This is a genomic window from Klebsiella sp. KP20-425-1, from assembly GCF_025813515.1.
Taxonomy (GTDB): Bacteria; Pseudomonadota; Gammaproteobacteria; order Enterobacterales; family Enterobacteriaceae; genus Klebsiella; species Klebsiella pneumoniae.
The window spans coordinates 339,358-397,028 of record NZ_CP109614.1; the positions used below are offsets into that span (position 1 = coordinate 339,358).

The 57,671-nt window shown below is 58.2% G+C and carries 49 protein-coding genes (2 of these 49 only partly in view); 31 read left to right on the top strand and 18 right to left on the bottom strand.

Annotation, left to right across the window (positions count from 1 at the left end; all coding sequences use genetic code 11):
- Nucleotides 1-466, bottom strand: the 5' portion of a protein-coding gene (locus OHJ17_RS01570) for a bactofilin family protein (protein WP_032433648.1). The gene continues 188 nt to the left of window position 1, outside the view; the window shows 466 of its 654 coding nt (coding positions 1-466); its start codon is at nt 464-466; its stop codon lies beyond the left edge, outside the window.
- Nucleotides 467-730: 264 nt separating this feature from the next.
- Here OHJ17_RS01570 and OHJ17_RS01575 point away from each other — a divergent pair, with 264 nt between their 5' ends.
- The 5 genes from OHJ17_RS01575 to gntU all read left to right on the top strand — a co-directional run bounded on the left by OHJ17_RS01575 (nt 731) and on the right by gntU (nt 5,745).
- Nucleotides 731-1,768, top strand: a complete 1,038-nt coding sequence (locus OHJ17_RS01575; protein ID WP_032433646.1) for an oxidoreductase — start codon at nt 731-733, stop codon at nt 1,766-1,768.
- Nucleotides 1,769-1,889: 121 nt separating this feature from the next.
- Nucleotides 1,890-2,585 (top strand): pirin family protein, encoded by a 696-nt coding sequence (locus OHJ17_RS01580; protein ID WP_002920779.1) that lies wholly within the window; start codon nt 1,890-1,892, stop codon nt 2,583-2,585.
- A 113-nt stretch (nt 2,586-2,698) separates the two neighbouring features.
- Entirely contained in the window at nt 2,699-3,694 is a 996-nt protein-coding gene (gntR, locus tag OHJ17_RS01585; RefSeq protein WP_002920777.1) for a gluconate operon transcriptional repressor GntR, read from the top strand.
- A gap of 180 nt (nt 3,695-3,874) precedes the next feature.
- Nucleotides 3,875-4,405 carry a gluconokinase gene (gene gntK, locus OHJ17_RS01590; protein ID WP_002920775.1) on the top strand — a complete coding sequence of 177 codons (531 nt, stop codon included), beginning with the start codon at nt 3,875-3,877 and terminating at the stop codon, nt 4,403-4,405.
- On the top strand, nt 4,405-5,745 hold the full coding sequence (gene gntU / locus OHJ17_RS01595; protein ID WP_002920773.1) for a gluconate transporter: 1,341 nt from the start codon (nt 4,405-4,407) through the stop codon (nt 5,743-5,745). The genes gntK and gntU overlap by 1 nt, the downstream gene beginning before the upstream one ends.
- Here gntU and OHJ17_RS01600 read toward each other — a convergent pair.
- Complete coding sequence (locus tag OHJ17_RS01600; protein WP_032433644.1) at nt 5,742-6,104, bottom strand: hypothetical protein; 363 nt, start codon at nt 6,102-6,104, stop codon at nt 5,742-5,744. The two genes, gntU and OHJ17_RS01600, sit on opposite strands and share 4 nt — an antisense overlap.
- A gap of 103 nt (nt 6,105-6,207) precedes the next feature.
- Here OHJ17_RS01600 and asd point away from each other — a divergent pair, with 103 nt between their 5' ends.
- The 8 genes from asd (at nt 6,208) to OHJ17_RS01640 (ending at nt 17,807) form a co-directional block, all read left to right on the top strand.
- Nucleotides 6,208-7,314 carry an aspartate-semialdehyde dehydrogenase gene (gene asd / locus OHJ17_RS01605; protein WP_002920570.1) on the top strand — a complete coding sequence of 369 codons (1,107 nt, stop codon included), beginning with the start codon at nt 6,208-6,210 and terminating at the stop codon, nt 7,312-7,314.
- Between the two features lie 238 nt (nt 7,315-7,552).
- On the top strand, nt 7,553-9,739 hold the full coding sequence (glgB, locus tag OHJ17_RS01610; RefSeq protein ID WP_004150069.1) for a 1,4-alpha-glucan branching enzyme: 2,187 nt from the start codon (nt 7,553-7,555) through the stop codon (nt 9,737-9,739).
- Nucleotides 9,736-11,712 (top strand): glycogen debranching protein GlgX, encoded by a 1,977-nt coding sequence (gene glgX, locus OHJ17_RS01615; RefSeq protein ID WP_032433642.1) that lies wholly within the window; start codon nt 9,736-9,738, stop codon nt 11,710-11,712. Before glgB ends, glgX begins: the two co-directional genes overlap by 4 nt.
- A gap of 79 nt (nt 11,713-11,791) precedes the next feature.
- A complete protein-coding gene (glgC, locus tag OHJ17_RS01620; protein ID WP_002920566.1) occupies nt 11,792-13,087 on the top strand; it encodes a glucose-1-phosphate adenylyltransferase in 1,296 nt (431 codons plus the stop codon).
- Nucleotides 13,087-14,520 (top strand): glycogen synthase GlgA, encoded by a 1,434-nt coding sequence (gene glgA / locus OHJ17_RS01625; RefSeq protein ID WP_032433640.1) that lies wholly within the window; start codon nt 13,087-13,089, stop codon nt 14,518-14,520. Before glgC ends, glgA begins: the two co-directional genes overlap by 1 nt.
- A gap of 17 nt (nt 14,521-14,537) precedes the next feature.
- Nucleotides 14,538-16,985 carry a glycogen phosphorylase gene (gene glgP / locus OHJ17_RS01630; RefSeq protein ID WP_032433638.1) on the top strand — a complete coding sequence of 816 codons (2,448 nt, stop codon included), beginning with the start codon at nt 14,538-14,540 and terminating at the stop codon, nt 16,983-16,985.
- 175 nt (nt 16,986-17,160) lie between these two features.
- Nucleotides 17,161-17,508: a type II toxin-antitoxin system RelE/ParE family toxin gene (locus OHJ17_RS01635; protein WP_032433636.1), complete on the top strand. Its 348-nt coding sequence runs from the start codon at nt 17,161-17,163 to the stop codon at nt 17,506-17,508.
- Nucleotides 17,508-17,807, top strand: a complete 300-nt coding sequence (locus OHJ17_RS01640) for a helix-turn-helix domain-containing protein (RefSeq protein WP_019725405.1) — start codon at nt 17,508-17,510, stop codon at nt 17,805-17,807. Before OHJ17_RS01635 ends, OHJ17_RS01640 begins: the two co-directional genes overlap by 1 nt.
- 62 nt (nt 17,808-17,869) lie before the next feature.
- Here OHJ17_RS01640 and glpD read toward each other — a convergent pair whose 3' ends face one another.
- A complete protein-coding gene (gene glpD, locus OHJ17_RS01645; RefSeq protein ID WP_029602548.1) occupies nt 17,870-19,378 on the bottom strand; it encodes a glycerol-3-phosphate dehydrogenase in 1,509 nt (502 codons plus the stop codon).
- A gap of 204 nt (nt 19,379-19,582) precedes the next feature.
- On the opposite strand from glpD, the gene glpE reads away from it, so the two are divergent.
- The 3 genes from glpE to OHJ17_RS01660 are packed head-to-tail and all read left to right on the top strand — an operon-like array spanning nt 19,583 to nt 21,601.
- Nucleotides 19,583-19,912, top strand: coding sequence for a thiosulfate sulfurtransferase GlpE (gene glpE / locus OHJ17_RS01650; RefSeq protein WP_002920552.1), 330 nt, complete (start codon nt 19,583-19,585; stop codon nt 19,910-19,912).
- Nucleotides 19,913-19,962: 50 nt separating this feature from the next.
- Complete coding sequence (gene glpG / locus OHJ17_RS01655; protein ID WP_004151408.1) at nt 19,963-20,793, top strand: rhomboid family intramembrane serine protease GlpG; 831 nt, start codon at nt 19,963-19,965, stop codon at nt 20,791-20,793.
- A 49-nt stretch (nt 20,794-20,842) separates the two neighbouring features.
- Complete coding sequence (locus OHJ17_RS01660) at nt 20,843-21,601, top strand: DeoR/GlpR family transcriptional regulator (RefSeq protein ID WP_002920548.1); 759 nt, start codon at nt 20,843-20,845, stop codon at nt 21,599-21,601.
- 15 nt (nt 21,602-21,616) lie between these two features.
- Here the strand turns inward: OHJ17_RS01660 and malT are convergent, their stop codons facing one another.
- Nucleotides 21,617-24,322, bottom strand: coding sequence for an HTH-type transcriptional regulator MalT (gene malT, locus OHJ17_RS01665; RefSeq protein ID WP_002920545.1), 2,706 nt, complete (start codon nt 24,320-24,322; stop codon nt 21,617-21,619).
- 624 nt (nt 24,323-24,946) lie between these two features.
- On the opposite strand from malT, the gene malP reads away from it, so the two are divergent.
- Both malP and malQ read left to right on the top strand, forming a co-directional pair.
- A complete protein-coding gene (gene malP / locus OHJ17_RS01670) occupies nt 24,947-27,337 on the top strand; it encodes a maltodextrin phosphorylase (RefSeq protein WP_004151407.1) in 2,391 nt (796 codons plus the stop codon).
- Between the two features lie 10 nt (nt 27,338-27,347).
- Complete coding sequence (malQ, locus tag OHJ17_RS01675) at nt 27,348-29,441, top strand: 4-alpha-glucanotransferase (protein ID WP_004185965.1); 2,094 nt, start codon at nt 27,348-27,350, stop codon at nt 29,439-29,441.
- A gap of 102 nt (nt 29,442-29,543) precedes the next feature.
- On the opposite strand, the gene gntT is transcribed toward malQ, so the two are convergent.
- The 3 genes from gntT to gntX form a co-directional block, all read right to left on the bottom strand.
- Nucleotides 29,544-30,860, bottom strand: a complete 1,317-nt coding sequence (gntT, locus tag OHJ17_RS01680; protein WP_002920542.1) for a gluconate transporter — start codon at nt 30,858-30,860, stop codon at nt 29,544-29,546.
- 336 nt (nt 30,861-31,196) lie between these two features.
- A complete protein-coding gene (gene nfuA, locus OHJ17_RS01685) occupies nt 31,197-31,772 on the bottom strand; it encodes a Fe-S biogenesis protein NfuA (protein WP_002920540.1) in 576 nt (191 codons plus the stop codon).
- A gap of 58 nt (nt 31,773-31,830) precedes the next feature.
- On the bottom strand, nt 31,831-32,505 hold the full coding sequence (gene gntX, locus OHJ17_RS01690; protein ID WP_004185961.1) for a DNA utilization protein GntX: 675 nt from the start codon (nt 32,503-32,505) through the stop codon (nt 31,831-31,833).
- Nucleotides 32,506-32,543: 38 nt separating this feature from the next.
- Between gntX and bioH the strand changes: the two genes are divergently transcribed.
- Both bioH and OHJ17_RS01700 read left to right on the top strand, forming a co-directional pair.
- Entirely contained in the window at nt 32,544-33,317 is a 774-nt protein-coding gene (gene bioH / locus OHJ17_RS01695) for a pimeloyl-ACP methyl ester esterase BioH (protein WP_004174021.1), read from the top strand.
- A gap of 120 nt (nt 33,318-33,437) precedes the next feature.
- Complete coding sequence (locus OHJ17_RS01700; protein WP_002920510.1) at nt 33,438-33,707, top strand: YdgH/BhsA/McbA-like domain containing protein; 270 nt, start codon at nt 33,438-33,440, stop codon at nt 33,705-33,707.
- Between the two features lie 88 nt (nt 33,708-33,795).
- Here the strand turns inward: OHJ17_RS01700 and feoC are convergent, their stop codons facing one another.
- From feoC to greB, 5 genes are all read right to left on the bottom strand, one after another.
- Nucleotides 33,796-34,035, bottom strand: a complete 240-nt coding sequence (gene feoC / locus OHJ17_RS01705; RefSeq protein WP_002920509.1) for a [Fe-S]-dependent transcriptional repressor FeoC — start codon at nt 34,033-34,035, stop codon at nt 33,796-33,798.
- Nucleotides 34,036-34,044: 9 nt separating this feature from the next.
- Nucleotides 34,045-36,363: a Fe(2+) transporter permease subunit FeoB gene (gene feoB, locus OHJ17_RS01710; protein WP_023301312.1), complete on the bottom strand. Its 2,319-nt coding sequence runs from the start codon at nt 36,361-36,363 to the stop codon at nt 34,045-34,047.
- A gap of 28 nt (nt 36,364-36,391) precedes the next feature.
- On the bottom strand, nt 36,392-36,619 hold the full coding sequence (gene feoA / locus OHJ17_RS01715) for a ferrous iron transporter A (RefSeq protein ID WP_002920506.1): 228 nt from the start codon (nt 36,617-36,619) through the stop codon (nt 36,392-36,394).
- A 411-nt stretch (nt 36,620-37,030) separates the two neighbouring features.
- The gene (locus tag OHJ17_RS01720) at nt 37,031-39,361 is read right to left on the bottom strand and encodes a Tex family protein (protein ID WP_004150056.1); all 2,331 of its coding nucleotides are present in this window, start codon (nt 39,359-39,361) and stop codon (nt 37,031-37,033) included.
- A 100-nt stretch (nt 39,362-39,461) separates the two neighbouring features.
- Nucleotides 39,462-39,935 carry a transcription elongation factor GreB gene (greB, locus tag OHJ17_RS01725; RefSeq protein ID WP_002920503.1) on the bottom strand — a complete coding sequence of 158 codons (474 nt, stop codon included), beginning with the start codon at nt 39,933-39,935 and terminating at the stop codon, nt 39,462-39,464.
- A gap of 227 nt (nt 39,936-40,162) precedes the next feature.
- On the opposite strand from greB, the gene ompR reads away from it, so the two are divergent.
- Together ompR and envZ are read left to right on the top strand one after the other, a co-directional pair.
- Nucleotides 40,163-40,882: an osmolarity response regulator transcription factor OmpR gene (gene ompR, locus OHJ17_RS01730; RefSeq protein ID WP_001157751.1), complete on the top strand. Its 720-nt coding sequence runs from the start codon at nt 40,163-40,165 to the stop codon at nt 40,880-40,882.
- On the top strand, nt 40,879-42,234 hold the full coding sequence (envZ, locus tag OHJ17_RS01735; RefSeq protein WP_004901073.1) for a two-component system sensor histidine kinase EnvZ: 1,356 nt from the start codon (nt 40,879-40,881) through the stop codon (nt 42,232-42,234). The genes ompR and envZ overlap by 4 nt, the downstream gene beginning before the upstream one ends.
- A gap of 77 nt (nt 42,235-42,311) precedes the next feature.
- On the opposite strand, the gene pckA is transcribed toward envZ, so the two are convergent.
- The 5 genes from pckA to OHJ17_RS01760 form a co-directional block, all read right to left on the bottom strand.
- The gene (pckA, locus tag OHJ17_RS01740) at nt 42,312-43,934 is read right to left on the bottom strand and encodes a phosphoenolpyruvate carboxykinase (ATP) (RefSeq protein WP_004210368.1); all 1,623 of its coding nucleotides are present in this window, start codon (nt 43,932-43,934) and stop codon (nt 42,312-42,314) included.
- A gap of 360 nt (nt 43,935-44,294) precedes the next feature.
- On the bottom strand, nt 44,295-45,179 hold the full coding sequence (gene hslO / locus OHJ17_RS01745; RefSeq protein WP_004188324.1) for an Hsp33 family molecular chaperone HslO: 885 nt from the start codon (nt 45,177-45,179) through the stop codon (nt 44,295-44,297).
- 18 nt (nt 45,180-45,197) lie between these two features.
- The gene (gene hslR, locus OHJ17_RS01750; RefSeq protein WP_004188326.1) at nt 45,198-45,599 is read right to left on the bottom strand and encodes a ribosome-associated heat shock protein Hsp15; all 402 of its coding nucleotides are present in this window, start codon (nt 45,597-45,599) and stop codon (nt 45,198-45,200) included.
- Nucleotides 45,596-46,279 (bottom strand): GMP/IMP nucleotidase, encoded by a 684-nt coding sequence (yrfG, locus tag OHJ17_RS01755; RefSeq protein ID WP_004181456.1) that lies wholly within the window; start codon nt 46,277-46,279, stop codon nt 45,596-45,598. The genes hslR and yrfG overlap by 4 nt, the downstream gene beginning before the upstream one ends.
- 60 nt (nt 46,280-46,339) lie before the next feature.
- Entirely contained in the window at nt 46,340-48,469 is a 2,130-nt protein-coding gene (locus OHJ17_RS01760; protein WP_032433631.1) for an intracellular growth attenuator family protein, read from the bottom strand.
- Between the two features lie 320 nt (nt 48,470-48,789).
- Here OHJ17_RS01760 and nudE point away from each other — a divergent pair, with 320 nt between their 5' ends.
- Nucleotides 48,790-49,350, top strand: coding sequence for an ADP compounds hydrolase NudE (nudE, locus tag OHJ17_RS01765; RefSeq protein WP_002920321.1), 561 nt, complete (start codon nt 48,790-48,792; stop codon nt 49,348-49,350).
- A gap of 53 nt (nt 49,351-49,403) precedes the next feature.
- Here the strand turns inward: nudE and mrcA are convergent, their stop codons facing one another.
- Entirely contained in the window at nt 49,404-51,962 is a 2,559-nt protein-coding gene (gene mrcA, locus OHJ17_RS01770) for a peptidoglycan glycosyltransferase/peptidoglycan DD-transpeptidase MrcA (protein WP_004185951.1), read from the bottom strand.
- A gap of 118 nt (nt 51,963-52,080) precedes the next feature.
- On the opposite strand from mrcA, the gene OHJ17_RS01775 reads away from it, so the two are divergent.
- From OHJ17_RS01775 to damX, 8 genes are all read left to right on the top strand, one after another.
- A complete protein-coding gene (locus OHJ17_RS01775; RefSeq protein ID WP_020323926.1) occupies nt 52,081-52,881 on the top strand; it encodes a type IV pilus biogenesis protein PilM in 801 nt (266 codons plus the stop codon).
- Nucleotides 52,865-53,398 carry a PilN domain-containing protein gene (locus OHJ17_RS01780; protein ID WP_004174028.1) on the top strand — a complete coding sequence of 178 codons (534 nt, stop codon included), beginning with the start codon at nt 52,865-52,867 and terminating at the stop codon, nt 53,396-53,398. The genes OHJ17_RS01775 and OHJ17_RS01780 overlap by 17 nt, the downstream gene beginning before the upstream one ends.
- Nucleotides 53,388-53,816, top strand: a complete 429-nt coding sequence (locus tag OHJ17_RS01785; RefSeq protein WP_004188339.1) for a HofO family protein — start codon at nt 53,388-53,390, stop codon at nt 53,814-53,816. Before OHJ17_RS01780 ends, OHJ17_RS01785 begins: the two co-directional genes overlap by 11 nt.
- Nucleotides 53,806-54,189: a HofP DNA utilization family protein gene (locus OHJ17_RS01790; RefSeq protein WP_002920279.1), complete on the top strand. Its 384-nt coding sequence runs from the start codon at nt 53,806-53,808 to the stop codon at nt 54,187-54,189. Before OHJ17_RS01785 ends, OHJ17_RS01790 begins: the two co-directional genes overlap by 11 nt.
- A complete protein-coding gene (hofQ, locus tag OHJ17_RS01795) occupies nt 54,122-55,366 on the top strand; it encodes a DNA uptake porin HofQ (protein ID WP_004174030.1) in 1,245 nt (414 codons plus the stop codon). Before OHJ17_RS01790 ends, hofQ begins: the two co-directional genes overlap by 68 nt.
- 270 nt (nt 55,367-55,636) lie before the next feature.
- Nucleotides 55,637-56,158, top strand: coding sequence for a shikimate kinase AroK (gene aroK, locus OHJ17_RS01800; protein ID WP_002920267.1), 522 nt, complete (start codon nt 55,637-55,639; stop codon nt 56,156-56,158).
- Between the two features lie 55 nt (nt 56,159-56,213).
- Nucleotides 56,214-57,308 (top strand): 3-dehydroquinate synthase, encoded by a 1,095-nt coding sequence (gene aroB, locus OHJ17_RS01805; RefSeq protein WP_004188341.1) that lies wholly within the window; start codon nt 56,214-56,216, stop codon nt 57,306-57,308.
- Between the two features lie 84 nt (nt 57,309-57,392).
- Nucleotides 57,393-57,671: the beginning of a cell division protein DamX gene (damX, locus tag OHJ17_RS01810; protein ID WP_002920262.1), read on the top strand. It continues 1,008 nt past the right edge of the window; only the first 279 of its 1,287 coding nucleotides appear in the window; its start codon is at nt 57,393-57,395; its stop codon lies beyond the right edge, outside the window.

Genomic DNA, 57,671 nt, shown 5'->3' on the forward strand with positions numbered 1-57,671 from the left:
TGATGCTGTCGCCATGACACTGGCCCTGCACCTTGCCGTCAATTATTAGCTCCCGGCAGCTGACGTTGCCCTCCACCTGGCCTTCACGCATTACCTTAATCAAATGCTCTTTGGCCTCAATGTTGCCGGTGATCTGACCGTGGATATAGACATGGCCGCTGGCGACTATATTGCCGACGAAATGCACCCCGCTGGCGATGACCGTAGTCTCGTGTTTTTTGCTGGCGACCGCTTCGGGTTCTGGGTTAATTGCCGGAGGCGTGGCTGCTTCTGATATCTGAGGTTCCGTTTTATTTTTCTTAATAAACATCGCGTTAATCTTGTTCCGTTGGCTATGGTGGAGGAAAGCGATAAGCGCGCAGGCGGCCGCCAGGCGCGCCAGCGCGCTTGCATCGACAGACCAGGCGATCAGCGCGAGAAGCCAGAAAAAAAGGGCGCCGTTTATGGCGAGATACTGTTTGTCCATCAGCAGCGGCTGGCTACTCCGTTAGTCATCAGCAACCTCCTGGTTTGCTCTCCACTTATCCGCAGTTTTGCCATGGCGATCAAGGTTTTTTGCCGAAAACTGCTGATTTAATCACTTATTAATCAATAAGTTATTAATAATTACGTATGAGTGATACTCGAACTATTTTCCTAACGAATCTTCACTGCAAGCAAACAGAGAGGATGAAGTGAGGGACCGGCTTGCGCTATGGTTGAAGGTAGCTCATTAACTAAGGACAGCGTTATGACTCTGCACTGCGCATTTATTGGCTTTGGTAAAAGCACCACCCGCTATCACCTTCCTTACGTTTTGCACCGCAAAGACCGCTGGCAGGTAGCGCACATTTACCGCCGCCGGGCGAAGCCCGAGGAGCAGGCGCCGCAGTATTCCCATATTCATTTCACCAGCGACCTTGAAGAAGTATTAAACGATCCACTGGTCAAGCTGGTGGTGGTCTGCACTCACGCCGACAGCCATTTTGAATATGCGAAAAAGGCGCTGGAGGCGGGGAAAAACGTGCTGGTGGAAAAGCCGTTCACCCCGACGCTGGAGGAAGCAAAAACTCTGTTTGCCCTGGCGAACAGCAAAGGTCTGACGGTGACGCCCTATCAGAACCGCCGTTTCGACTCCTGCTTCCTGACCACCAAAAAGGTGATTGAGAGCGGGAAACTCGGCGAACTGGTGGAGATCGAAAGCCATTTCGATAATTATCGCCCGCTGGCGGAGACCAACCCCGGCGGTCCGCAAAACGGCGAGTTCTATGGCCTTGGCGTGCATACCCTGGATCAGATCATTTCGCTGTTCGGCCGCCCGGACCATGTCTCTTACGATCTGCGCTCGCTGCGCAATAAAGCCAACCCGGATGACACCTTTGAAGCCCAGCTGTTCTACGGCGATATGAAGGCCATCGTTAAGACCAGCCATCTGGTGCAGATCGATTACCCGAAATTTATCGTTCACGGGCACAAAGGTTCGTTTGTGAAGTACGGCATTGACCAGCAGGAGACCAGCCTGAAGGCCAATGTCATGCCGGGCGAGCCGGGATTTGGCGCGGACGACAGCGTTGGCGAGCTGGTGTATGTCAACGAGGCAGGGGAGATGGTGCGCGAAGCGGTGCCGCTGGAGAGCGGCGATTATGGTCAGGTGTACGACGCGCTGTACGACACCCTCGTCAACGGCCAGCCGAATTACGTCAAGGAAACTGACGTTCTCACCAATATGGAGATCCTGCAGCGCGGCTTTGAGCAGCCTTCACCGGCCACCATTACCCTTACCCGATAAGTCAAATTGGCTCCTCTGCGCTTGTTCATATTTTTTGAACAGAGGAGTCAATTTTCACCCTCTATGATCGCCGGCGAAATGGGTCCACACTGACTCCATCGACAACATACGGGGGTGCAACATGATCTATTTACGCAAAGCGAACGAACGTGGCCACGCTAACCATGGCTGGCTGGATTCCTGGCATACTTTCTCTTTCGCCAACTATTATGACCCGAACTTTATGGGCTTCTCCGCCCTGCGGGTGATTAACGACGACGTCATCGACGCCGGTCAGGGCTTCGGTACCCACCCGCACAAAGACATGGAGATCCTGACCTATGTGCTGGAAGGGGCGGTGGAGCACCAGGACAGCATGGGCAACAAAGAGCAGGTGCCGGCGGGCGAGTTCCAGATCATGAGCGCGGGTACCGGGGTGCGCCACTCTGAGTACAACCCGAGCAAAACCGATCGTCTGCGTCTGTATCAGATCTGGATTATTCCGGAAGAAACCGGCATTACCCCGCGCTACGAGCAGCGCCGCTTCGACGCCGCCCAGGGCAAACAGCTGGTGCTGTCGCCGGATGCGCGAGATGGCTCGCTGAAGGTGTACCAGGATATGGAACTCTATCGCTGGGCGCTGCTGAAAGATGAGCAGTCGGTTCACCAGATTGCCGCGGAACGCCGCGTGTGGATCCAGGTGGTCAAAGGCGAAGTGACCATCAACGGTACCAAAGCCACCACCAGCGACGGTTTGGCCATCTGGGACGAGCAGGCGATTTCGGTTCATGCCGACAGCGATAGCGAGATCCTGCTGTTCGATCTGCCGCCGGTTTGATAGTTATCTGAGCCAGGTTAAATAAATTGCGCAGCCTTCCCTCATGTTAGGGAAGGTTGCGCTTTGTCCGTGATAAACTGAGAAAATGTTTCCCGTTGATCACAGTCAGGACGATGAAAAAGAAAAGACCCGTACTTCAGGATGTAGCCGATCTTGTCGGCGTGACCAAAATGACGGTCAGTCGCTATTTACGCAACCCGGAGCAGGTCTCCGAAGCGCTGCGTGGCAAGATTGCCGTTGCCCTCGATGAACTGGGTTATATTCCCAATCGCGCCCCTGACATTCTTTCCAACGCCACCAGCCGCGCCATCGGCGTGCTGCTGCCGTCGTTAACCAATCAGGTCTTTTCGGAAGTACTGCGCGGTATCGAAAGCGTCACCGACGCCTTCGGCTATCAAACCATGCTGGCGCACTACGGCTATAAGCCGGAAATGGAAGAGAAACGCCTCGAATCGATGCTCTCCTGGAACATTGATGGCCTGATCCTCACCGAACGCACCCATACGCCGCGCACCCTGAAGATGATCGAAGTCGCCGGCATTCCGGTGGTGGAGCTGATGGACAGCCGGTCGCCGTGTCTCGATATTGCCGTCGGGTTTGATAACTTTGAAGCCGCCCGGCAGATGACCGCGGCGATCATCGCCCGCGGCCACCGCCATGTCGCCTATCTGGGGGCGCGTCTTGATGAACGTACTATCATCAAACAGAAGGGGTACGAGCAGGCGATGCTTGACGCCGGGATGACGCCCTACAGCGTGATGGTGGAACAATCCTCGTCCTATTCTTCGGGGATTGAGCTGATGCGCCAGGCGCGCCGCGAATATCCGCAGCTCGACGGCATTTTCTGCACCAACGATGACCTCGCGGTCGGCGCGGCGTTCGAGTGCCAGCGTCTGGGGCTGAAGATCCCCGATGATATGGCGATCGCCGGGTTCCACGGCCATGATATCGGCCAGGTGATGGAGCCGCGGCTGGCCAGCGTCCTGACCCCGCGCGAGCGAATGGGGCGCATCGGCGCCGAACGGCTGCTGGCGCGCATTCGTGGTGAAGCGATTACCCCTAAGATGTTAGATTTAGGTTTCACATTGTCACCGGGCGGATCAATTTAAACTGACAAGTTTGAAGTAGATCACACATATTCACATCTGGCACGAATGGATATTGCTTCTCCACAGGTCCGGCATGACAATGTTACCGATAACAGTTACCCGTAACAATTAACCGATACGCCGCCTTCGCGCTGGATGAGTCAGCCCCGGCGCGGCGTACCAGTCCAGTGGGAGGACGCTTTGAGCACGACTAACCATGATCACCACGTCTATGTCCTGATGGGCGTTTCCGGCAGCGGAAAATCCGCTGTCGCCAGCGAAGTGGCGCATCAACTGCATGCCGCGTTTCTTGACGGCGACTTTCTCCATCCGCGCAGCAATATCACCAAGATGGCCTCCGGCGAGCCGCTCAACGATGACGACCGCACGCCGTGGCTGCAGGCGCTAAATGACGCCGCGTTCGCCATGCAGCGTACCAACAAGGTGTCGCTGATCGTCTGCTCGGCGCTGAAGAAGAGCTATCGCGACATTCTGCGCAAGGGCAACCCGAACCTCTCCTTCATCTACCTGAAAGGCGATTTCGACGTGATCGAAAGCCGTCTGAAGGCGCGTAAAGGGCACTTCTTTAAAACCCAAATGTTGGTGACGCAGTTTGAAACGCTGCAGGAACCAGGCGCCGACGAGAGCGATGTGCTTATCGTCGATATCGACCAGCCGCTGGAAGGCGTGGTGGCCAGCACCATCGAGGTGATCAACAAAGGCAGTCACTAGTGAGTACTTTAACGCTTGTTTTAACAGCAGTCGGCTCGGTATTGCTGCTGCTGTTTTTAGTCATGAAGGCGCGAATGCACGCCTTCGTGGCTTTGATGGTGGTTTCTATTGGCGCCGGTCTCTTCTCCGGCATGCCGCTGGATAAAATCGCGGCGACGATGGAGAAAGGGATGGGCGGTACGCTGGGCTTCCTGGCGATCGTCGTCGCGCTCGGCGCGATGTTCGGTAAGATCCTGCATGAAACGGGGGCTGTCGATCAGATTGCCGTCAAGATGCTCAAATCCTTTGGCCACAATCGCGCGCACTATGCGATTGGTCTCGCCGGTCTCATCTGTGCGCTGCCGCTGTTCTTCGAAGTGGCGATCGTACTGCTGATTAGCGTCGCCTTCTCGATGGCGCGCCATACCGGTACTAACCTCGTGAAGCTGGTGATCCCGCTGTTTGCCGGCGTTGCCGCCGCCGCGGCGTTTCTGTTGCCTGGACCGGCGCCGATGCTGCTGGCGTCGCAAATGCACGCCGACTTTGGCTGGATGATCCTGATTGGCCTGTGCGCGGCCATTCCGGGGATGATTATCGCCGGTCCGCTATGGGGCAACTTCATCAGCCGCTACGTCGAATTGCATATTCCTGACGACGTCACGGAACCGCATCTCGGGGAAGGCAAAATGCCCTCCTTCGGCTTCAGCCTGGCGCTGATCCTGCTGCCGCTGGTGCTGGTTGGCCTGAAAACCATCGCCGCGCGCTTTGTGCCGGTGGGTTCCACTGCCTACGAATGGTTCGAGTTTATCGGCCACCCGTTCACCGCGATCCTGGTGGCCTGCCTGGTGGCGATTTACGGTCTGGCGGTACGTCAGGGAATGGCGAAAGACCGGGTGATGGAGATTTGCGGCCACGCGCTGCAGCCGGCCGGGATTATTCTGCTGGTGATCGGGGCTGGCGGCGTCTTCAAGCAGGTGCTGGTTGACTCCGGCGTTGGCCCGGCGCTTGGTGAAGCGCTGACCGGAATGGGGCTGCCGATCGCCATTACCTGCTTCGTACTGGCGGCGGCGGTGCGTATCATTCAGGGCTCTGCCACCGTGGCATGCCTGACGGCGGTCGGCCTGGTGATGCCGGTGATTGAGCAGCTGAACTACAGCGGCGCGCAGATGGCGGCATTGTCTATCTGTATCGCCGGCGGCTCGATTGTGGTAAGCCACGTGAACGACGCCGGCTTCTGGCTGTTCGGTAAATTTACCGGCGCCAGTGAAGCCCAGACGCTGAAGACCTGGACCATGATGGAAACCATCCTTGGCACCACCGGGGCGATTGTCGGTATGATCGCCTTCCAGCTGCTGAGCTAAACCCGCCCATCTCCCGCTCGCGGGAAATAAAAAGCCAGGGTAACGCTGCTTACCCTGGCTTCTTTGCAATAAGCCGCCCTTTTTCCCTCTTTTCCTTGCCAGCTATTGGCCCTTATTAGCGCTACGATGATGCTCGTATCCCTCGTCAGCCCTTGCTGTGACTGGGTTTGTCGCTTTTTTTTGGCAAGCGGAAAAGCACCAGATTTCACGCTTAATCCATAATCAGGATCAATAAAATAGCGACGGAAAATATTCCATTCCCCGGGGGATTTCCCCGATAATCGTTGCGCTTTTGACGACGACCAGCGACGGTGGACAATGTGCAGGATAAGTTGCTTTTCTGATTGTTCAGCAATCATTGATTAATTTCACTTGCGACTTTAGCTGCATTTTGTAAGGTGAGGGATAATCCAGTTGGAAACTGGCCAGGCACAAACAGCACACACCTCGCAGGAATACGTTATGAAAAATGTTGGTTTTATCGGCTGGCGCGGAATGGTCGGCTCTGTCCTCATGCAACGCATGGTTGAAGAGCGCGATTTCGACGCCATTCGCCCGGTGTTCTTCTCTACCTCCCAGCTGGGACAGCCAGCGCCGTCATTCGGCGGTAGCACCGGTGGCACGCTGCAGGATGCGTTCGATCTGGACGCGCTGAAGGCGCTGGACATTATTGTCACGTGCCAGGGCGGCGATTACACCAACGAGATTTACCCGAAGCTGCGCGCAAGCGGCTGGCAGGGTTACTGGATTGACGCGGCTTCTTCGCTGCGCATGAAGGACGATGCGATCATTATCCTCGACCCGGTTAACCAGGATGTGATCACCGCCGGCCTGAACAACGGCGTGAAAACCTTTGTCGGCGGCAACTGCACCGTCAGCCTGATGCTGATGTCCCTCGGCGGCCTGTTTGCTCAGGATCTGGTGGAGTGGGTCAGCGTGGCGACGTACCAGGCGGCTTCCGGCGGCGGCGCGCGTCATATGCGCGAGCTGCTGAGCCAGATGGGGCAACTGCATAATCATGTGGCCGCGGAGCTGGCGGACCCGGCTTCCGCCATCCTGGATATTGAGCGCAAAGTAACGTCGCTGACCCGCAGCGGCGAGCTGCCGGTCGATAACTTTGGCGTACCGCTGGCGGGCAGCCTGATCCCGTGGATCGACAAACAGCTGGATAACGGTCAGAGCCGCGAAGAGTGGAAAGGCCAGGCGGAGACCAACAAGATCCTCGCCACCTCGTCCGTTATCCCGGTAGACGGCCTCTGCGTTCGCGTTGGCGCGCTGCGCTGCCACAGCCAGGCGTTTACCATCAAGCTGAAGAAAGATGTTTCTATCCCGACCGTTGAAGAGCTGCTGGCCGCGCACAACCCGTGGGCCAAAGTGGTACCGAACGATCGTGAGATTACCATGCGCGAGCTGACCCCAGCCGCGGTGACGGGCACCCTGACCACCCCGGTAGGACGCCTGCGTAAACTGAATATGGGGCCGGAGTATCTATCGGCCTTTACCGTTGGCGACCAGCTGCTGTGGGGCGCCGCGGAGCCGCTGCGCCGGATGCTTCGCCAGCTGGCGTAAGCCCAGGATGAACAGAAAGGGGGTCTTCAAGCCCCCTTTTTTTTTGCGTAATACAAGGAGTAAACGCGGATGTTAGATTTTTCCCCACGGAGGTAACTCAGCCTTGGCTATGCTTTAAGTAAGGAATTCCTTACCTGAAGGTGGGACGGAGCAGGAGGATGCTGAGAGCACTGCGCCGTTCAGGTCAAAAAAAGTCGCCAGTTACAGGAATGAGCGACACTTACAACAGGATGAAAGCATGTCTAATCATATTGATAGAGACGTGATTAATGCGCTAATCGCCGGTCATTTCGCGGATCCCTTTTCCGTGCTCGGCATGCACCGTACTGACGCCGGGCTGGAAGTGCGCGCATTATTACCCGATGCCACCGACGTGTGGGTTATTGAACCGAAAACCGGACGCAAAGTCGGCAAGCTCGAATGTCTCGACTCGCGTGGTTTCTTCAGCGGCGTCCTGCCGCGGCGTAAAAATGCTTTTCGCTATCAGCTGGCCGTCACCTGGCACGGGCAGCAGAATCTGATCGATGACCCTTATCGCTTTGGTCCGCTGTTGCAGGACCTTGACGTCTGGCTGCTGTCGGAAGGGACCCACCTGCGCCCTTACGAAACGCTGGGCGCGCACGCTGCCACCATGGACGGCGTCACCGGTACCCGTTTCTCGGTGTGGGCGCCGAACGCCCGCCGCGTATCGGTGGTGGGGCAGTTTAACTACTGGGATGGCCGTCGCCACCCGATGCGATTCCGCAAAGAGTCCGGGATCTGGGAGCTGTTCGTTCCCGGCGCGCACAATGGCCAGCTGTATAAATTCGAACTGATTGACGCCCACGGCAATCTGCGGGTCAAAGCCGACCCTTACGCCTTTGAGTCGCAAATGCGTCCGGAAAGCGCCTCGCTTATCTGCGATCTGCCGCCCAAAGTGGAACAGCCAGCGGACCGTAGAGCGGCGAACCAGTTTGATGCCCCGATCTCTATCTATGAAGTGCATCTCGGCTCCTGGCGCCGTCATACCGATAATAATTTCTGGCTGAGCTACCGCGAGCTGGCCGACCAGCTGGTGCCCTATGCGAAATGGATGGGCTTCACCCATCTCGAACTATTGCCGGTTAACGAGCACCCGTTCGACGGCAGCTGGGGCTATCAACCCACCGGGCTCTATGCGCCGACCCGCCGCTTCGGCACCCGCGACGATTTCCGTTACTTTATCAATGCCGCGCACGCCGCCGGGCTGAACGTCATTCTTGACTGGGTGCCCGGCCACTTCCCGGCGGATGATTTTGCCCTTGCCTCGTTTGACGGCACTTCGCTGTATGAGCACAGCGATCCGCGCGAGGGGTATCACCAGGACTGGAATACCCTGATCTACAACTACGGACGTCGGGAAGTCAGCAACTACCTGGTGGGTAACGCGCTGTACTGGATCGAACGCTTCGGCATCGATGCGCTGCGGGTCGACGCGGTGGCCTCGATGATCTATCGCGATTATAGCCGCAAGGCGGGAGAGTGGATCCCCAACGAATACGGCGGTCGGGAGAATCTGGAAGCCATTGAGTTTCTGCGCAACACCAACCGCATCCTTGGCGAACAGACTCCGGGCGCGGTCACCATGGCGGAAGAGTCCACCGATTTTGCCGGGGTGACCCGTCCGCCAGCCGGCGGCGGCCTCGGTTTCTGGTTTAAATGGAACCTCGGCTGGATGCACGACACCCTGGATTACATGAAGCTCGATCCGGTGCATCGCCGCTACCATCATGACAAAATGACCTTCGGCATGCTCTACAACTACACCGAGAACTTTGTGCTGCCGCTCTCCCACGATGAAGTGGTGCACGGCAAAAAATCGATTCTCGACCGCATGCCGGGCGATGCCTGGCAGAAGTTCGCCAACCTGCGCGCCTACTACGGCTGGCTGTTCGCCTTCCCGGGGAAAAAGCTGCTGTTTATGGGCAATGAGTTCGCTCAGGGCCGCGAGTGGAACCATGACGTTAGCCTCGACTGGCATCTGCTGGAGGGCGGCGACAACTGGCACCACGGCGTCCAGCGGCTGGTGCGCGACCTGAACCATACCTACCGTCATCATAAAGCGCTGCACGAGCTGGATTTTGACCCCTACGGCTTCGAATGGCTGGTGGTCGACGACCATGAGCGCTCGGTGTTTGTCTTTGTACGCCGTGACCGGGCGGGCAACGAGATTATCGTCGCCAGCAACTTCACGCCGGTGCCGCGCCACGACTACCGCTTCGGCATTAACCAGCCGGGCCGCTGGCGCGAGGCGCTAAATACCGACTCCATGCACTATCACGGCAGCAATCAGGGCAATGGCGGCGTGGTGGAAAGCGACGCTATCGCCAGTCATGGCCGCGAGCATTCGCTGTCGCTGACCCTGCCCCCGCTGGCGACGATCTGGCTGGTCCGGGAGGCGCAATGACCTCACTCGCGGCAGGCAAACCTGCGCCATTGGGCGCCAGCTATGACGGCAAGGGGGTGAATTTCGCCCTCTTCTCCGCCCATGCGGAGCGGGTGGAGCTGTGCGTATTCGACGAGCAGGGCAACGAGCAACGCTTCGATCTCCCGGCGCGCAGCGGCGACATCTGGCACGGCTGGCTGGCCGCCGCCGGGCCGGGCCTGCGCTACGGCTATCGGGTACATGGTCCCTGGGACCCGGCGCAGGGGCACCGCTTTAACCCGGCCAAGCTGTTGATCGATCCCAGCGCCCACCGGGTCGAGGGCGATCTGCCTGACGATGAGCGCCTGCACGGCGGCATGTGGCAGCCCGATCGCCGCGACAGCGCCGCGGTCGCGCCAAAATCGCAGGTGGTGGATCTGCGCTATGACTGGCGTGGCGATAAACCGCCGCGTACCCCATGGGGGGAAACGGTGATTTATGAAGCGCACGTGAAAGGGCTCACCTTGCTTAATCCGCAGCTACCGGAAGCCATTCGCGGAACCTATAAAGCGCTGGGCCACCCGGCGATGATCGCTTACTTCAAATCGCTGGGCATCAGCGCCCTTGAGCTGTTGCCGGTGGCGCAGTTCGCCAGCGAGCCGCGACTGCAGCGGATGGGGTTAAGCAACTACTGGGGCTACAACCCGTTGGCGTGGTTCGCGCTGGATCCGCGCTATGCCAGCGACCCGGATCGCGCCCTCGATGAGTTTCGCGATGCGGTTAAGGCGCTGCACGCCGCCGGTATCGAAGTGATTCTGGATATCGTGCTCAACCATAGTGCGGAAATCGATCTCGAAGGGCCCACCGTCTCCCTGCGCGGAATCGACAACCGTAGCTATTATTGGGTAAGGGAGGATGGCGATTATCACAACTGGACCGGGTGCGGTAATACGCTCAATCTTAGCCACCCCGGCGTGGTGGAGTGGGCGCGCCAGTGTTTGCGCTTTTGGGTGGATGAGTGCCATGTCGACGGCTTTCGCTTCGACCTCGCCTCAGTGATGGGGCGGACGCCGGAATTCCGCCAGGATGCGCCGCTGTTCGAGGCTATCCGCCGCGACAGCGTGCTGTCGCAGGTGAAACTGATCGCCGAACCCTGGGATATCGGCCCGGGGGGCTACCAGGTGGGCAATTTTCCCCCGCTGTTCGCCGAGTGGAACGACCATTTTCGCGATAGCGCCCGCCGCTTCTGGCTGCAGCAAAACGTCCCCCTGGGGGATTTCGCGCAACGCTTCGCGGCCTCCAGCGATCTCTTTGCCCGTGATGGCAAGCCGCCATCGGCGACGGTCAACCTGGTGACGGCCCACGATGGATTCACGCTGCGCGACTGCGTTTGTTTCAATCAGAAACACAATGAGGCAAACGGGGAGGAGAATCGCGATGGGACTAACAATAACTACAGCAACAATCATGGTATAGAAGGATTAGAAGCTAATTTTGCGGTGATTGAACGGCGACGCGCCAGCGTGCATGCGCTGCTGACGACGCTGCTGCTGGCTCAGGGGACGCCGATGCTGCTGGCGGGCGATGAGCAAGGCCACAGCCAGCACGGCAACAATAATGCTTACTGCCAGGACAATGCCCTGACGTGGCTGGACTGGCGCCAGGCGAACCCGGGATTAACCGCCTTTACCGCGGCGCTGATCCACCTGCGCCGGCGCATTCCGGCGCTCACCCGCAACCGCTGGTGGCAGGAGGGAGATGGTAGCGTCCGTTGGCTTAATCGCAATGCCCAGCCGCTGACTGCCGGGGAGTGGCAGCAGGGGGCAGCGTGTATGCAAATCCAGTTGTCGGATCGCTGGCTGCTCACGCTGAACGCCACCGCAGAGGTGGTCGATATGGTTTTACCCGAGGGGGAATGGCGCGCCGTTCCTCCATTCGCCGGAGAGGATAATCCGGTCATCATGGCTGTCTGGCATGGGCCCGCGCACGGAGTGTGCGTATTTCAAAGGTCGTAAGCCCTGAAGCTTCCGGTAAACCCGTGGCGGCGGCGCGGCGGGATGAGCAGGAAAGCGGGGGTGTAAAAAGGAGTTAATCATGGTTAGGCTTGAAAAAAACGATCCGCTGATGCTGGCGCGTCAATTACCCATCAAATCCGTGGCGTTGATCCTCGCGGGCGGCCGTGGCACCCGGCTTAAGGATCTCACCATTAAGCGTGCGAAACCTGCCGTTCACTTCGGCGGCAAGTTCCGTATTATCGATTTCGCATTATCTAACTGCATTAACTCAGGGATCCGCCGCATCGGCGTTATTACCCAGTATCAGTCGCATACGCTGGTGCAGCACATCCAGCGCGGCTGGTCTTTCTTCAGCGAAGAGATGAACGAGTTTGTCGATCTGCTGCCGGCTCAACAGCGCGTACACGGCGAAAACTGGTATCGCGGCACGGCGGATGCGGTGACGCAGAACCTGGATATCATCAGCCGCTACAAGGCCGAGTACGTGGTGATCCTCGCAGGCGACCATATTTATAAGCAGGACTACTCGCGCATGCTGATCGACCATGTCGAAAAAGGGGCGCGTTGCACCGTGGCCTGCATGCCGGTGCCCATTGAAGAGGCATCCGCCTTCGGCGTCATGGCGGTCGACGAAAACGAAAAGATCATTGAGTTTGTCGAGAAACCCGCCAACCCGCCGGCGATGCCGACCGACCCGACCAAATCGCTGGCCAGCATGGGCATTTATGTCTTTGACGCCGCCTATCTTTATGAGCTGCTGGAAGAAGACGATCGCAACGAGAACTCCAGCCATGATTTCGGCAAAGACATCATTCCGAAGATCACTGAAGCTGGCATGGCTTATGCACATCCTTTCCCGCTCTCCTGCGTGCAGTCCGACCCGAACGCCGAGCCGTACTGGCGCGACGTGGGGACGCTGGAAGCCTACTGGAAGGCCAACCTCGATCTGGCGTCAGTCACGCCGGAGCTGGATATGTACGACCAGAACTGGCCGATCCGTACCCATATGGAATCGCTGCCGCCGGCGAAGTTCGTGCAGGACCGCTCCGGTAGCCACGGCATGACCCTGAACTCGCTGGTTTCCGGGGGGTGCATTATCTCCGGGTCGGTGGTGGTGCAGTCGGTGCTGTTCCCGCGCGTGCGGGTGAACTCATTCTGTAACATTGATTCGGCAGTCTTGTTGCCAGATGTCTGGGTGGGGCGCTCATGCCGCCTGCGTCGCTGCGTGATTGACCGCGCCTGCGTCATCCCGGAAGGTATGGTGATTGGTGAGAACGCGGAAGAGGATGCACGCCGCTTCTATCGCTCAGAGGAAGGTATCGTGCTGGTGACCCGCGACATGCTGCGGAAATTGGGGCACAAACAGGAGCGCTAATGCAGGTCTTACATGTATGTTCTGAGATGTTCCCGCTGTTAAAGACGGGCGGTCTGGCGGACGTCATCGGCGCGCTGCCGGCGGCGCAAATCGCGGAGGGTATCGATACGCGCGTGCTGTTGCCGGCGTTTCCTGATATCCGCCGCGGCGTGGTGGATGCCCAGGTGGTGACCCGCCGGGATACGTTCGCCGGGCGGATCACGCTGCTGTACGGCCACTTTAACGGCGTGGGGATCTATCTGATAGACGCCCCGCATCTCTATGACCGGCCGGGGAGCCCTTACCACGATACCAACCAGCACGCTTATACCGACAACGTTCTGCGCTTTGCGCTGCTGGGCTGGGTGGGAAGCGAAATGGCCAGCGGACTGGATCCATTCTGGCGTCCGGATGTGGTCCATGCCCACGACTGGCACGCCGGCCTGACGCCGGCCTACCTGGCGGCGCGCGGCCGCCCGGCTAAATCGGTGTTTACCGTGCATAACCTGGCGTACCAGGGGATGTTTTACTCCTGGCATATGAATGATATCGAACTGCCGTGGTCGTTTTACAACATGCATGGCCTCGAGTTTAACGGCCAGATCTCGTTTCTGAAGGCAGGTCTTTACTACGCCGATCATATTACGGCGGTGAGCCCGACCTACGCGCGCGAGATCACCGAGCCGCAGTACGCCTACGGCATGGAGGGGCTGCTGCGCCAGCGCCATCATGAAGGTCGGCTGTCGGGAATTCTCAACGGCGTTGACGACGGTATCTGGAGCCCGCAAAACGATCTGCTGCTGCCGATGCGCTACGATCGCGACACGCTGGAGGAGAAGGCGGAGAACAAGCGTCAGCTGCAGATTGCCATGGGCCTGAAGGTCGATGATAAAGCGCCGTTGTTTGCCGTCGTCAGCCGTCTTACCAGCCAGAAAGGGCTGGACCTGGTGCTTGAAGCGCTGCCGGGTCTGCTTGAGCAGGGCGGCCAGCTGGCGCTACTGGGCGCCGGCGATCCGGTGCTGCAGGAAGGTTTCCTCGCCGCCGCCGCCGAACACCCGGGCAAAGTGGGTGTGCAGATTGGCTACCATGAGGCCTTCTCCCACCGCATTATGGGCGGCGCCGACGTCATTCTGGTCCCGAGCCGCTTTGAACCCTGCGGCCTGACCCAGCTGTATGGTCTGAAGTACGGGACGCTGCCGCTGGTGCGCCGCACCGGCGGTCTGGCGGACACCGTCGCTGACAGTTCGCTGGAGAATCTGGCCGATGGTCTGGCGACAGGGTTTGTCTTTGAGGACAGCAATGCGCTGTCATTGCTGCGCGCTATCCGTCGCGCCTTTGTCCTCTGGTCGCGCCCGTCGCTCTGGCGCTACGTGCAGCGTCAGGCGATGAATATGGATTTTAGCTGGCAGGTTGCCGCGAACTCCTATCGCGAACTTTATCAACGCTTGATGTAACCACTGGAGTCATTGTTATGAATGTACCCTTTAGCTATGCATCACCGACGCTGAGCGTTGAGGCGTTAAAGCATTCTATTGCCTATAAACTGATGTTTATCATCGGTAAAGATCCGGCCATCGCCAACAAGCATGAATGGCTTAACGCCACGCTGTTTGCCGTTCGCGATCGCATGGTGGAGCGCTGGCTGCGCTCCAACCGCGCGCAGCTCTCCCAGGAAGTGCGCCAGGTGTACTATCTGTCGATGGAGTTTCTGATCGGCCGCACCCTCTCGAATGCGCTGCTGTCGCTGGGCATTTATGACGATGTGAGCAGCGCGCTGGCGGAGATGGGGCTCGATCTCGAAGAGCTGATCGATGAAGAGAATGACCCCGGGCTTGGCAACGGCGGTCTGGGCCGCCTGGCGGCTTGCTTCCTTGACTCCCTGGCGGCGCTGGGTCTGCCGGGACGCGGTTACGGCATCCGCTACGACTACGGGATGTTTAAACAGAATATTGTCGATGGCCGGCAAAAAGAGTCTCCTGACTACTGGCTGGAGTACGGTAACCCGTGGGAGTTTGAGCGCCACAACACCCGCTATAAAGTGCGCTTCGGCGGCCGCATTCAGCAGGAAGGAAAGAAAACCCGCTGGATTGAGACGGAGGAGATCATTGCGGAAGCCTACGACCAGATCATCCCCGGCTTTGACACCGACGCCACCAACACGCTGCGTCTGTGGAGCGCGCAGGCCAGTAGCGAAATTAACCTCGGTAAATTCAACCAGGGCGACTACTTCGCCGCGGTAGAGGATAAAAACCACTCCGAAAACGTCTCCCGCGTGCTCTATCCGGACGACTCGACCTACTCCGGCCGCGAGCTGCGCCTGCGCCAGGAGTATTTCCTCGTGTCGGCCACGGTGCAGGATATTCTGAGTCGCCATTACATGTTGCATAAGACCTATGACAACCTGGCGGACAAGATTGCCATTCACCTGAATGACACCCACCCGGTGCTGTCGATACCGGAGCTGATGCGTCTGCTTATCGACGAACATAAGTTCAGCTGGGACGAGGCGTTCGAGGTGACCTGTCAGGTCTTCTCCTATACCAACCACACCCTGATGAGCGAAGCGCTCGAGACCTGGCCGGTGGATATGCTGGGTAAAATTCTGCCGCGCCATCTGCAGATTATCTTCGAGATTAACGACTATTTCCTCAAGACCTTGCAGGAGCAGTATCCGAACGATACCGACCTCCTCAGCCGCACCTCGATTATCGACGAGTCTAACGGCCGCCGTGTGCGGATGGCCTGGCTGGCGGTAGTGGTCAGCCACAAGGTCAACGGGGTGTCCGAGCTGCATTCCCGACTGATGGTGGAGTCACTGTTTGCCGAATTCGCCAAAATCTTCCCAATGCGCTTTATCAACGTGACCAACGGTGTGACGCCGCGCCGCTGGCTGGCGCTGGCCAACCCGCCGCTGTCGAAAGTGCTGGATGAGCATATCGGCCGCACCTGGCGGACCGATCTGAGTCAGCTTGATGAGCTGAAACAGCATATCGACTACCCGATGGTCAATCAGGCGGTGCGTCAGGCCAAGTTTGAGAACAAACAGCGGCTGGCCAGCTATATTGCTCAACAGCTCAATGTGGTGGTCAATCCGAAGGCGCTGTTTGATGTGCAGATCAAACGTATCCATGAATACAAACGGCAGCTAATGAATGTGCTGCACGTCATCACCCGCTATAACCGGATCAAGGCCGATCCGCAGGCCGAGTGGGTGCCGCGGGTGAATATTTTCGCCGGTAAGGCGGCCTCGGCCTACTATATGGCCAAGCACATTATTCACCTGATCAACGATGTGGCGGCGGTGATTAATAACGATCCGCAGATTGGCGACAAGCTGAAGGTGGTCTTTATCCCCAACTACAGCGTCAGCCTGGCGCAGCTGATCATTCCGGCAGCAGACCTGTCGGAACAGATCTCCCTCGCAGGCACGGAAGCTTCCGGCACCAGTAATATGAAGTTTGCCCTTAACGGCGCGCTGACTATCGGCACCCTCGACGGGGCGAACGTGGAGATGCAGGAGCACGTGGGCGAAGAGAATATCTTTATCTTCGGTAACACCGCGGAAGAGGTGGAGGAGCTGCGTCGCAGCGGCTATAAACCGCGCGAATACTACGAGCAGGATGAAGAGCTTCACCAGGCGCTGACGCAGATCGGTACCGGCGTTTTCAGCCCGTCGGAACCGGGGCGCTACCGCGACCTGCTGGATTCGCTGATTAACTTTGGCGACCACTACCAGGTGCTGGCGGACTATCGCAGCTATGTGGACTGCCAGGATCGCGTCGACGAGCTGTATCAACATCCGGAAGAGTGGGCCTATAAGGCGATGTTGAATATTGCCAACATGGGCTACTTCTCTTCTGACCGGACGATCCAGGAGTACGCGAAATATATCTGGCATATCGACCCGGTAAGGCTGTAAGCCAGTCAATGCAACACCACACAACACAACGGGGCCATTTGGCCCCGTTGTGTTGTGTGGCGAACGTTTTATTCGGAAAAGTGCCGGGGAGGATTCAGGCTATTGCGGGAATATACTATTGACGTGAATTCGCCAGCAGTACGATAAATGCTCAATAAGTTTACGTTCATAGCCAATGTGGGATGTGGAAACGACGGATACGTTTGATGCCTGGTTCGAATTACAAAGTAGAGCTTTAAAAGAGGATATGTTGGCCACGATGCTCATCTTGTCTGAGTTTGCTCCGCAGCTTGGGCGCCCGTATGTTGATACGGTGAAAGATTCAACGTTTCAGAATATGAAAGAACTGCGGGTTCAGCATCATGGGCTCCCCATCCGCGCCTTTTTTGCTTTTGATCCTCTGCGGAAAGCTATCGTTTTATGTGCGGGCAATAAGGATGGCATAAATGAGAAACGTTTTTACAAAGAGATGATTACTCTGGCTGACAGAGAATTCAGCCAACACCTGACTAAGGAGCGATAATGGCCACGCTAAAAGAACTCATGGCGAAACAGAGTCCTGAAAGCCAGCAGCGTATTGCAGCGAAAGCGGCAGAGATACGCCAGTCTGTCGCTTTAAACTTGCTTCGAGAAGAGTTGCAAATGTCGCAAACAGAGATGGCTGCGGCTATGGGGGTAAAGCAGCCAACGATCGCTAAAATGGAACAGACTGATAACGACCCTCGGCTTTCGACCCTAAAAAGCTACATTGCGGCATTGGGGGGAGAACTCAGTATAAATGTCACATTGCCGACTGGAAAAAAAGTCTCGTTTAATTTGTGAACAGGTATCCGGGCCAAGCGCAAGCCATAGCCCGGGTATTTCTCTCCTGGCGCCACGCGATGTCAGGACGCTAACGACAGTTCAGACTTTCCCGCATGCTGCGCCAGCCATTCGCTGATGCGCGCCTGCTGATCGCCATTCAGCCACATGCCCTGTTTGGTACGGCGCCAGATGGCGTCATCCAGGCTGCGCACCCATTCATGCTCAACCAGATACTTCAGCTCGGCTTCATAAAACTCATGGCCAAAATCTTCTCCCAGATCGCTCAGGGCGCTGGCTTCTTTCAGGATCCACTCGCTGTTGCTCCCGTAGGTGCGGGCATAATGGCGGGCCAGTGATTCGCTGATGAACGGGAAGCGACGGCGCAGTTTTGCCGCGTAGTCGTCGCGGTCGCCGCCAATATCGCCGCCGGGGAGCACCGCGGTTTTGGTCCATGCCGGGCCGATCCCTTTGTAATAGGGGGTCAGTTTTTCCAGCGCGTGCTCGGCCAGTTTGCGATAGGTGGTCAGCTTCCCGCCGAAGACGGAGAGCAGCGGCGCCTGGCCGTTCTCATCGTGAATATCCAGCGTGTAGTCGCGGGTGATCGCCTGCGGCGAATCCGACTCGTCGTCGCACAGCGGACGGACGCCGGAGTAGGTCCAGACGATATCGTCCCGGCTGAGGGTCTTTTTAAAGTGCGCGTTATAGACGTTCAGCAGGTAATTAATCTCTTTATCATCAATGGCCACCGCTTTCGGATCGCCCTTATACTCGACGTCCGTCGTGCCGATGATCGAGAACTCATCCATCCACGGGATAACAAACACAATACGTTTATCTTCGTTTTGCAGAATGTAGGCCTGCTTCTGGGTATGTACCCGCGGCACCACGATGTGGCTGCCCTTAATCAGGCGGATACCGTAAGGCGAGCGCAGATGCATCCCTTCGTCGAAGAACTGTTTGACCCATGGACCGGTGGCATTAACCAGACCGCGCGCCTTCCAGGTAAACTTCTCGCCGCTATCAATATCTTCCGCTTCCACCACCCACAGGCCATTCTCTCGTTTTGCCGAGATGGCGCGAGTGCGGGTGCGTACTTCGCCGCCTTTGCGGACGACCATCTGCGCGTTGGCCAGCACCAGGCGGGCATCGTCGACCCAGCAGTCGGAATATTCGAAACCGCGCACAATTTCCGGCTTAAGTACCGATTCTGCGCCAAAACGCAAACCGGTGGATCCCGGCAGGCTGGTGCGTTTGCCCAGATGATCGTACATAAACAAGCCGATACGGATCATCCATGCCGGACGCAGATGCGGGCGATGCGGGAGACGAAAGCGCATCGGGAAGGCGATATGCGGGGCCATTTTTAACAGCACTTCGCGTTCGGCCAGCGCTTCGCTGACCAGGCGGAACTCATAGTGTTCGAGGTAGCGTAGCCCGCCGTGGATCAGTTTGGAACTGGCGCTGGAGGTGGCGCAGGCGAGATCGCGCGCTTCCAGCATCAGTACGGATAAACCACGCCCGGCGGCATCTGCCGCGATACCGGCACCGTTGATGCCTCCGCCTATCACAATCAGATCTTTGGTTTCCACGTTCTTACCCTCTCACACTTTCGTTTAAGCTCACAAATGCTCGATATCGCTCACTATAGCAAACAAACGCGCTTTTGGTAACATCAAAAAAACATTTTGGAGTGATGGGTGTAACATATTGGCGTTTCTTTACCGCCTGACGGTACACTACAGGGTAAAATTGGGCCGGCCATCGCCCGTCATGACGAGAAAGAGAAGAGAACCATGGAACAGTTTGAATGTATCAACGTTGAAGAAGCGCACCAGAAACTGCATCAGCAGACGGCGGTACTGGTCGATATCCGCGATCCGCAAAGCTATGCGATGGGTCATACGCCGGGCGCGTTTCATCTGACCAACGATACGCTGGGCGCGTTTATGCGTGACAACGACTTTGACACGGCGGTGATGGTGATGTGCTATCACGGCAACAGCAGCAAGGGCGCCGCGCAGTATCTGCTGCAGCAGGGGTTTGATAAGGTCTATAGCGTTGACGGCGGGTTCGACGCCTGGCATCGCCATTTCCCGGCGGAAGTGGCGCGCGGGACGTTTTAACGACTGGCAGGTATACTATCCCCCTTTGTGTGGAATAAGCGATTCGCTGCATGTTAATGATTACCTCTTTTGCCAACCCGCGGGTGGCCCAGGCGTTTGTCGATTATATGGCGACGCAGGGGATTATCCTGACCATCCAGCAGCATACCCAGAGCGACGTCTGGCTGGCTGATGAGAGTCAGGCCGGGCGCGTCAGGGCTGAGCTGGCGCGTTTTCTCGAAAACCCGGCGGACCCGCGCTATCTGGCGGCGAGCTGGCAGTCCGGACAGACCAATAGCGGGTTGCGCTATCAGCGCTTTCCTTTCTTTGCCACGCTGCGGCATAACGCCGGTCCGTTCACCTGGGCGATTCTGCTGATCTGCATCGCGGTGTTCATCCTGCAAAATCTGCTGGGCGATCAGCCGGTGATGATTTGGCTGGCCTGGCCCTACGATCCTTCGCTGCAGTTCGAAGCCTGGCGCTATTTCAGCCATGCTTTCATGCATTTCTCGCTGATGCATATTCTCTTCAACCTGCTATGGTGGTGGTATCTTGGCGGCGCGGTGGAAAAGCGCATCGGCAGCGGCAAGCTGGTGGTGATCACCGTCATCAGCGCTCTGCTGAGCGGCTTCGTGCAGCACCAGTTTAGCGGCCCGTGGTTTGGTGGCTTGTCGGGCGTGGTCTACGCGCTGATGGGCTACGTCTGGCTGCGGGGCGAGCGCGATCCGCAGAGCGGTATTTATCTGCAGCGCGGGTTGATACTCTTCTCTTTAGTGTGGTTAATTGCTGGCTGGTTTGACGTTTTCGGCATGGCGATCGCCAACGGCGCGCACGTGGCTGGTCTGGCGACCGGCCTGGCGATGGCGTTTGTTGATACCTTACATGGGCGAAAACGCGCATAAAGACTTACCGACAGGGGTCGGGTAGGCGACATTTTTCCAGGGATATTTCATGAAACAAACACAACGTCATGACGCCATTATCGAGCTGGTAAAAAAACAGGGTTACGTCAGCACGGAAGAGCTGGTTGAGCAGTTCGCGGTAAGCCCGCAGACCATCCGCCGCGACCTGAACGATTTAGCCGAACAGAAAATGATCCTCCGCCATCACGGCGGCGCGGCGCTGCCCTCCAGCTCGGTGAACACCTCCTGGCACGATCGCAAAGCGACCCAGACGGCGGAGAAAGAGCGTATCGCCCGGCGGGTGGCCAGCGAGATCCCGGACGGGGCGACGCTGTTTATTGATATCGGCACCACGCCGGAAGCGGTGGCGCACGCCCTGCTCGATCACAACGATCTGCGGATTGTGACCAATAACCTTAACGTCGCCAACACGCTGATGGTGAAAGAGGACTTCCGCATTATTCTCGCCGGCGGCGAACTGCGTAGCCGGGACGGCGGGATTATTGGGGAAGCGACGCTGGACTTTATCTCGCAGTTCCGCCTCGACTTCGGCATTCTCGGCATCAGCGGCGTAGACAGCGATGGCTCGCTGCTGGAGTTTGATTATCATGAAGTGCGCACCAAGCGGGCGATCATTGAGAATTCACGCCACGTGATGCTGGTGGTGGACCATACCAAGTTTGGCCGTAACGCGATGGTCAACATGGGCAGCATAAGTATGGTCGATGCGGTCTATACCGACGTGCTGCCGCCGGCCGGCGTGCTGAAGGTGATCACTGATAACAACCTTCAGCTGGAGCTGTGCTAAACGGCAACGGCGTCGTCAGACGCCGTATCCCATCATCTTAAGTAACTGCTGGGCATGCTGTACCGCGTCCTGCCGGTGGGCGACGCCCAGTTTCTGATACAGGTTGCGAATGTGGGTCTTGATGGTGGTGGCCGCCACGTCAAGCTCGCCGGCAATCTGCTCGTTGCTGTAACCGGAATAGATTAAGCCAAGCACCTGCCACTCGCGCTGGGTCAGCGGGCTGGTGCGGATAAGCTCCGGCACCTCCGGATGATTCAGCAGTCGCTCGACGAACCCTTCGTCAAAGTGGGCGAATTTGTGGCGATGATGCTGGTTGATGTCGCGCAGAATACGCTGGGCGCGATGCTGCTCCAGCTCCGGCAACGTGTTCAACTGGATCAGCTGGCGCAGCTGCTGGGCCATCGCCTCGCCTTCAATCACAAAGTGGTTGATAAAACCGGTGCGGTTGGCGAGCGTCAGGGCTTCCAGCAGGGCTTTCTGCGCTTCGCTCTTGCGTCCCGACTGCCAGTACAGCTGGTTGAGCAGCAGCAGATTGCGGTTGAGATCGCTCATCAAACGCAGCGAACGCGCATTTTCGTTCAGCTCTTCCAGCACCATTTCCGCCGGTTCGAAATCGCCCAGCAGGATCTGCGCCCGGGCGATGTTGCGCCACTGGCTCTGCAGGAAGTGGTTGTTGGCGAACTCCGGCTTTGGCGTCTGGCGCAGCCAGTTGGCCGCCGCGGTTTTATCACCGGTCATCTGCCAGTAGATCACTCGCACCTTATCGGCGTTGGAGACCCAGTCGCTGTGATAGTGACCATTACCGAGCAGGTTTTCCAGCCGGTTCAGGTGGCTGCGGGCATTATCCAGATCGCCGCGCGCCAGTGAGCACTGGACCATCAGCGCCAGGCACTGCAGCTGCTGCTGCGGCTGATAGGTGGATAGCACGTCCATCCCCTGGCGGGCGCAAGCTTCAGCCTCGTCGAGGCGCGCCCATGCCCACAGCAGCTGAGAACGGATGCGCAGCAGGAACTCATGCATCGGCAACTGCTCAAGATGCTGTTCGCGTACCAGCTGGAAGGCTTTCTCCTGGCTCTCCCAGGCGGCCTGCAGGAAGCCCTGGGCGAAGAGGATTTCGCTTTGCTGAATGATGCTCCACAGGGCGTAATGCCATACGTCGTGACGGCGGGCCATCTGTTCGGTCTGCTGCATCACGGCGAGGGATTTGGTCAGCTTTCCCTTACAATGGAGAACTTCGCCATGCACCGATGTGGCGACGATGCGGCTGTAATAGTTGGCCAGCGGCAGCTCTTCCAGGGCCACCATTGACAGACGTTCCGCCTCGTCCTGGTCGCCATCGTTAATCGCCACCTGCGCGCGCAGCGCGTTGAAGTCGCCATGCATCGCGGTGTCCATTTCCACACTCATCTCCTGCTCGGCGCGCGCCAGCAGGGTATTGACTTCGCTGTAGCGATGCTGGCTCTGCATCAGCCAGGCCTGGAGCAGGATCAGGCGCGGATTTTCCAGCAGATTGGACCATGGCAGCGCCGCCAGCGACTGCTCCAGTAGCCCCAGCTCGCTATGGTTAAACATGCCCCAGGCATGATTGAGCAAGATATCGCGCAGCATTTTGGCATCGCCGGCCGCCAGCGCATGGTGGATGGCCTCGCTGGGGAAACCTTGCGCCATCCAGCTTTCCGCCGCGGCGCGGTGGATCTCCGGTAGTTCAACCGCCAGCTCCCACTGACAGCGCTGGCGCAGGAAGCTGCCAAACAGCGGGTGATAGCGGAACCATTCGCCGGAATCATCCATCCGCTGCAGGAACAGCCCCTGGCGTTCGATCTCCTCCAGCTGCATCTGGCCATTCTCTTCGCCGGTGACGCGCACGATTAACGCGTCGTTCATTGAGCGCAGCAGAGAACTCTTCAGCAAAAAGTTGCGCGTGCGGGCGTCAACGTTATCCAGTACTTCATCCACCAGATAATCCGACAGATGGCTGGCGTTAATCCCGGCGAGGCGGCGGGCGGAGTGTTGGGCGGAGGAGTTATTCTGGCGGGCGGAGAGGGCGATGAGTTGTAGCGCGGTGGCCCACCCGGCGACATCGTCGCACAGCCGGCTACTGTCGTCGGCTTCGATAGGCGATGTCAGACGACAGTCGAAAAATTGTTTCGCCTCCTGGTGGGTAAAGGCCAGCTGCTGACTGCCAATCTCCAGAAGCTGATCGCGGACGCGCAGATTGGCAATGCCCAGCTGCGGCAGGTTACGCGACAGGACCACCAGGGTCATATTCTCCGGCTGATGGCGCAGGAAAAAGCGCATCGCGTCATGGATCACCGGATTATTGATCAGATGGTAATCATCAATGACGAGATACAGCGGGCGCTGCCAGTCGGCAAGTTCAATAAACAGCTGCGCAAAAAGAGAGGAGAGACTGGCGTACTGGCGTTTTTGCACCATCGCTTCACTGGCCGCGCAGTGGTTGCCGGTAGCCTGCTGAATCGCCGCGATCAGATAGCTGGCAAAACGCTCCTGCTGGTTGTCGCCTTCGTCCAGCGAAAACCACCCAAGATCGTTTTTACCCGCGGCCCACTGAGAAATGAGCGTTGTTTTACCGTACCCGGCAGGACTGGTGATCAGCACGAGACGATAATTGTTCGCGCCGGAAAGTTTCGCCAGTAAGCGCTCACGAACCACAGTGTGTTCAAGGCGGACCGGACGACTTAATTTGGACGGAATCAACATAGTTCTACATTTCGCTGTGCAAGAGAGAGGTTGCGATTTTTTTTGCGCTTCGTAATTAATATCTAATAAGGTCGGTGATTATGAAATTTATTGCAAGTTATGTCCGAAGTTTATGCTCTTGAATTTGCTCTGTGTCACAAATTTCGACATTGGCTGAGAATGGGAAAAAATCGCAGGCAGGACTGGTCGGCCGCGGTTTTCAGGCGGTAGCTGGCGGAGTGTGGGTAGATTTATTTTACGCTAAGAGTAGTTGTTTGTTTTTATTAAATTATTGTCAGCGATTTCTTAGAAGTAATCTTTTTTGCGGGTCAATGCGATGAAAGGTGCTTATTTCTTCAGGGGCCTCTATTTATTTTGTTAATAACGTGGCGAGGAACTGGAAGATTTTTTACGCGTATTGGCCTGTAACAAATTTTTAGCTACCGGAGGTAACCTCTCGATTGTCATATCGCGGTGATTTTTACAGCATATTTTTGCCTTCTCACCCACACTATAGTGTTCAGGATCACACTTTTCGCTCATCCCCGCCACTCCTCCCTGTCTAATCCCCGTCAGGATGAGGACGATGAATCGGGAGGTCGGCACACTAGCGCCATCGTTTTAGTAAAGGACCCGGATCTCATTATGTCACAGACTACATTTAACAAAGCTCAGTTTCAGGCTGCACTGACGCGTCAGTGGCAGCATTTTGGTTTACAGTCCGCTTCCGAGATGACACAGCGTCAATGGTGGCGCGCAGTCAGCGGAGCGTTGGCGGAACTCCTGGCGGCGCAGCCGGTAGCGAAACCGGCGCAAGGACAGCGTCACGTTAACTACATCTCAATGGAGTTTCTGATTGGTCGTCTGACCGGCAACAACCTGCTCAACCTGGGCTGGTACGAGGGCGTCAGCGACGCGCTGAAAGGCTACGATGTCAACCTCACCGATCTGCTGGAAGAAGAGACTGACCCGGCGCTGGGTAACGGTGGCCTGGGACGTCTGGCAGCCTGCTTCCTCGACTCCATGGCGACGGTGGGGCAGTCGGCGACCGGTTACGGTCTCAACTACCAGTATGGCCTGTTCCGCCAGTCATTTGACGATGGCCAGCAGATGGAAGCCCCTGACGACTGGGGGCGCAGCAGCTACCCGTGGTTCCGTCATAACGAAGCGCTGGATGTCCAGGTAGGTATCGGCGGGAAAGTCAGCAAAAACGGCGAATGGCAGCCGGCGTTCGTCATTACCGGCGAAGCCTGGGACCTGCCGGTGCTTGGCTATCGCAACAACGTCGCCCAGCCGCTGCGTCTGTGGCAGGCCAAACACGCTCATCCGTTCAACCTGACCAAATTCAACGATGGCGATTTCCTGCGCGCCGAGCAGCAGGGCATCGACGCGGAAAAACTGACCAAGGTGCTGTACCCGAACGACAACCATCAGGCCGGTAAAAAACTGCGCCTGATGCAGCAGTACTTCCAGTGCGCCTGCTCAGTGGCCGATATCCTGCGCCGTCATCATCTGGCAGGCCGCAAGCTGGCCGAACTGGCGGATTACGAAGTGATCCAGCTGAACGATACGCACCCGACCATCGCCATCCCGGAGCTGCTGCGCGTGCTGATCGACGAGCACCAGCTGAGCTGGGACGACGCCTGGGCGATCACCAGCAAAACCTTTGCTTACACCAACCACACCCTGATGCCGGAAGCGTTGGAATGCTGGGATGAGAAGCTGGTAAAAGCGCTGCTGCCGCGCCATATGCAGATCATTAAAGAGATCAACGACCGCTTTAAACAGCTGGTGGACAAAACCTGGCCGGGCGATAAGCAGGTCTGGGCGAAGCTGGCGGTGGTGCATGACAAACAGGTTCGGATGGCCAACATGTGCGTGGTGGGCGGCTTTGCTGTCAACGGCGTGGCGGCGCTGCACTCGGATCTGGTGGTAAAAGATCTGTTCCCGGAATATAACCAGCTGTGGCCGAACAAATTCCATAACGTGACCAACGGCATCACGCCGCGCCGCTGGATCAAGCAGTGCAACCCGGCGCTGGCCTCGCTGCTGGATGAGACGCTGAAAAAAGAGTGGGCCAATGACCTCGACCAGCTGATCAACCTGGAAAAATATGCTGACGATGCGGCGTTCCGTCAGACTTATCGCGATATCAAGCAGGCCAACAAAGTTCATCTGGCTGAGTTTGTGAAGCAGCGTACCGGGATTGAGATCAACCCGCAGGCGATCTTCGATATCCAGATCAAACGTCTGCACGAGTATAAGCGTCAGCACCTTAACCTGCTGCATATCCTTGCGCTGTACAAAGAGATCCGCGAAAACCCGCAGTCCGACCGCGTACCGCGCGTCTTCCTGTTCGGCGCGAAAGCGGCGCCGGGCTACTATCTGGCGAAAAACATTATTTTTGCCATCAATAAGGTAGCGGAAGCGATCAACAACGACCCGAAAGTCGGCGATAAGCTGAAGGTGGTCTTCCTGCCGGACTATTGTGTATCGGCAGCAGAAAAACTGATCCCGGCGGCGGATATCTCCGAGCAGATCTCCACCGCGGGTAAAGAAGCCTCTGGCACCGGCAACATGAAGCTGGCGCTGAACGGCGCGCTGACCGTCGGGACGCTGGATGGCGCTAACGTGGAAATCGCTGAGCAGGTGGGCGAGGAGAACATCTTTATCTTCGGCCACACGGTTGAAGAGGTGAAAGCCCTGAAAGCGAAAGGCTACGATCCGCTGAAATGGCGTAAAAAAGACAAGCTGCTCGATGCGGTGCTTAAGGAGCTGGAGAACGGCACCTACAGCAACGGCGACAAGCATGCCTTCGATCAGATGCTGCACAGCCTGCTGCAGGGCGGCGATCCGTACCTGGTGCTGGCCGATTTCGAAGCCTACGTAGCGGCGCAAAAACGGGTAGATGAGCTGTATCGCGACGAGGAGGCCTGGACCCGCGCGGCTATCCTCAACACCGCGCGCTGCGGCATGTTCAGCTCCGACCGCTCGATCCGCGATTATCAGCAACGTATCTGGCAGGCGAAACGCTAAAGGAAGGCCTATGGAGAGTAAACGCCTCGATAATGCCGCGCTGGCGGCGGGCATCAGCCCCAGCTATATCAACGCGCACGGCAAGCCGCAGTCTATCGCGGCTGTCACCAAACAGCGCCTGCTGGATGCGATGCATCGCTCTACCGCCGCCACGAAAGTGGCGGTTAACCCGCTGCCGAACGTGAAAATTTTCACTCACGGCAAAAAAATGTCGCTGCCGGTGGCAGGACGCGGTGAGTATCAGTGGATCCTGACTACTGAGGACGGTAAGCAGTATCAAGGGAAAACCCGCGGCGGCGAGACGCTGCCGCTGCCGGCCAAACTGCCGGAGGGGTACCACTCCCTGACCCTCACCCAGGAGGGGGAGCGCTGGCACTGCCGGACTATCGTCGCGCCAGCCCGCTGCTATGAGCCGCAGCCGCTGAAAGAGGGGAAAAAGCTGTGGGGCACCTGCGTGCAGCTGTATACCCTGCGCTCAGAGAAAAACTGGGGGATCGGCGATTTTGGCGATCTGCGGGCCATGCTGCCGGAAATCGCCCGCCGCGGCGGGTCGTTTATTGGCCTTAACCCGATTCATGCCCTCTATCCGGCGAACCCGGAGAGCGCCAGCCCCTATAGCCCGTCTTCACGTCGCTGGCTGAACGTTATTTATATCGACGTCAACGCGGTTGAAGATTTCCAGCGTAGCGAAGAGGCGCAGGCGTGGTGGCAGTCTCCGGCAACGCAGCAGGCACTGCAGGCGGCGCGGGAAACGGACGATGTGGATTATACCGCCGTCACTACGCTGAAAATGACCGCGCTGCGTATGGCGTGGAAACAATTCTCTCGTCGTGAAGATGAGCAGATGGCAGCGTTCCGCGAGTTTGTTCTGCGCGAAGGGGAAAGCCTCTACTGGCAGGCGGCTTTCGATGCGCTGCACGCCTGGCAGGTACAACAGGACCCGCTGCGCTGGGGCTGGCCGGCCTGGCCGAAGGCCTTTCAGGATATCGACAGCCCGGAGGTGAAAGCCTTCTGCGTCGAGCATGAGGATGACGTCAGTTTCTATCTCTGGCTGCAGTGGCTGGCCTGGAGTCAGTTTGCCGCCTGCTGGGAAACCAGCCAGCGTGACGGCATGCCGATCGGCCTCTACCGCGACCTGGCGGTGGGCGTCGCCGAGGGCGGGTCGGAAACCTGGTGCGATCGTGAACTGTACTGCCTGAAAGCATCCGTAGGCGCGCCGCCGGATATTCTGGGCCCGCTGGGCCAGAACTGGGGCCTGCCGCCGATGGATCCGCATATCATTGCCGCCCGCGCCTATGAGCCGTTTATCGACCTGTTGCGCGCTAATATGCAGAACTGCGGCGCGTTGCGCATCGATCACGTGATGTCTGTGCTGCGTCTGTGGTGGATCCCGTATGGTGAAACCGCCGACCATGGCGCTTACGTTCAGTATCCGGTCGACGATCTGCTGTCGCTTCTGGCGCTGGAAAGCCAGCGTCATCGCTGCATGGTGATCGGTGAAGATCTGGGCACGGTACCGGTGGAGATCGTCAGCAAGTTACGCAACAGCGGCGTCTATTCTTATAAGGTGCTCTATTTTGAGAGTGATGCAGAGAAAACGTTCCGCGCGCCGGCGCTGTACCCGGAGCAATCAATGGCTGTGGCGACGACGCACGACCTGCCCACTCTCCGCGGCTACTGGGAAAGCGGCGATCTGACGTTAGGTAAAGCGCTGGGCCTCTATCCTGATGAGGTGGTGCTGCGCGGACTGTACCAGGACCGCGAGCTGGCGAAACAAGGGCTGCTGGACGCACTGCATAAGTACGGCTGTCTGCCCAAGCGCGCCGGCCATAAGGCCTCGCTGATGAGCATGACGGGGATCCTCAACCGGGGGATGCAGCGTTATATTGCCGACAGCAACAGCGCCCTGCTGGGCCTGCAGCCGGAAGACTGGCTGGAGATGGCGACGCCGGTTAACATTCCGGGCACCAGCACCGAGTACCCGAACTGGCGCCGGAAGCTGTCCGTCACCCTGGAGCAGATGTTTGCCGATGAACGGGTCAATAAGCTGATTAAGGATCTGGATAAACGGCGTAAGGCGGCGAGCAAGAAAGCCGCCTCCTGATAACTTCCTGCCGCGCGCTCCTCTGCGCGGCGAAGAGCATGTCCGATAAAAAAGGCCGGCCCGCTTCACGCGGACCGGCCTTTTTCTGTGGCGGGAGTGACCTTACACCACCATCCCCAGCAGCAGACAGCCCACCAGGCCGCAGACTGAGATAATGGTTTCCAGCACCGACCAGGACTTGATGGTCTCGCCGATGGTCAGGTTAAAGTACTCTTTGAACAGCCAGAAGCCCGGATCGTTAACATGGGAGAAGATAACGCTGCCGGAGCCAACGGCGATAACCATCAGCTCCGGGCTGACGCCGGTGGTGGCGATCAGCGGCGCGGCGATCCCGCCCGCGGTGATGGCGGCCACGGTCGCCGAACCCAGCGCGATACGCAGCACCGCGGCGATAGACCACGCCATAAACAGCGGAGACATGTTCGATTCGTGCATGATAGAGGCGATGTATTTATCCATGCCGCTATCCACCAGCACCTGCTTGAAGGCACCGCCGCCGCCGATAATCAACAGCATCATGGCGATGATTTTGATCGAAGAGGTCAGGGTATCATTGATCTGCTCCATGGAGCGGCCGCGGTTCAAACCGAAGGTGAACAGGGCAATCAGTACCGCAATTAGGGTGGCCATCACCGGGTCGCCGAAGAACTCGGCAATTGGCAGGAAGGCGTGGCCTTTCGGCAGGATCATCTCAGCCACGGCGCGCATCGCCATCAGGATCACCGGAACCAGCGAGGTCCAGACGCTGACGCCAAAGCCGGGCATCTCTTCTTCAGTGAACACTTTCGGGTTATGCAGGCCTTCCGGGATCGGCTTATCTATCCCTTTCAGGAAGCGCGCAAACACCGGTCCCGCCAGGATAACCGTCGGGATAGCCAGAATGGTGCCGTAGAGCAGCGTTTTGCCCATATCGGCATGGAAGATGGTGGCGATCGCGGTCGGACCCGGATGCGGCGGCAGGAAGCCGTGGGTGACGGAGAGCGCGGCTGCCATCGGTACGCCGACGTACAGCAACGGAATACGGGCCGAGGCGGCGATGGTGAACACCAGCGGCAGCATCAGCACGAAGCCCACTTCATAGAACAGGGCGAAGCCAACGGTGAAGCCGGTCAGGACCACCGCCCACTGAATATGCTTCTTACCGAACTTATTGATAAGCGTGGTGGCGATACGCTGGGCGCCGCCGCAGTCTGCCAGCAGCTTACCGAGCATAGCGCCGAAGCCCATGATCAGCGCGAGGCTGCCAAGGGTGCCGCCAACGCCGTTTTTGATGGAGACGATCACTTTATCCAGTGGCATACCCTGCATTAATCCGACGGCGAGCGCCACCAGAACCAGCGCAATGAAGCCGTTCATTTTGAAACGGATCATTAACAGCAACAACAGGGCAACCCCGATAGCAACGATGACTAATGGCATGATTTACCTGGCCTTAATTTGTTATGGGTAACGTCAAAGTTCGAACCTGTAGAGCATCCGCTCCGTCAGGGAGCAAAATAGTCTGGCGCCGTAAACGCTTGCATTATCCTTACCCAGAGAAAGGATAGCTGGCTATTTTTTTGCCGGTGGCGCCTGAAATGGATGATACGGGTAACATGTGAGGGTTGAGAATCACCTGACGTGGGAAAATGTTAAATATGAGACTTAAGTCATACTCTTTCCCCGGTTTTTGCCGGTCGTTTAGCGGGAGATGTTGCGCGGTAACACAGAATGGATCACGGCGATCCGGCGGCAGGCTGCCGCCGGAGGAAGGGTTTAGTAGTAGGAGTGCTCGCCGCGCTGGTGCTCGGTCAGATCGCGAACCCCTTTCAGCTCCGGAAACTCGTTCAGCAGCTGTTTTTCAATACCTTCTTTCAGGGTCACGTCGACCATCGAGCAGCCGTTGCATCCGCCGCCGAACTGCAGGATAGCCAGACCGTCGTCGGTGATCTCCATCAGCGATACGCGGCCGCCGTGGCCTGCCAGCTGCGGGTTAATCTGCGACTGCAGCAGGTACTCGACGCGCTCCATCAGCGGGGCATCGTCAGAGACTTTGCGCATTTTGGCGTTCGGCGCTTTCAGCGTCAGCTGCGAGCCGAGCTGGTCAGTGACGAAATCAATTTCAGCGTCTTCCAGATAGGGCGCGCTGAGCTCATCGACATAGGCGGTCAGCTGTTCAAATTTCAGCGCCGTGTCGGTGTCTTCCACCGCATCCGGTGGGCAGTAGGATACGCCGCACTCAGCGTTTGGGGTGCCGGGATTAATCACAAATACGCGAATTTGCGTCCCTTCTTCCTGATTTGCCAGCAGTTTGGCAAAGTGCGCTTGTGCAGCATCGGAAATACGGATCATAGCGTTGGCCTAATAGTTGACTATTTTACTGGGTTATAATACGCCCATCAGCGGGGGTCTACAAGGTACGGCACAAACACCATACCTGAACCGTCGCGGCGCCGTTTCGCAAAAGCAGGCGGGATATCTCGGCGACGGTGCTGCCGGTCGTGACGACATCATCCACCAGAGCGATATGGAGTCCCTGCACGGCAAATTCAAGCTGAAAGGCATTTTTCAGGTTCTGCCTGCGCTGGCGGGCATTGAGCGAATGTTGGACGGCGCCGGCTCGCTGGCGAGTCAGGCCTTCGCGATGCCAGACGCATCCTCGCCAGCGGGCTAACGGTCGGCACAGTTCGTCGCACTGATTATAACCCCGGCGCCAGCGACGGCGATGCCATAGCGGCACGCCGACCAGAGCGTCTACTGGCGGCAAATCGTCACGCTGCAGAAGGCGCTGCAGCAGCAGACGCGCGAGGGCGGGGCCCAGCTCCGGGCGATGGTGAAACTTCAGCTGCTGCACCAGACCGCTCAGCGGCGGGCGATAGTCATTGACCGCCACCAGCCGATGCCAGGGAGGCGGCTTTTGCAGGCAGCGGCCGCAGGGGTGACGGGATGCCGCCGCCGGCAGGCCGCACTGCGGGCAGAGCGGGGGACAGGCGAGCAGGGCGCGGCTGCAGCGGGAGCAGATCCCCCAGCGGGCGACTGCCAGCGGCATTTGGCATAGCCAGCATAAGCTGTGTGCTGTTAGCATATTTGGCCTTCTGTCCAGTAAAAAGAGAACGGTAACGGATGAACGACATCTGGTGGCAAACAATCGGCGAAGGAGATTGTCATCTTGTGCTGCTGCACGGCTGGGGGCTGAACGCTCAGGTATGGGATTGCATCACGCCGCAGCTGGCTTCGCATTTTACCCTCCACCTGGTGGATCTGCCGGGCTATGGCCGCAGCGGCGGGTTTGGGGCGATGTCGCTGGAGGCGATGGCGCAGCGGGTGCTGGAGCAGGCCCCTCCACAGGCGGTGTGGCTGGGCTGGAGCCTGGGCGGGCTGGTGGCCAGCCAGGTCGCGATTATGCGTCCGGAACGCGTGCAGGCGCTGGTGACGGTTGCCTCTTCCCCCTGTTTCGCGGCTCGTGACGACTGGCCCGGCATCAAGCCCGAGGTGCTGGCCGGATTTCAGCAGCAGCTGAGCGACGATTTCCAGCGCACCGTCGAGCGATTCCTCGCCCTGCAAACCATGGGCACAGAGAGCGCGCGTCAGGATGCGCGGGCGTTAAAGCAGGCGGTGCTCTCGCTGCCGATGCCTTCCGCCGAGGCGCTGAATGGCGGACTGGAGATCCTCAGAACCGTCGATCTGCGTCAGGCGCTGGTCAGGCTGCCGATGCCGTTTCTGCGGCTGTATGGCCGGCTGGATGGACTGGTGCCGCGCAAGATCGTCCCGTTGCTGGATGACCTGTGGCCGGAAAGCGAGTCAATCCTCTTCGATAAGGCCGCGCATGCGCCGTTTGTTTCCCATCCCGCGGCCTTCTGCGAGCCGCTGCTGGCGCTGAAGACGCGGCTGGGGTAATTTTTTTTGCCGCGCCATGGTAAAAGGGCCATTCCTAGCAATACTTAGGTTGTTACGGTGGTTGATTATTTCAATCCGCCACCGTGACCTACAATAACAACCTTATGGAGAGTAGAGGCTATGAAACTTGTTACAGGAATGGTTGCATCTCTGGTGATAGGCACCCTCTCTTTCGGCGCATTCGCCGCGAAAGAGATCCAAAAAGAAGACGTGGCGAAGATGAATCTGACCAAGGTCGGTAGCATTACGACCTCCAGGACGACGTCGCCGATGGATGCCCGACGCGATCTGTCGAAAAAAGCCGATGAGCTGGGTGGGAAATACTTTGTGGTGATTGCCGGGCAGAAAAACGAAAAAACCGTACACGCGAACGCTGACGTTTATAAATAATCCAGTCATAAGAAAACGGGCCTGCTGGCCCGTTTTTCATAGCTGTCTTACTCGTTTTACCTCGTTGCGCGACCAGGCCTGACTCCTTTCATCGCAGCGCCCACCACTCCTGTCGGCACGCCGCTTTCCCTTCAGGGCAACTTTTACAGCTGCCGGAGAGGCAGCCCTCGCTCGTTTCGCTGATCCGGACCACCTTACCCATGGCTTCCATTCGCTCAAGCATGGCGTCAATCAGCGGCTGAGGTGTCTGCAAGCGAGCACTGAGCTGTTTCGCCTCCATGCGGCCCTGCAGGGCCAGCATATCGCGGACTTCCATTAACGACGCCACAATCCCTCCTTAGTGGCAATCGCCAGCCGGGCTGGAACAGCAGGAGGGCGGCGTTTTTCGCGTGGCCAGCAGCGAGACGTCCACCCGGCTGCGCGCCCGGCGCAACAGGCCGAAGAGCACCACGTTGAACAACACTACCGCCAGGATACACACCAGACTGTAGCGCGGGTGATCGCTAAAGCTAACGGTCTGGTAATAGAGCGTCGAGAGCGAATAGGCGATATTCAGCCCCCACAGGATGGAGAAGGTCATCCAGCCGCGGCTTGATTCGCGGGCGATGGCGCCCATCACCGAGATGCAGGGAATATAGAGCAGGACGAAGATCAGGTAGCTGTATGCCGCCGCCGCGCTGCCAAATTTACTGCCCATCACCCCCATGGCGCCGGTGGCCATTTCGCCATCGCCTTTGCTGGCTTCGATGGGGTTGGCCAGGACGCTGAGGCTGAAGGTGTCTTTCAGTCCCTGCCATGTCTCATCGACGGCGGCGAGCAGTTCTTCGCCGAGACTGAAGGTCTGCGGATTGAATTCCTCATTCTGGATATCTTCGGCGGTATAGAGGGTGTTCAGCGTACCCACTACCACCTCTTTCGCCATCGCGCCGGTAAACAGGCCGACGGTGGCCTGCCAGTTATCTTCATGCACGCCGATCGGTTTAAACACCGGCGTAATGACCCGGCTCACCGAGGCCAGCGCGGAGTCGTTGATGTTGTCGACGACCTTACCGCTCAGTGAGAAGCTGTTCAGCGCGCTGAGGAAGATGCTGACGATGACGATCACCTTCCCGGCGCGCAGCACAAAGCCTTTCAGGCGCTGCCAGGTCTGGATAATCAGGCTCTTGATATGCGGGACGTGGTACACCGGCAGCTCCATCACGAACGGCGAGGCTTCGCCGCGCATAATGGTGTGCTTCAGCATCAGGCCGGTGAGGATGGCCATCACAATGCCCAGCACATAGAGCGAGAAGACCGCCAGCGCGCCGTTCTGCCCAAAGAAGGCGGCCGCGAAGACGGCGAAGATCGCCAGCCGCGCGCCGCAGGACATAAACGGCGCCATCATAATGGTCATCAGACGCTCGCGCGGCGCGTCAAGGGTGCGGGCGCCCATCACCGACGGCACGTTGCAGCCAAAACCGACAATCAGCGGGACGAAGGATTTCCCCGGCAGGCCGAGGGCTTGCATCAGGCGATCCATCACAAAGGCGGCGCGCGCCATGTAGCCGGAGTCCTCAAGGAAGGAGAGAAACAGATACATCATGCCGATCTGCGGCACCAGCGGCAGCACGGTGTTGATACCGCCGCCGATCCCCTGGGCGAGGAACACGGTCAGCCAGTCCGGGAAGTGCAGGGTGTAACCCAGCCATTGAATGCCATGCACAAAGATCGCGACCGAGCCGGCATCGAAAATCGGCTGCAGCGCGCCGCCGATGTTGATCGCCAGCAGGAACATCAAGTACATGACAAAGAGAAAAATCGGCAACCCGAGGAAGCGGTTGAGGATCACTTTGTCCATCGCGGCGGTGAAGCGGCTTGGTTCGGCGGTCAGGGTATTGCTGACGGCGTCGCAAATGGCGGCGATGGTCTGATAGCGCGCGTCAGCGATGTGCAGCGCCGGGTCGTCGATCTCGTCGCTGAGATTCGCCAGGGCGATATCCAGTTTATCGGCGGCGTCGCCGGCATAGGCCCGGCTGTAGATATCGCCCTCCAGCATCTGCAGACCCAGCCAGCGCCGCTGCCGGGTCGGGATCTGCGCTGACATCTGCTGCGCCAGCAGGTCAGCTTCGCGCAGCAGCGGCTGCGGATAGTGGACCAGCTCAAGATCGCTGTTCGCCTGATGACGGTCGAGGGCGATCTTCAGCGCTTCGATCCCCCGTCCGCGAGTCGATACCAGCGGAATGACCGGGCAACCGAGACGGGCGGCGAGGGCGTCGATATCGATCCGCACCTGCTGCTTTTCGGCGATATCCAGCATGTTCAGCGCGACGACGCAGGGGATCCCCAGCTCGAGCAGCTGCAGCGTCAGATAGAGGTTGCGCTCGAGGTTGGAGGCATCGACCACGTTAATCAGCATGTCGGCGTCGCCGCTCAGGATGTAGTGGCAGGCAATCTGCTCGTCCAGCGAGGTCTGCGAGGAGATGGTGGTCAGGGAGTAGGTTCCCGGGAGGTCGACCAGCGTGACCTGGTGGTCAGTGGTGGCGAAAATCCCCTCTTTACGCTCAACGGTCACCCCAGCCCAGTTGCCCACGCGCTGGCGAGCGCCGGTCAGCTGATTAAATAAGGTGGTCTTGCCGGAATTAGGATTACCAATTAAACCAACGGTTAATTTTTGCATATTTCAGACTCTTGTGCCGGGCCAGCCGTTATTGTGCAACCGCTTCCAGTTCGATTAAGGCGAGATCTTTTTTGCGTAATACCAGACTGACGCGTCGGGTTTCAATATGAACAGGATCGCCGAGCGGCGCCACGCGAACCACATGAAAAGAGGAACCGGGCAGCATGCCGAGGGAGAGCAGTTTCTGACGGTATGCTGGGCTAATATCGCGAGAAAAACCGGTAATTTTCCACGCACTATCAGGTGTGAATTGCATAGGGCCTACTTGTCTATCGCTAACCGAAGAAGAATTTTCCGGACGCCTGGAGGCAGTTGCGCCGGGGACCGTAGCCAACGAAAAAAGAAAAAACGTTCTGTAATCGATGATAATGAGAATGGTTTTTATCATCAATACATATGATGCGCTGCAGGCTATTTTTAAAGTGAAAATCACCTTTTTATTGATATGCCGCAAAGTCAGCCTGTAATCAAAAATGCGCGAAATATTATTTCGGCGATCTAATGTTTAATTAAGGTTTCTGAAGTTAACGAAATGAAAATATTAATTTCGCTGCCTTTCAGGCGTGGAATAAAAGCAGGTTATCAGAAACAACTGAACCTGTTTTGCGTGTGATGGCGATGGCCTGGTCATGAAAAAAACTGCCCCTGAAAAAGGGGCAGGGAGAGTTTAGCGTTTTTTACCCATCGCTGCGGCGAGGGCATCCATCATCGCGCTGTTGCCGGCAGGCTGCGCCTCGCGACCGCGGGGTTTGGCGGCTTTCGCAGCCGGGCGATTTCCCTGCGGGCGCTCCTGACCACCGCCGCGGCGGGCGTTGCTGTCGCCCGGCTGCTCGTCGAGACGCATGGTCAGGGCGATACGCTTACGCGGCAGATCGACTTCCATCACTTTGACCTTGACGATGTCGCCCGCTTTCACCACGGTGTGCGGATCCTCAACAAACCGGTCAGAAAGCGACGAAATGTGTACCAGTCCGTCCTGATGAACGCCGATATCAACAAACGCGCCGAAGTTGGTGACGTTGGTGACGGCACCTTCCAGAATCATTCCCGGCAGCAGGTCATTCATGGTCTCCACACCATCGGCGAACTTCGCGGTCTTAAACTCCGGACGCGGATCGCGGCCCGGTTTTTCCAGCTCTTTGATAATGTCGGTGACCGTCGGGACGCCAAACTTCTCATCGGTGAAGTCCACTGCCTTCAGGTGGCGCAGCGCACTGCTATTGCCCATCAGATCTTTTAGCGCCTGCTGGGTGGCGGCCAGAATACGTTCGACCACCGGGTAAGCTTCCGGGTGAACGGTGGAGGCATCCAACGGGTTGTCGCCGTGGTTGATACGCAGGAAGCCCGCGCACTGTTCAAAGGCTTTCGGCCCCAGACGGCTGACTTTCAGCAGCTGCTGGCGGTTCTGGAACTGACCATTCTCGTCGCGCCAGGCGACGATGTTCTGCGCCATCATGCGGGTCAGGCCGGCGACGCGGGTCAGCAGCGGAACGGAGGCGGTGTTCAGGTCAACGCCGACGGCGTTCACACAGTCTTCCACCACCGCGTCCAGCTTACGCGCCAGCTGGGTCTGGCTGACGTCGTGCTGATACTGGCCGACGCCAATGGATTTCGGGTCGATTTTCACCAGCTCGGCCAGGGGATCCTGCAGACGGCGGGCGATGGAGACCGCGCCGCGCAGCGACACGTCGAGGTCCGGAAACTCCTGCGCCGCCAGCTCGGAGGCGGAGTAAACGGAAGCCCCGGCTTCGCTGACGATCACCTTCTGGGCGGTGACCTTCGGGAACTGTTTCTGCACGTCGAGGAAGAAACGCTCGGTTTCACGCGAGGCGGTACCGTTGCCGATGGCCACCAGCTCAACGTTGTACTTCTCACACAGCGCGGCGACGGCGACGGCCGCTTTGGCGGCCTGGCCGGTGTGGGGATAGATGGTATCGGTAGCGACCAGTTTACCGGTGGCGTCGACGACGGCCACTTTCACCCCGGTGCGCAGGCCCGGATCGAGTCCCATGGTGGCGCGCAGCCCGGCGGGCGCGGCCATCAGCAGATCGTGCAGGTTGCGGGCGAAGACGTTGATTGCCTCGTCCTCCGCGCGTTCGCGCACGGTGCCCATCAGCTCGGTTTCGAGATGCATCAGGACTTTGATCCGCCAGGTCCAGCTGACGACGCCTTTACGCCAGCTGTCCGCCGGGGCGTTATTCAGGCGCAGGCCCAGGTGGTCGATAATAATTTGCTCGCCGTGGCTCTCTTTCGGCGGCTCGTCAAACTGCGGGTCAGCGTTTAAAGAGAGCTGCAGGACGCCTTCGTTGCGACCGCGGAACATCGCCAGCGCGCGATGCGACGGCACGGTGGCGATCGGTTCATGGTGATCGAAGTAGTCGCGGAATTTGGCGCCTTCCTCTTCTTTACCGCTGACGACGGTGGAGACCAGGTGGGCGTTTTTCCACAGATAGTCACGGACCTTCGCCAGCAGCGCGGCGTCTTCGGCAAACCGCTCCATCAGAATATAGCGCGCGCCGTCCAGGGCCGCTTTGCTGTCGGCTACGCCCTTATCGGCATCAATATATTTTGCGGCCTCCGCTTCCGGATCGTGGGCCGGTTCGTTCCACAGCAGGTCAGCCAGCGGTTCGAGCCCGGCTTCGATAGCGATCTGCCCGCGTGTACGGCGCTTCGGCTTGTACGGCAGGTAGAGATCTTCCAGTTCGGTTTTGCTGAGCGTGGTGTTGATGGCTTTTTCCAGCGCGTCGGTCAGTTTGCCCTGTTCAGCGATGGATTTGAGGATCGCCTGACGACGGTCTTCGAGTTCGCGCAGATAGCCGAGGCGAGTTTCCAGATTACGCAGCTGCGTGTCATCCAGACCGCCGGTGACTTCTTTACGATAACGTGCAATAAACGGCACGGTGTTCCCTTCATCAAGCAGGCGAACGGCAGCTTCTACCTGTTCGGCTCTGGCCTGAAGTTCACCCGCAATAATGCGGCAGAGCGAATCATTCATCATGGCTTTTAATTCATCTTTAGGGTCAAAAAACAGGGACTAGTTATACGGACTGACGGCTAAAAATACCAGCCGCGCCGGGCGTCTCTCGGAAAGTTCTTGTCTATTTAACGTATTCGATCTCGTTGACATACCAGCTGGCTTCGCCCGCCGGCGTGTTGACGATGGCCAGATCGCCAACCTCTTTTTTTAACAGTGCGCGCGCCATCGGCGAGTCGATGGAGATATAGTCTTTGCGGCCAAAAATTTCATCGTAACCGACGATGCGAAAGCGCTTGATATCGCCTTCATCGTTTTCAATCTCTACCCAGGCGCCGAAGAAGACTTTACCTTCCTGTTGCGGCGAGTAATCGACGATTTTCAACTGTTCCAGACATTTGGTCAGATAGCGGACCCGGCGATCGATCTCCCGCAGGCGCTTTTTGTTGTACTGGTAGTCCGCGTTCTCGCTGCGGTCGCCGAGGCTGGCGGCCCAGGTCACCTTTTTGGTCACTTCCGGACGCTCCTGGCGCCACAGGTAGTCCATCTCCTGCTTCAGTTTTTCATATCCCTCGCGGGTGATCAGCGGCGTTTTCATCGTGAGTTCAACCTTCTGACTGTCTGTCGTTGCGCACAATTTGTAGCGCGTAATAATACCGACAGGATAAATACTGTGTCTTATGATTAAATGTATACTTAACCTGCTGTTAAATATGCTTTGTAACAATTTAGCCTGGAATATATACCAGATTTAGCTGGTGAGCGCGCCGGGCTTTTTTGAGAATACGCACTGACTATTGCAGTGAACCTTTGGGAGTACAAACAATGCAAGAGAATTATAAGATTCTGGTTGTGGATGACGACATGCGCCTGCGTGCGCTGCTCGAGCGTTATCTGACCGAGCAGGGCTTCCAGGTTCGTAGCGTGGCGAACGCCGAACAGATGGATCGTCTGTTAACCCGTGAATCCTTCCACCTGATGGTGCTGGATCTGATGCTGCCGGGCGAAGATGGTCTCTCTATCTGCCGTCGTCTGCGCAGCCAGAGTAACCCGATGCCGATCATTATGGTGACGGCGAAAGGCGAAGAGGTCGATCGGATCGTGGGTCTGGAGATCGGGGCTGACGACTATATTCCGAAGCCGTTTAACCCGCGCGAACTGCTGGCCCGCATCCGGGCGGTGCTGCGCCGCCAGGCGAACGAGCTGCCGGGCGCGCCGTCGCAGGAAGAGGCGGTTATCGCCTTTGGTAAATTCAAACTAAATTTAGGCACCCGCGAGATGTTCCGTGAAGACGAGCCGATGCCGTTGACCAGCGGCGAATTCGCGGTCCTGAAGGCGCTGGTGAGCCATCCCCGTGAGCCGCTGTCGCGCGATAAGCTGATGAACCTCGCCCGCGGCCGCGAATACTCTGCGATGGAGCGCTCCATCGACGTACAGATCTCCCGCCTGCGCCGCATGGTGGAAGAGGACCCGGCGCATCCGCGCTACATCCAGACCGTCTGGGGTCTGGGCTACGTCTTCGTCCCGGACGGTTCTAAGGCATGAAACGCGTGCGCTTTTCGCCGCGCAGCTCCTTTGCTCGCACACTGCTCCTGATCGTCACCTTGCTGTTCGTCAGCCTGGTGACGACCTATCTGGTGGTACTGAATTTCGCGATCCTGCCGAGTCTCCAGCAGTTTAATAAAGTGTTAGCCTACGAAGTGCGTATGCTGATGACCGACAAACTGCAGCTGGAGGATGGCACCCAGCTGGTGGTGCCCCCGGCGTTTCGTCGTGAAATTTATCGCGAGCTGGGGATTTCGCTCTATTCCAATGAAGCGGCGGAAGACGCAGGCCTGCGCTGGGCGCAGCATTATGAATTCTTAAGTCAGCAGATGGCCCATCAGCTTGGTGGCCCCACAGAGGTGCGGGTAGAGGTCAATAAAAGCTCCCCTGTGGTGTGGCTGAAGACCTGGCTGTCGCCCAATATCTGGGTGCGGGTGCCGCTGACCGAGATCCATCAGGGCGACTTCTCGCCGCTGTTCCGCTATACCCTGGCGATCATGCTGCTGGCGATAGGCGGCGCCTGGCTGTTTATTCGTATTCAGAACCGCCCGTTGGTGGATCTGGAGCACGCGGCGCTGCAGGTCGGGCGCGGCATTATTCCGCCGCCGCTGCGCGAGTATGGCGCCTCCGAAGTGCGTTCGGTGACGCGCGCCTTTAACCATATGGCGGCGGGCGTGAAGCAGCTGGCTGACGACCGTACGCTGCTGATGGCCGGGGTCAGCCACGATTTACGTACTCCGCTGACCCGCATTCGTCTGGCCACCGAGATGATGGGCGAGCAGGACGGCTATCTCGCGGAGTCGATCAACAAAGATATCGAAGAGTGCAACGCCATCATCGAGCAGTTTATCGACTATCTGCGCACCGGGCAGGAGATGCCGATGGAGCTGGCGGATCTGAATGCGGTGCTGGGGGAAGTGATCGCTGCGGAGAGCGGCTATGAGAGGGAAATCGCCACCGCCCTGCAGGCCGGCGAAATTCCGGTACGTATGCACCCGCTGTCTATCAAGCGCGCGCTGGCGAATATGGTGGTCAACGCGGCCCGCTATGGCAATGGCTGGATCAAGGTCAGCAGCGGCAGCGAAGCGAGCCGGGCCTGGTTCCAGGTAGAAGATGATGGACCGGGGATTAAACCTGAGCAGAGGGAGCACCTGTTTCAGCCGTTTGTACGCGGCGACAGCGCCCGCAGCACCAGCGGCACTGGGCTGGGGTTGGCGATTGTTCAGCGTATTATCGACAATCACAACGGCCGGCTGGAGATTGGCTCCAGCGAACGCGGCGGGTTACTGATCCGCGCCTGGCTGCCGGTGCACCGGATGCTGACGCCGATGAAACCCGCCAGGGAGAGCTGATCGCGCCCGCGGTTAGCTACTCAGGATGTTGCACAATAAAAAGCCGGGCAAGCCCGGCTTTTTCACCTTTGCGCCCGTTAGCGCTGCGGTCCTGCCGCCACCAGCGCGGCGCCCGCTGGCGTATCGGTATACTTCTCAAAATTCTCAATAAACAGCTTCGCCAGCTGGTCGGCTTTTTCCTGCCACTGCTCCGGGGAACCATAGGTGCTGCGCGGATCGAGGATGTGGGTATCCACGCCCGGGAGCGCCGTCGGGATCTGCAGGTTAAACATCGGCAGGGTAAAGGTCTCCGCGTTGTCCAGCGAGCCATTGAGGATGGCGTCGATGATCGCGCGGGTATCTTTAATCGAGATGCGCTTGCCGGTGCCGTTCCAGCCGGTATTGACCAGATAAGCCTGCGCGCCAGCCGCCTGCATGCGTTTGACCAGCACTTCGGCGTACTGCGTCGGGTGCAGCGACAGGAAGGCGGCGCCGAAGCAGGCGGAGAAGGTTGGCGTGGGTTCGGTTACGCCGCGCTCGGTGCCGGCCAGTTTGGCGGTAAACCCGGACAGGAAATGGTACTGCGTCTGGTCGGCGGTCAGGCGGGAGACCGGCGGCAGGACGCCGAACGCATCGGCCGTCAGGAAGATCACTTTGGTAGCGTGACCCGCTTTAGACACCGGCTTAACAATGTTGTCGATGTGGTCGATGGGGTAGGAGACGCGGGTATTTTCGGTCTTTGAACCGTCATCGAAATCGACCGTGCCGTCGGCGCGTACCACCACGTTTTCCAGCAGGGCGTTGCGGCGGATGGCGTGATAGATATCCGGCTCGGCCGCTTCAGAGAGCTTGATGGTCTTGGCGTAGCAGCCCCCTTCGAAGTTAAACACGCCGTCGTCATCCCAGCCATGTTCGTCATCGCCAATCAGGCGGCGTTTCGGGTCGGTGGAGAGGGTGGTTTTGCCGGTGCCTGAGAGGCCGAAGAAAATGGCGACATCGCCTTTCTCGCCGACGTTGGCTGAGCAGTGCATGGAGGCGATGCCCTTCAGCGGCAGCAGGTAGTTCATGATCGAGAACATCCCTTTCTTCATCTCGCCGCCGTACCAGGTGCCGCCGATCAGCTGAATGCGCTCGGTGAGGTTGAAGGCGACGAAGTTTTCCGAATTGAGGCCCTGCTCTTTCCACTGCGGATTGGTGCATTTCGCGCCGTTCATCACGATGAAGTCGGGCACGAATTCAGCCAGCTCTTCATCGCTCGGACGGATGAACATGTTTTTAACGAAGTGCGCCTGCCAGGCCACTTCGGTAATGAAACGTACGCTGAGACGGGTATCGGCGTTGGCGCCGCAGAAAGCGTCGACGATAAACAGGCGTTTACCGGACAGTTGCTGGGTCACCAGCCCTTTTAGATGCTGCCAGGTTTCCTGCGAAAGCGGCTTGTTGTCGTTTTTACCTTTGCCTTTATCGGACCACCAGACGGTGTCGCGGGTGGTGTCGTCGCGCACGAGATACTTATCTTTCGGAGAACGACCGGTAAAAATGCCCGTATCTACGGCGATAGCACCCAGAGTGGTTAATACGCCACGTTCGTAGCCTTCCAGGTTCGGGTCGAGCTCTTCCTGAAACAACATGTCGTAGCTGGGGTTGTGGACGATATCCTGGACGTCATTGATACCATAAGCCTTGAGATCCTGCGGGGTTAAACCATGATTAACGCGCATGTCACTGCTCCTTAGCCAAGATGTACTGCTGTAAATTGTAGGGTTAATTGCCGGGTATTGACCGCGACCAGGCTCATAGATTTACGTATCTCGACATTCCTCAGAATGACGATAAAAACGGTGACTCCTGTCACGAAGTGGAGTGGATTATCTCAGGAAATGGGCGGATGGTGGGGTTAGATGTTTCTCAATGGTTAAAAAGTAATTAAAAAAACTGCCGAAATGTGAATGTAATCGCTTTCCTGAAATTAAATTACGTAACTCTTTCAGGGAAAATCGATTCAACTCGCGAATAAATTAAAAGTCAGGCACAACGCGACAAACAACATTGCCGCCCTGTGCCTGAGAAAGATGCGGGGATTAATGAACCTGCGGATCGGCCGGAGAGGCGTTATTACGGATCTCGGCGATGTCCATGGCATTGAAGATATAGTGGTTACCGCAGTAGTCGCAGTGCATATCAATTTCGCCTTCGTCGGCGAGGATGCTATCAATCTCTTCATCCGGCAGCGTCTTCAGCGCGCCGGCGCAGCGTTCGCGGGAGCAGGTGCACTTGAACTCCACGCTCTGCGGGTCGTAGACCGTGACTTCTTCTTCATGATACAGGCGCCACAGCACATCATTTGCCGGCAGGGTGAACAGCTCTTCCGCCTTAATGGTCTCGGTAAGCGTCGCCAGGTGCTCGAAGTCGGCAGTCTGGGCATCCTGCGCCGGCATCACCTGCAGCAGCATCCCGCCCGCCATCGGCTGGCCTTCATGATCGCCGGTGCGGATGATAAGGCGCGTCGGCAGCTGCTCTGAACGCTGGAAATAATCTTCCAGGCAGGCGGCCAGCGTATCGCCTTCCAGACCGACCACGCCCTGATAGCGCTCACCTTCTTCCGGAGAGATGGTAATGACCAGGTAGCCGTTGCCGACCATCGTTTTCAGATCCGCATCGTCCGCAATCTCGCCCTGCACGCGCGCGACGCCGCGCAGCTGCTGCTGGTTATTGCCGTTGATCACCGCCAGCTGTAAAGGGCCATCCCCCTGCAGCTGTACGGTAATGTCGCCGGCAAACTTCAGCGTCGCGGTCAGCAGACTGGTGGCGACCAACAGCTCCGCCAGCACCGTTTTGACCGGTTGGGGATAGGTGTGATTCGCCAGAATCTGTTCCAGGGTTTCCGACACCGTCACCAGCTCGCCGCGCACGGCATAGTTTTCAAACAGATAACGATGTAATTGATCGTGTTGAGTCATAATCATCTCTCTTTCTGGCGCGAGTTATTCACTCTCGCCGTGTTTAAATCTCATCAGGTCGCGGCGCTCTTTCTTGTCCGGACGTCTGTCAGGGTGCGGCATGGTCAGGGCGTTCATTTTGCGCGCCAGGGCCATTTTTTCACGCTTCTCGATACTCTCCGCCGTCTCTTCATACAGGTTGACGGCTTCGCTTGCCGGGCGGCGCTGTTCGGTAATACCGATAATGCGCACCGTCCGCTCGTCGTTGCCCTGGCGCAGCGTCAGAATGGCGTCGAGTTCGACGATTTTTCCGGGTTTGCTACGTTGTCCGTTGTAATGAACCTTGCCGCCTTCAATCATTTCCCGCGCCAGCGCGCGGGTTTTGTAAAAGCGGGCGGCCCAAAGCCATTTGTCCAGTCTGACGGTTTCGGTGGGCTTCTCTTTCATCGCCTCTCCTTCGGGGTAAGCGAAGGGATCAGTCGTCGGTAATCATTCAGCCCCGGATGGCGCAGATACTGCTTTTCCGCCAGTCCGGAGTCAGGATTGGTAATACCCAGGCAGTAACGAATGCCAAACTCCCTCGCGGCATCCAGTATCGCCTCGCTGTCGTCGACAAACAGCGTTTTGTGCGCCTCAAGGCCAGTTTCCTCCGCCACGGCGCGCCACAGACGCTGATCCTCTTTCGGATAACCAAATGTGTGGGTGGAAAGTAATAAATCAAGGTGCGCGTCCAGGCCGGTGTGTTTGAGCTTCACCGCCAGATTGTGGGGATGGGCATTGGTCAACAGAATGCGTCGCTTACCGCAGGCCTTGAGCGCATCAAGGAACGGCACGGTATCCTCGCGCAGCGTGGCGCGCGGACCTTGTTCGCTGGTCATCGCACAAATATCCAAACCCAGGCGCTCGCTCCAGTAATCCAGACAGTACCAGTTTAGCGTATGCTGCACGGCGTGATACTCCTGGCGCATGGCGTCTTTCGCCTCCTGCAAATTGAGGCCGCGGGCGGCCCCCCAGGTTTCAGGCACCAGCGTTTGCCAGAAGTAGTTGTCGAAGGCGAGGTCCAGGAGCGTGCCGTCCATATCCAGCAGAACGGTATCGACCTCCTGCCAGGCGATATCAAAGTGCATGATGACTCTCCAGCGAGCGGAAAATGGGCGACAGGGTATCACACCCTGTCGCCGGGAAAATTAATCTTGCGAGTCAGATGAGGGGAGCAAAACCGGATTAAGGCAGCTTTCGTAATATTTCTGAATCTCTTCCATACGCTGACGATGGCGTTGATAACGACGCAGGGCCTGAACGGCGTGGTAAGCCATGCACCCCACCATTGAAAGCAGCAGCAGGGTGATGCCCAGATAACGCCACAGGCCGCTGCGGTCGGGGATGCGATGCAGGTTGATATGCTGCGTGCCGTTGGCGTCAGTAAACAGGTTGGTAACGATACCTTCGGCATGGAAGGGGGTATGCATGAGCATACCGGCCAGCCGCCGCAGTTCGCCCCACTGCTCATGGGCCGGATAATCATACAGACTCACCGCCGGCCACGGCTGATTGACCAGTACGCTGCCCTCATCGCTGGCGATAAGAAAACCGCCGGGAGCCGGGCTGTTCAGCGCCTGCGCGGCCCGCGAGGTTTCGCGTATCACAAAGGGCGCGGTTGAGGTGGTCACCAGATTCTCCAGCGACTCGGCGCTGACCGGCCGCAGCAGCACGTTCACGCCATCCAGCTTACCGGCGGTGGCGCGCTTGGTTAACGTTTCCCAGTTACGGGTATTGCCAAGATTGACCAACGCATTCTTCAGCCGCAGGCAATCATCCTTTGCCGAGCAGAGATCGTTAGTTTTCTGCACGATATCGCCGAAATCATCCAGTAGCACCATGCCTGATTTCTGAATGGCGGAGCGTAGGGCAGGGCTGACGCGGGAATCATCGTCGGTTTCCGGGTGCAGCTGGCGCTGGACGGACTGCATCAGGGCGGTCGCTTTGCTGACAATGTCAGACTCCGGCAGCGGCAGAGGAGGGGCGTCGTTCCACACAATCTGTGAACAATCGAAAGGCAGGAACGGCGAATCCTCTTTGGCGGACCAACTGCCCGGCGTGCGGATATTACACATCCCGGTACCGGTCAGGCGCAGCGTATCGCCAATGCGCACATGGGCTTTTTCCAGCTGGCTGACGGTAGTGGCTTCAATCGTTTGCGCGCCCTTCAGCCACGACAGGGTGAACTTAAACGGCATATTCAACGGTACGCTGGCCCACAGCATAATCACCACCACCAGGGCGCCGGCGGCGATAATCGCGCTGCGTAGCCAGTACTGCAGCGGGAAGTTTTTCACTTCATCATGAAGCGACAGGTAGCGTCCCTGACGGGCCACGTGGCGGTTGAGATAGATATCAATATCGGTCTGCTGCCCCAGGTCCTGGGCAATCCAGGGTTGCCAGTGGCGCGGATAGATGAGATCGATAATGCCCAGCGAGATGTTATTGATTTGCTCCTGATCGTTTTCGCCAAACAATCCCCAGCGCTTAGGGACGCCCCGCAGGCAATGGATTTCGCGCAGCGCGGCGCGACGCGGCGGGGCATAAATCCCCCACAGTCCGGCGGCGAGCAGCAACAAACCTGCGGCGACCAGCCAGGGGGTAAAGACAGCTGGCCCAATCAGGCTGAAATAAAAGAACAGAAAGGAGGCGACGATCAGGATCGCTTCGCGCAGCCCGTCCGGGCGATTCAGAGCGTGTTCTTCAGGCGTTTCCCGACGGATCTGCCGCAACTCTACCTGCTCGCTCTCTTCGCCGCGAATGGAGGCCTGGGTGGCCGAAGCGCGTTCCAGGGCGTAGCTTTGCGCTTCCTGGCGATAGTCGCTCAGGCTATGACCGTTAAGGGTGATAACCAGCGGCAGGCTGTCGGTGGGGATCAGCTCGACGCTGTTTTCATCGTTGATATGCTGTTCCCAGAACGGCGGCAGATGAACTTCAACCGAATCGAGGAAATAGCGCCATTTATTCGGCGCGTCGGTGGTGATCCCGTAGCGGGTGATGGCGCGTGTCACCGAATAGACGGTATCACTCTGTTCGTTCAGCGCCAGAGCGACAGGCGCGCTGGTCGCACCGGACGCCGGCACCTGCTGGGCGTGGCTCAACTCGGCAACATACTTCTCAATAGCCTGGCGCTCATCCGCAGGAAGCTGCCGCGTGGTAGCGTCGCTAAAGGCGTGCAGTAGGGGGAGTCGGCGGCGTCTGGCGTGAGCGCGATACCACCATCCGATGAGCAATACGCAGATTAGCAGAGCTGTAAGGAATATCAGAAAGGTGCCCATGCCCATCCCATCAAAGTTATTTTTTTCTTACGAAATCGTCGGTGAACGTGAAGACTAACGTCAAGCTGCAGTGTTAGCGGCGCACCTGCTTACAGGGTAGTGAATATGTCATGCAGCAGCGCACAAGCTTACCAAAAACGTTAAAGCGCAGAAATCGGTAAATTCTCAAAGCGAATTCAAGCTATTGACTTTTTTATCTTTATTACTTTTCCCCCTGCAGGGAAAAGGTTACAACTCTGTAAATAAGTAGCAATTTGGATTGCCGAAAGCGTGTTGCGTATCGCACAATGACTGCTTAATCACAGCATAGACCGATGACAATGAGCAAATCATTACAAAAACCCACCATTCTCAATGTTGAAACTGTCGCCCGTTCGCGCCTCTTTAATGTCGAAAGCGTCGATCTGGAGTTCAGCAACGGTGTGCGTCGCGTTTATGAACGTATGCGGCCTTCCACCCGTGAAGCGGTGATGATTGTGCCGATTGTGGATGATCACATTATTTTGATTCGTGAGTATGCCGTGGGGACGGAGTCCTACGAGCTGGGCTTCTCCAAAGGGCTGATTGATCCAGGTGAAACCGTGGATGAAGCGGCCAATCGCGAGTTGAAAGAAGAGGTTGGCTATGGCGCCAATAAGCTGACATTTTTGAAGAAGCTCAGTATGGCCCCCTCCTACTTCTCCAGCAAAATGAATATCATGGTGGCGGAAGATCTCTATCCGGAGTCACTGCCGGGCGATGAACCTGAGCCGCTACCGCAGGTGCGCTGGCCGCTGGCGCAGCTGATGTCGCTGCTGGATGAAGAAGATTTTAACGAGGCCCGTAACGTCAGCGCGCTGTTTTTAGTGCGGGAATGGCTGCAGGCCCAGGGCCGACTCTGAACGAGCGTCCACGCTAAGCAGCAATAAAAAAGCGCCCGCAGGCGCTTTTTTTGTCAGAACAATTCGTGGGTTTCACCGCCGCCGTCAGTCAGGGTGGTGCCCACCTCACGGACTGCCTGCTGGGTGGGCTGGGTTCCTTCAATAAAGTACTCCGCCCGGCTATTGCCCCCATTCGCCAACTGACCGGTGCTGCGGTCGATATTCACCGTGACGATACCCGGCGGCGGAGTTAACGGTTCTTCCGGAACGCCTTCCAGCACGCTCTTCATAAAGCTGTCCCAGGCCGGCTGGGCGCTTTTGGCACCGCCTTCATAGCCAGAGATCTGATCTTTAATCGCTCCGGAGGCGGTGGTCCGGCCAAGATCGCGACGATGATCGTCAAAGCCGATCCAAACCGAGGTCACCACGCCCGGTCCGTAGCCTGAGAACCAGGCGTCCTTCGAGCTGTTGGTGGTCCCGGTTTTCCCACCGATGTCATGCCGCTGCAGATCGCGTCCGGCGCGCCAGCCGGTGCCCATCCAGCCCGGCTCGCCAAAGATGTTGCTGTTCAGCGCGCTCTTGATCAGGAAGGCCAGCGGTGTGTTAATCACATGCGGCGCGTATTCCTGTGCGCCGCTCTGCGCGACCAGCGACTGGTTGGCCTGCTCCAGCTGCGGCTGCGGCGGCACGTTGCCATTCTGCGGTTCCGCGGAGGTGGCGACATCTTCCACATCCTTGTTTTCCAGCACGTTGGATTTTGGCGTATCGCCGTAAATTACCGGTAAATCACACTGCGGACAGGCAATTTTCGGACGCTCCTCGAAGAGGACCCCGCCCTGATCGTTCTCAATCTTACTGATAAAGAAAGGATTGACCAGGAAGCCGCCGTTGGCCATCACCGAATAACCGCGAGCGACCTGCAGGGGCGTAAAGGAGGCTGAGCCCAGCGCCAACGATTCCGTGTGGACAATGTTCTGCGCCGGGAAGCCAAAGCGCTGCAGATACTCGGCGGCGTAGTCTACGCCCATGGCGCGCATAGCGCGCACCATCACCACGTTTTTCGACTGCCCCAGGCCCTGGCGTAAACGAATCGGACCGGCATACTGCGGCGGCGAGTTCTTCGGCCGCCAGTCGGAACCTGCGCCCGCATCCCAGCGCGAGATCGGCACATCGTTGAGCATACTTGCCAGCGTTAAGCCTTTATCCATCGCGGCGGTATAGAGGAACGGTTTAATGTTGGAGCCGACCTGGCGCAGCGCCTGGGTGGCGCGGTTGAATTTGCTCTGGTTAAAGTCAAACCCGCCGACAAGGGCAATAATCGCGCCGTTTTGCGGGTTAATGGAGACCAGCGCTGAGTTGACGTCCGGGAGCTGGGACAGCCACCAGCTGTCACCCACCTTGCGTACCCAGATCTGCTGCCCGGCCTGCACAACGTCGTTGACTTTACGCGGGGTCGCCCCTTGCTGCGTATCTGAGATAAAGCGACGGGCCCAGCGCACGCCCTCCATCGTCAGCGAAACGGAGTCGCCGTTAGCCAACAACGCGACAGCCTCCTGGGCATTCGCGGAGGTGACCACCGCCGGGAAAAGCGGACCGTAGCCAGACTGACGCTTCAGCGAATCGACGATCTTCTTCGTCTCCCACGGCGTTTCGCCGACTTTCCACAGTACGCTGGCCGGGCCGCGGTAGCCGTGACGCATATCGTAATCCAGCACGTTATTGCGTACCGCCTGCTGGGCCGCCTGCTGGTTTTTACGGGTAATGGTGGTGTAGACCCGATAACCATCTTCGTAGGCCTGCTCGCCGTAGCGATTCACCATCTCCTGGCGCACCATTTCACTCAGGTAAGGGGCGGAGAAGGCGATTTTCGGCGCGTGATAGCTGGCGTCGATGGGTTCGCTGCGCGCCTCATCGTATTGCGCCTGGGTGATGTACCCTTCGCTCAGCATACGCGACAGCACCACGTTGCGACGGGCGGTCGCGCGATCCATCGAATAGAGCGGGTTAAAAGTGGAAGGCGCTTTCGGCAGACCGGCAATCACCGCCATCTCACTCAGGGTCAGTTGGTCGATAGGTTTGCCAAAATAGACCTGCGCCGCGGCGCCGACGCCATAGGCGCGGTAGCCGAGGTAGATCTTGTTCAGATACAGCTCAAGGATTTCATCTTTATTCAGCAACTGCTCGATGCGGATGGCCAGAAAGGCCTCTTTAATCTTACGCATCAACGTCTTCTCGGGGCTGAGAAAGAAGTTACGCGCTAACTGCTGGGTGATGGTGCTGGCGCCTTGGGAGGCGTGGCCTGAAAACATCGCCACGCTGGCGGCGCGGAAAATACCTACCGGATCGACGCCGTGGTGCTCATAGAAGCGGCTGTCTTCGGTGGCGATAAACGCTTTCACCAGCTCGGGGGGAATTTGCTGCAACGTCACAGGGATACGGCGCTTTTCGCCGTACTGCGCAATAAGCTCACCGTCGGCGCTATAGACCTGCATCGGGATCTGCAAACGCACATCCTTCAGGGTTGCGACGTCGGGGAGTTGCGGCTCTATGTATTTGTAGAGGCCAAAAATCGAGCCTGCTCCCAGCAGTACGCAACAGACTGCAAGGATCAATAGATACTTTACGAACTTCACCGGTGTTTTCCCATTTAGTTTTATTTGGGCAGTTTATAAACAAACGCGCGGTAGTATAAAGGCAAGCCAGGTGCATTGATATAGCCGGGCAGTTTTGCCGGATAAGGAGATCGTAAGCATGGCTTTCAGAAACTGGCGGCTTGGAATGCATATCCAACAGGATAGCATTGCCATTGTCGCGCTATTGCATGAACGTTCACACTGGGCGCTGCGCCGCTGGTGGCGTATCCCATTGCCGCCGGGGCTGGTACGTCAGGGAATGGTGGCGGACGTCAGCGCACTCGGTTCGCGGCTGGCCGCCTGGCGGCGGGAGCTACCGGCGCAGCATCAGGTTAGTATCGCCTTTCCCGCGGTGCGCACACTGCAAAAGCGTCTTCCGTATCCCCAGTTCGCCCTGCGGGAGCGGGAACAGGCGACGTGGGTAGCCAGCGCCATGAGCCAGCAGCTGGCAATGCCTGCCTCCGCGCTATGTATTGATTATGCCCCCACCTCGCGGGATGACGGCTGGCAGGTTACGGCGGCGCAGCGGCTGGATATCAATGTTCTGCGGGAGCTGGCAGGGCGGCTGCGGCTGCGGGTGGCGGCCATCGTACCGGATGCCAGTGCGCTCGGCGCCTTTTTCCCCTGGATGACTGCGGCAGACCAGGGCCTGGCGTGGCGGGATGAAAAGCGCTGGCTGTGGGCGACCCGTGAGGCCTGGGGCAGTGACGCCTGCGCTGATGTCGGGTCCTTAAGCCAGCTGGCGGGGCAGCTTCAGGTTCCGCTGCGCCTGTGTATTGACGCGGGCGATGAGGCCAGTCGCTTTGATGTCTGGCAAGTGATTCACCGTCGGCAGCCCCCGCTGCCAGCCGATGGCGATCGTTACGCCATTGCCCTTGGGCTGGCGCTGGGAGGCGGGCGGCATGACGCATGTCGTTAATCTTCTTCCCTGGCGCGACCTGCGTCGCCGCCAGCGCCTGCGCTACGTCCTGTTGTTAACCATCGGCATTGTGCTGCTGGGCGGGATGGGCCTGCTGGTGAGCCGAACGGCGCGTCTGCAGCGCGACTTCCTGGCGACGCTTCACACGACGGCCGACGCGCAGCTGCTCGCTTCGCTTAAGCAGCGCGAGCAGGCGATGCGTGAGGCGTGGCAGCAGCATCAACGGCAGCGCCAGCAGTACCAGCGCAGATCGGCGATCGCCGCCTGGCAACCCAGGCTGCAGGCGCTGGCGGCAGATCTGCCCGCGCAGGCGTGGCTGACGCGGCTGGAGTACCAGGGCGTACTCCTCACGCTGGACGGCCTGGCCCTTAACCTGCAGGCGCTAACCAGCGTGGAGGCTGCGCTGACTCGCGTCGCGGGATTCGCGCCGGCAAAAGCCGGCGGGACCCAGCGCGACGCCGAGGGGCGTTGGCAGTTCAGTTTTACCCTGACGGGAGCGCGCGCTGATGCGGATTAACCTTCGGGGCGCCTGGACGGGGCTGCCGATCCTGCTCGCAATGGGGCTGTCGGGAGGCGGCGTGGCGCTCTGGCGCGATCTGCGCCCGCCGCAGGCGGCGGTAACCCGTGATGCGGCGTTGCAAACGCAGTGGCGGCGGATCATGGCGCTGCGCATCCCCGGCGAGGAAAATCCCGGGGCGCGCATCGACACGCAGTCATTTTCGCCCATAGCCATTCCGCTCTCCGGAGCGAAGCTTATCGCCTGGCGTCCGCAGGGAAGCGGCGGCGAGATGGAGCTGACCCTGTCCTGGTCAACGGTACCCGCGCTTTTTTCCTGGCTGGCGCGCTGCGGGATGAATCCGCGTTCGTTTTCGCTGGGCCGTGAGACGCAGACGCTCCGCCTGCGACTGCTGCTGGAGGCGGAAGATGAGCGGTAAACGCTGGATCTTCCTGTGGCTACCGCTGTCGCTGCTGGCGGCCGAGCGTGACCCTTTCCAGCCGGTTGAGGATCCCTGCCGCACGGCGCAGCTTTCGCAATGGCGCTATGGCGGGGCGGTTGGGGATGAGGCTGGCTGGACGGGGTTTCTGCAGGATGGGAACGGAAAGTGGCGACGGGTACGCATGGATGAGCAATTGCCCACGGGCTGGCGGGTGAGCCGGCTGACGGCCGGTGAGCTGGACATCGTCACGTCTTCGGGATGTGAACCGCCAGCGTGGCGCTGGCAACGTGAAGGGAAACAACATGATGCGATGGATAAGCCTGCTGCTTCTGCTGCTGCCGCTGGCGGTGGCCCCCGCCGCCCGCAATGATAAACCGGTTTCGCTGGTGATTGACGATGCGCCAGTGGCCCAGGTGCTGCAAGCCCTGGCCGAAATGAACCATAAGAACCTCGTCGTCGCGCCGGACGTCAGCGGCACGCTCTCCCTGCGTCTGCAGAAGGTTCCCTGGAGCCAGGCGCTGCGGGCGGTAGCGGATAGCGCGGGTCTCTCTTTGCAACAGCAGGGGACGGTCATCTACGCGCACACTCAGGCCTGGCAAAAGGCAAATCAGGCGCAGCGTGAAGCCGAACAGGAGAAACGCCTGCAGAACCTGCCCCTGCAGGCGGAGAGCGTGACCCTGCACTTTGCCGACGCTGAAGAGCTGGCTAAAAGCGGCGGAAAGCTGCTCAGCGCCAGGGGACACCTGATGGCGGACAAGCGGACTAATCGGCTGCTGATCCGCGATGATGCCCGGCACCTGCCGGCGTTGAAGGCCTGGGCGCAGGAGATGGATCTGCCGGTCGGCCAGGTGGAGCTGGCCGCCCATATCGTGTCGATGAGCGAAACCAGCCTTCGTGAGCTGGGGGTGAAGTGGCGGCTTGCGGAAGCCGGAAGCCCGCCAGGCTCCGGGCAAATCACCACCCTAAGCAGCGATGTATCGGTAAACGATGCCAGCACCCGCGCAGGGTTTAACATCGGCAAGATCAACGGTCGCTTGCTTGAGCTGGAGCTATCCGCGCTGGAGCGCAAGCAGCAGGTCGAAATTATTGCCAGCCCGCGTTTATTGGCCTCCCACATGCAGCCTGCCAGCATCAAGCAGGGAAGCGAGATCCCCTATCAGGTTTCCAGTGGCGAAAGCGGCGCCACTTCGGTGGAGTTCAAAGAGGCGGTGCTGGGCATGGAGGTCACGCCGACGGTGCTGCAGCAGGGAAGAGTGCGGCTTAAGCTGCGAATAAGCGAGAATACGCCAGGCCAGGTGCTGAAGCAGGAAAACGGCGAAGCGCTGGCCATCGATAAGCAGGAGATAGAGACCCTGGTGGAAGTTCGCAGCGGCGAGACTTTAGCGTTGGGCGGCATCTTTTCGCAGAAAAACAAAACCGCCCGCGACAGCGTCCCGCTGCTTGGCGATATCCCGGTGCTGGGACGTCTGTTTCGTCGTGACGGGAAAGATAATGAACGTCGCGAACTGGTTGTCTTTATTACGCCACGGATTCTGGCAGTACGTTAAGCAGGTTTTTCATGCTAAACACGTTTCAGGTGTTTGACGTGAGGACGGATTTAGCATACAAGGGGTACCGATTTGAGAGTCGGGTACGACATCAATCCTCCCTTTATTGTCCGGCGATTTTATTCAGTTGCCAAACCAGCCGGAGTATTGAGATAATTTTTAGTCTGACTCTCGCTCTATTGCATATGAGGTTTCAGTTCATGCCCTGCGGCGCTGGGTGTCTGCGAAGCGGGTTTATCATTAACGAATAGTCTTAGTAGTACCGAAAAAATGGCAGAGAAACGCAATATCTTTCTGGTTGGGCCTATGGGTGCCGGCAAAAGCACTATTGGGCGCCAGTTAGCCCAACAGCTCAACATGGAATTTTACGATTCTGATCAAGAGATTGAGAAACGCACTGGCGCTGATGTGGGCTGGGTCTTCGATGTTGAAGGCGAAGAAGGCTTCCGTGACCGTGAAGAGAAAATTATCAATGAGTTGACGGAAAAACAGGGGATTGTGCTGGCGACTGGCGGCGGCTCTGTAAAATCCCGTGAAACGCGTAACCGTCTCTCCGCCCGCGGCGTGGTGGTCTACCTGGAAACTACGATCGAGAAGCAGTTGGCCCGTACGCAGCGCGATAAAAAGCGTCCTTTGCTACAAGTCGATGCGCCGCCTCGTGAAGTGCTGGAAGCGCTGGCTGACGAGCGTAACCCGCTGTATGAAGAGATCGCCGATGTGACTATCCGCACAGACGATCAGAGTGCGAAAGTCGTCGCGAACCAGATTATTCATATGCTGGAAAGCAACTGATTCTGGCTTAATAAAAGTGCGTCAGAGTAATAGTCATTGAGGTGGATGTCGCGTTATGGAGAGGCTTACTGTTACCCTCGGGGAACGTAGTTACCCGATTACCATCGCGGCTGGTTTGTTTAACGATCCAGCTTCCTTCCTGCCACTCAAGTCGGGCGACCAGGCTATGCTGGTCACCAACGAAACGCTGGCGCCGCTTTATCTGGATACCGTCCGCTCTGCGCTGAAGCAGTCAGGGGTCAACGTTGACAGCGTCATTCTGCCAGACGGCGAGCAATACAAAAGCCTGGCGGTGATGGATACCGTGTTTACTGCGCTGTTGCAAAAACCACATGGCCGCGACACCACTCTGGTGGCGCTTGGCGGGGGGGTGATCGGTGATTTAACCGGTTTCGCCGCGGCAAGCTATCAGCGCGGCGTGCGTTTCATCCAGGTCCCTACCACCCTGTTGTCGCAGGTCGACTCGTCGGTCGGCGGCAAAACCGCAGTGAACCACCCTCTCGGCAAAAACATGATTGGCGCCTTCTGGCAGCCGGTTTCCGTGGTAGTTGATCTTAACTGTCTGAAAACTCTGCCGAAGCGCGAGCTCGCTTCCGGACTGGCTGAGGTCATCAAGTACGGGGTGATCCTGGATGGTGAATTCTTCAGCTGGCTGGAAAACAACATTGATGCGCTGCTGGCGCTGGACGATACCGCCATGGCGTACTGCATTCGCCGCTGCTGTGAACTGAAAGCGGAGGTTGTGGCTGCCGACGAGCGTGAAACCGGGTTACGTGCTTTACTCAATCTTGGACATACCTTCGGCCATGCTATCGAAGCGGAAATGGGCTACGGTAACTGGCTGCATGGCGAAGCGGTGGCGGCAGGTATGGTGATGGCGGCACGCACGTCCGAACGGCTGGGGCAGTTCCGCGCGCAGGATACTCAGCGCATTATCGAGCTGCTCAAGCGTGCAGGCTTACCGGTACGCGGCCCGCAGGAAATGAGTGCGCAGGCGTATTTGCCCCATATGATGCGCGATAAAAAGGTACTGGCTGGCGAAATGCGGCTGGTGCTCCCGCTCGCAATAGGAAGCAGCGAGCTGCGCGGCGGAGTGCCGCACGATGTGGTTCTTGGCGCGATTGCTGATACTCAGCAGGCGCAACAATAAGAAGGTCTGGCCGCGTTCGCGCGGCGTTATCATTTCGGGTGATGTGCAATAATCGTGAGCATAAGCCTTTTAGTGGGGTGTTAAATGGATGATTTCAAACCAGAAGACGATATGAAAGCCGATCGCAACGATCGTCGTGCTGGTCGTTCCCGTCAGTCTTCCGAGCGTGATGCCGATCCGCAGATCAATTTTGACGATGTTGATCTTGATGCCGATGAAGGCCGTCCGACGCGCGCTGGTAAGGCCCGTCGCGAGCGTGAAGAGGAAGAGTTCGAAGAAGAACTGGATGCGCAAGACGAGGAGATGCTCGAAGAGCAGCCTGTAGAGCGTCGTCCGCGCAAGCGTAAAAAAGCGCCGGCCAAA

What these genes read in the sequence shown, in the direction of transcription:
- OHJ17_RS01575 (WP_032433646.1), top strand. Translation starts at nt 731, where the DNA reads ATGACTCTGCACTGCGCATTTATTGGCTTTGGTAAAAGCACCACCCGC.
- OHJ17_RS01580 (WP_002920779.1), top strand. Translation starts at nt 1,890, where the DNA reads ATGATCTATTTACGCAAAGCGAACGAACGTGGCCACGCTAACCATGGC.
- gntR (WP_002920777.1), top strand. Translation starts at nt 2,699, where the DNA reads ATGAAAAAGAAAAGACCCGTACTTCAGGATGTAGCCGATCTTGTCGGC.
- OHJ17_RS01600 (WP_032433644.1), bottom strand. Translation starts at nt 6,104, where the DNA reads ATGATTGCTGAACAATCAGAAAAGCAACTTATCCTGCACATTGTCCAC.
- asd (WP_002920570.1), top strand. Translation starts at nt 6,208, where the DNA reads ATGAAAAATGTTGGTTTTATCGGCTGGCGCGGAATGGTCGGCTCTGTC.
- glgB (WP_004150069.1), top strand. Translation starts at nt 7,553, where the DNA reads ATGTCTAATCATATTGATAGAGACGTGATTAATGCGCTAATCGCCGGT.
- glgX (WP_032433642.1), top strand. Translation starts at nt 9,736, where the DNA reads ATGACCTCACTCGCGGCAGGCAAACCTGCGCCATTGGGCGCCAGCTAT.
- glgC (WP_002920566.1), top strand. Translation starts at nt 11,792, where the DNA reads ATGGTTAGGCTTGAAAAAAACGATCCGCTGATGCTGGCGCGTCAATTA.
- glgA (WP_032433640.1), top strand. Translation starts at nt 13,087, where the DNA reads ATGCAGGTCTTACATGTATGTTCTGAGATGTTCCCGCTGTTAAAGACG.
- glgP (WP_032433638.1), top strand. Translation starts at nt 14,538, where the DNA reads ATGAATGTACCCTTTAGCTATGCATCACCGACGCTGAGCGTTGAGGCG.
- OHJ17_RS01635 (WP_032433636.1), top strand. Translation starts at nt 17,161, where the DNA reads ATGTGGGATGTGGAAACGACGGATACGTTTGATGCCTGGTTCGAATTA.
- OHJ17_RS01640 (WP_019725405.1), top strand. Translation starts at nt 17,508, where the DNA reads ATGGCCACGCTAAAAGAACTCATGGCGAAACAGAGTCCTGAAAGCCAG.
- glpE (WP_002920552.1), top strand. Translation starts at nt 19,583, where the DNA reads ATGGAACAGTTTGAATGTATCAACGTTGAAGAAGCGCACCAGAAACTG.
- glpG (WP_004151408.1), top strand. Translation starts at nt 19,963, where the DNA reads ATGTTAATGATTACCTCTTTTGCCAACCCGCGGGTGGCCCAGGCGTTT.
- OHJ17_RS01660 (WP_002920548.1), top strand. Translation starts at nt 20,843, where the DNA reads ATGAAACAAACACAACGTCATGACGCCATTATCGAGCTGGTAAAAAAA.
- malT (WP_002920545.1), bottom strand. Translation starts at nt 24,322, where the DNA reads ATGTTGATTCCGTCCAAATTAAGTCGTCCGGTCCGCCTTGAACACACT.
- malP (WP_004151407.1), top strand. Translation starts at nt 24,947, where the DNA reads ATGTCACAGACTACATTTAACAAAGCTCAGTTTCAGGCTGCACTGACG.
- malQ (WP_004185965.1), top strand. Translation starts at nt 27,348, where the DNA reads ATGGAGAGTAAACGCCTCGATAATGCCGCGCTGGCGGCGGGCATCAGC.
- gntT (WP_002920542.1), bottom strand. Translation starts at nt 30,860, where the DNA reads ATGCCATTAGTCATCGTTGCTATCGGGGTTGCCCTGTTGTTGCTGTTA.
- nfuA (WP_002920540.1), bottom strand. Translation starts at nt 31,772, where the DNA reads ATGATCCGTATTTCCGATGCTGCACAAGCGCACTTTGCCAAACTGCTG.
- gntX (WP_004185961.1), bottom strand. Translation starts at nt 32,505, where the DNA reads ATGCTAACAGCACACAGCTTATGCTGGCTATGCCAAATGCCGCTGGCA.
- bioH (WP_004174021.1), top strand. Translation starts at nt 32,544, where the DNA reads ATGAACGACATCTGGTGGCAAACAATCGGCGAAGGAGATTGTCATCTT.
- OHJ17_RS01700 (WP_002920510.1), top strand. Translation starts at nt 33,438, where the DNA reads ATGAAACTTGTTACAGGAATGGTTGCATCTCTGGTGATAGGCACCCTC.
- feoB (WP_023301312.1), bottom strand. Translation starts at nt 36,363, where the DNA reads ATGCAAAAATTAACCGTTGGTTTAATTGGTAATCCTAATTCCGGCAAG.
- feoA (WP_002920506.1), bottom strand. Translation starts at nt 36,619, where the DNA reads ATGCAATTCACACCTGATAGTGCGTGGAAAATTACCGGTTTTTCTCGC.
- OHJ17_RS01720 (WP_004150056.1), bottom strand. Translation starts at nt 39,361, where the DNA reads ATGATGAATGATTCGCTCTGCCGCATTATTGCGGGTGAACTTCAGGCC.
- greB (WP_002920503.1), bottom strand. Translation starts at nt 39,935, where the DNA reads ATGAAAACGCCGCTGATCACCCGCGAGGGATATGAAAAACTGAAGCAG.
- ompR (WP_001157751.1), top strand. Translation starts at nt 40,163, where the DNA reads ATGCAAGAGAATTATAAGATTCTGGTTGTGGATGACGACATGCGCCTG.
- envZ (WP_004901073.1), top strand. Translation starts at nt 40,879, where the DNA reads ATGAAACGCGTGCGCTTTTCGCCGCGCAGCTCCTTTGCTCGCACACTG.
- pckA (WP_004210368.1), bottom strand. Translation starts at nt 43,934, where the DNA reads ATGCGCGTTAATCATGGTTTAACCCCGCAGGATCTCAAGGCTTATGGT.
- hslO (WP_004188324.1), bottom strand. Translation starts at nt 45,179, where the DNA reads ATGATTATGACTCAACACGATCAATTACATCGTTATCTGTTTGAAAAC.
- hslR (WP_004188326.1), bottom strand. Translation starts at nt 45,599, where the DNA reads ATGAAAGAGAAGCCCACCGAAACCGTCAGACTGGACAAATGGCTTTGG.
- yrfG (WP_004181456.1), bottom strand. Translation starts at nt 46,279, where the DNA reads ATGCACTTTGATATCGCCTGGCAGGAGGTCGATACCGTTCTGCTGGAT.
- OHJ17_RS01760 (WP_032433631.1), bottom strand. Translation starts at nt 48,469, where the DNA reads ATGGGCACCTTTCTGATATTCCTTACAGCTCTGCTAATCTGCGTATTG.
- nudE (WP_002920321.1), top strand. Translation starts at nt 48,790, where the DNA reads ATGAGCAAATCATTACAAAAACCCACCATTCTCAATGTTGAAACTGTC.
- OHJ17_RS01775 (WP_020323926.1), top strand. Translation starts at nt 52,081, where the DNA reads ATGGCTTTCAGAAACTGGCGGCTTGGAATGCATATCCAACAGGATAGC.
- OHJ17_RS01780 (WP_004174028.1), top strand. Translation starts at nt 52,865, where the DNA reads ATGACGCATGTCGTTAATCTTCTTCCCTGGCGCGACCTGCGTCGCCGC.
- OHJ17_RS01785 (WP_004188339.1), top strand. Translation starts at nt 53,388, where the DNA reads ATGCGGATTAACCTTCGGGGCGCCTGGACGGGGCTGCCGATCCTGCTC.
- OHJ17_RS01790 (WP_002920279.1), top strand. Translation starts at nt 53,806, where the DNA reads ATGAGCGGTAAACGCTGGATCTTCCTGTGGCTACCGCTGTCGCTGCTG.
- hofQ (WP_004174030.1), top strand. Translation starts at nt 54,122, where the DNA reads ATGATGCGATGGATAAGCCTGCTGCTTCTGCTGCTGCCGCTGGCGGTG.
- aroK (WP_002920267.1), top strand. Translation starts at nt 55,637, where the DNA reads ATGGCAGAGAAACGCAATATCTTTCTGGTTGGGCCTATGGGTGCCGGC.
- aroB (WP_004188341.1), top strand. Translation starts at nt 56,214, where the DNA reads ATGGAGAGGCTTACTGTTACCCTCGGGGAACGTAGTTACCCGATTACC.